Source organism: Psychroflexus maritimus (assembly GCF_011089875.1).
GTDB classification, from domain to species: Bacteria; Bacteroidota; Bacteroidia; order Flavobacteriales; family Flavobacteriaceae; genus Psychroflexus; species Psychroflexus maritimus.
The window spans coordinates 1-57,671 of sequence record NZ_JAANAS010000036.1 but is presented as its reverse complement, the minus strand read 5'-3'; the positions used below and the strand labels follow the sequence as shown (position 1 = coordinate 57,671).

At 34.3% G+C, this 57,671-nt stretch carries 42 protein-coding genes (1 of these 42 running past the window's edge); 19 read left to right on the top strand and 23 right to left on the bottom strand.

Going from position 1 to position 57,671, the window contains the following annotated elements:
• The 3 genes from purD to G7034_RS03915 form a co-directional block, all read right to left on the bottom strand.
• Window positions 1–1,232, bottom strand: partial view of a phosphoribosylamine--glycine ligase gene (gene purD, locus G7034_RS03925; protein WP_166399664.1) — the 5' portion only. 58 nt of this gene lie to the left of the window's left edge; 1,232 of the gene's 1,290 nt are visible here — the first part of the coding sequence; it begins with the start codon at window positions 1,230–1,232; its stop codon lies off the left edge, out of view.
• A 222-nt stretch (window positions 1,233–1,454) separates the two neighbouring features.
• Window positions 1,455–3,128, bottom strand: a complete 1,674-nt coding sequence (locus tag G7034_RS03920; RefSeq protein WP_166399663.1) for a S8 family serine peptidase — start codon at window positions 3,126–3,128, stop codon at window positions 1,455–1,457.
• A gap of 2 nt (window positions 3,129–3,130) precedes the next feature.
• Window positions 3,131–3,991: an MBL fold metallo-hydrolase gene (locus tag G7034_RS03915; RefSeq protein WP_166399662.1), complete on the bottom strand. Its 861-nt coding sequence runs from the start codon at window positions 3,989–3,991 to the stop codon at window positions 3,131–3,133.
• Between the two features lie 171 nt (window positions 3,992–4,162).
• Between G7034_RS03915 and G7034_RS03910 the strand changes: the two genes are divergently transcribed.
• Entirely contained in the window at window positions 4,163–6,007 is a 1,845-nt protein-coding gene (locus tag G7034_RS03910) for a cation:proton antiporter (protein WP_166399661.1), read from the top strand.
• A gap of 15 nt (window positions 6,008–6,022) precedes the next feature.
• Window positions 6,023–7,126 carry a DNA-processing protein DprA gene (gene dprA, locus G7034_RS03905; protein ID WP_166399660.1) on the top strand — a complete coding sequence of 368 codons (1,104 nt, stop codon included), beginning with the start codon at window positions 6,023–6,025 and terminating at the stop codon, window positions 7,124–7,126.
• Here the strand turns inward: dprA and G7034_RS03900 are convergent.
• The 4 genes from G7034_RS03900 to G7034_RS03885 form a co-directional block, all read right to left on the bottom strand.
• A complete protein-coding gene (locus G7034_RS03900) occupies window positions 7,123–9,444 on the bottom strand; it encodes a penicillin-binding protein 1A (protein WP_166399659.1) in 2,322 nt (773 codons plus the stop codon). The two genes, dprA and G7034_RS03900, sit on opposite strands and share 4 nt — an antisense overlap.
• Window positions 9,444–9,932 (bottom strand): gliding motility lipoprotein GldH, encoded by a 489-nt coding sequence (locus G7034_RS03895; protein WP_166399658.1) that lies wholly within the window; start codon window positions 9,930–9,932, stop codon window positions 9,444–9,446. Before G7034_RS03895 ends, G7034_RS03900 begins: the two co-directional genes overlap by 1 nt.
• Complete coding sequence (locus G7034_RS03890) at window positions 9,925–11,217, bottom strand: PSP1 domain-containing protein (protein WP_166399657.1); 1,293 nt, start codon at window positions 11,215–11,217, stop codon at window positions 9,925–9,927. Before G7034_RS03890 ends, G7034_RS03895 begins: the two co-directional genes overlap by 8 nt.
• 191 nt (window positions 11,218–11,408) lie before the next feature.
• Window positions 11,409–13,079, bottom strand: a complete 1,671-nt coding sequence (locus tag G7034_RS03885) for a glutamine--tRNA ligase/YqeY domain fusion protein (protein ID WP_166399656.1) — start codon at window positions 13,077–13,079, stop codon at window positions 11,409–11,411.
• Between the two features lie 185 nt (window positions 13,080–13,264).
• Between G7034_RS03885 and G7034_RS03880 the strand changes: the two genes are divergently transcribed.
• From G7034_RS03880 to lpxD, 3 genes are all read left to right on the top strand, one after another.
• Entirely contained in the window at window positions 13,265–13,765 is a 501-nt protein-coding gene (locus tag G7034_RS03880; protein WP_166399655.1) for a hypothetical protein, read from the top strand.
• Between the two features lie 260 nt (window positions 13,766–14,025).
• A complete protein-coding gene (locus G7034_RS03875) occupies window positions 14,026–15,612 on the top strand; it encodes a peptide chain release factor 3 (protein WP_166399654.1) in 1,587 nt (528 codons plus the stop codon).
• A gap of 114 nt (window positions 15,613–15,726) precedes the next feature.
• A complete protein-coding gene (gene lpxD, locus G7034_RS03870) occupies window positions 15,727–16,716 on the top strand; it encodes a UDP-3-O-(3-hydroxymyristoyl)glucosamine N-acyltransferase (protein WP_166399653.1) in 990 nt (329 codons plus the stop codon).
• A gap of 46 nt (window positions 16,717–16,762) precedes the next feature.
• On the opposite strand, the gene G7034_RS03865 is transcribed toward lpxD, so the two are convergent.
• Both G7034_RS03865 and G7034_RS03860 read right to left on the bottom strand, forming a co-directional pair.
• The gene (locus tag G7034_RS03865) at window positions 16,763–17,458 is read right to left on the bottom strand and encodes an ATP-binding cassette domain-containing protein (RefSeq protein ID WP_166399652.1); all 696 of its coding nucleotides are present in this window, start codon (window positions 17,456–17,458) and stop codon (window positions 16,763–16,765) included.
• 12 nt (window positions 17,459–17,470) lie between these two features.
• On the bottom strand, window positions 17,471–18,943 hold the full coding sequence (locus G7034_RS03860) for a DUF5687 family protein (RefSeq protein WP_166399651.1): 1,473 nt from the start codon (window positions 18,941–18,943) through the stop codon (window positions 17,471–17,473).
• Between the two features lie 147 nt (window positions 18,944–19,090).
• On the opposite strand from G7034_RS03860, the gene G7034_RS03855 reads away from it, so the two are divergent.
• Together G7034_RS03855 and G7034_RS03850 are read left to right on the top strand one after the other, a co-directional pair.
• Window positions 19,091–19,690, top strand: coding sequence for a ribonuclease HII (locus tag G7034_RS03855; RefSeq protein WP_166399650.1), 600 nt, complete (start codon window positions 19,091–19,093; stop codon window positions 19,688–19,690).
• Between the two features lie 92 nt (window positions 19,691–19,782).
• Window positions 19,783–22,200, top strand: a complete 2,418-nt coding sequence (locus G7034_RS03850; RefSeq protein ID WP_223177602.1) for a hypothetical protein — start codon at window positions 19,783–19,785, stop codon at window positions 22,198–22,200.
• 28 nt (window positions 22,201–22,228) lie between these two features.
• Here the strand turns inward: G7034_RS03850 and pyrF are convergent, their stop codons facing one another.
• The 11 genes from pyrF to gldJ form a co-directional block, all read right to left on the bottom strand.
• Window positions 22,229–23,041 carry an orotidine-5'-phosphate decarboxylase gene (gene pyrF / locus G7034_RS03845; protein WP_166399648.1) on the bottom strand — a complete coding sequence of 271 codons (813 nt, stop codon included), beginning with the start codon at window positions 23,039–23,041 and terminating at the stop codon, window positions 22,229–22,231.
• Between the two features lie 10 nt (window positions 23,042–23,051).
• Window positions 23,052–24,128 carry a peptide chain release factor 1 gene (gene prfA, locus G7034_RS03840; RefSeq protein WP_166399647.1) on the bottom strand — a complete coding sequence of 359 codons (1,077 nt, stop codon included), beginning with the start codon at window positions 24,126–24,128 and terminating at the stop codon, window positions 23,052–23,054.
• 167 nt (window positions 24,129–24,295) lie between these two features.
• Window positions 24,296–25,354 (bottom strand): DUF3078 domain-containing protein, encoded by a 1,059-nt coding sequence (locus G7034_RS03835; protein WP_166399646.1) that lies wholly within the window; start codon window positions 25,352–25,354, stop codon window positions 24,296–24,298.
• An 8-nt stretch (window positions 25,355–25,362) separates the two neighbouring features.
• Complete coding sequence (locus tag G7034_RS03830) at window positions 25,363–26,538, bottom strand: AIR synthase related protein (RefSeq protein ID WP_166399645.1); 1,176 nt, start codon at window positions 26,536–26,538, stop codon at window positions 25,363–25,365.
• A gap of 149 nt (window positions 26,539–26,687) precedes the next feature.
• Entirely contained in the window at window positions 26,688–27,794 is a 1,107-nt protein-coding gene (locus G7034_RS03825) for an alkene reductase (protein WP_166399644.1), read from the bottom strand.
• 226 nt (window positions 27,795–28,020) lie between these two features.
• A complete protein-coding gene (locus G7034_RS03820) occupies window positions 28,021–28,176 on the bottom strand; it encodes a hypothetical protein (RefSeq protein WP_166399643.1) in 156 nt (51 codons plus the stop codon).
• 2 nt (window positions 28,177–28,178) lie between these two features.
• Entirely contained in the window at window positions 28,179–29,633 is a 1,455-nt protein-coding gene (locus G7034_RS03815) for a magnesium chelatase (RefSeq protein WP_166399642.1), read from the bottom strand.
• A 9-nt stretch (window positions 29,634–29,642) separates the two neighbouring features.
• Window positions 29,643–30,764, bottom strand: a complete 1,122-nt coding sequence (locus G7034_RS03810; protein ID WP_166399641.1) for a vWA domain-containing protein — start codon at window positions 30,762–30,764, stop codon at window positions 29,643–29,645.
• 226 nt (window positions 30,765–30,990) lie between these two features.
• A complete protein-coding gene (locus tag G7034_RS03805; RefSeq protein WP_166399640.1) occupies window positions 30,991–32,334 on the bottom strand; it encodes an MATE family efflux transporter in 1,344 nt (447 codons plus the stop codon).
• Between the two features lie 6 nt (window positions 32,335–32,340).
• Window positions 32,341–33,630 carry a UDP-N-acetylmuramoyl-tripeptide--D-alanyl-D-alanine ligase gene (locus tag G7034_RS03800; protein ID WP_166399639.1) on the bottom strand — a complete coding sequence of 430 codons (1,290 nt, stop codon included), beginning with the start codon at window positions 33,628–33,630 and terminating at the stop codon, window positions 32,341–32,343.
• A 65-nt stretch (window positions 33,631–33,695) separates the two neighbouring features.
• Window positions 33,696–35,357 carry a gliding motility lipoprotein GldJ gene (gene gldJ / locus G7034_RS03795; protein ID WP_166399638.1) on the bottom strand — a complete coding sequence of 554 codons (1,662 nt, stop codon included), beginning with the start codon at window positions 35,355–35,357 and terminating at the stop codon, window positions 33,696–33,698.
• A gap of 182 nt (window positions 35,358–35,539) precedes the next feature.
• Between gldJ and porU the strand changes: the two genes are divergently transcribed.
• The 5 genes from porU (at window position 35,540) to G7034_RS03770 (ending at window position 44,319) form a co-directional block, all read left to right on the top strand.
• Window positions 35,540–39,361 carry a type IX secretion system sortase PorU gene (gene porU, locus G7034_RS03790; protein WP_166399637.1) on the top strand — a complete coding sequence of 1,274 codons (3,822 nt, stop codon included), beginning with the start codon at window positions 35,540–35,542 and terminating at the stop codon, window positions 39,359–39,361.
• Window positions 39,362–39,450: 89 nt separating this feature from the next.
• Window positions 39,451–40,641 carry a type IX secretion system outer membrane channel protein PorV gene (gene porV, locus G7034_RS03785; protein ID WP_166399636.1) on the top strand — a complete coding sequence of 397 codons (1,191 nt, stop codon included), beginning with the start codon at window positions 39,451–39,453 and terminating at the stop codon, window positions 40,639–40,641.
• 3 nt (window positions 40,642–40,644) lie between these two features.
• On the top strand, window positions 40,645–41,130 hold the full coding sequence (gene cdd, locus G7034_RS03780; protein ID WP_166399635.1) for a cytidine deaminase: 486 nt from the start codon (window positions 40,645–40,647) through the stop codon (window positions 41,128–41,130).
• Between the two features lie 507 nt (window positions 41,131–41,637).
• Window positions 41,638–42,636, top strand: a complete 999-nt coding sequence (pdhA, locus tag G7034_RS03775; RefSeq protein ID WP_166399634.1) for a pyruvate dehydrogenase (acetyl-transferring) E1 component subunit alpha — start codon at window positions 41,638–41,640, stop codon at window positions 42,634–42,636.
• A 3-nt stretch (window positions 42,637–42,639) separates the two neighbouring features.
• The gene (locus G7034_RS03770) at window positions 42,640–44,319 is read left to right on the top strand and encodes a pyruvate dehydrogenase complex dihydrolipoamide acetyltransferase (RefSeq protein ID WP_166399633.1); all 1,680 of its coding nucleotides are present in this window, start codon (window positions 42,640–42,642) and stop codon (window positions 44,317–44,319) included.
• Between the two features lie 63 nt (window positions 44,320–44,382).
• On the opposite strand, the gene G7034_RS03765 is transcribed toward G7034_RS03770, so the two are convergent.
• From G7034_RS03765 to polA, 3 genes are all read right to left on the bottom strand, one after another.
• A complete protein-coding gene (locus tag G7034_RS03765; protein ID WP_166399632.1) occupies window positions 44,383–45,024 on the bottom strand; it encodes a 2OG-Fe(II) oxygenase in 642 nt (213 codons plus the stop codon).
• Between the two features lie 248 nt (window positions 45,025–45,272).
• Window positions 45,273–46,247, bottom strand: a complete 975-nt coding sequence (locus G7034_RS03760) for a deoxyhypusine synthase family protein (protein WP_166399631.1) — start codon at window positions 46,245–46,247, stop codon at window positions 45,273–45,275.
• A gap of 151 nt (window positions 46,248–46,398) precedes the next feature.
• Window positions 46,399–49,224 (bottom strand): DNA polymerase I, encoded by a 2,826-nt coding sequence (polA, locus tag G7034_RS03755; RefSeq protein ID WP_166399630.1) that lies wholly within the window; start codon window positions 49,222–49,224, stop codon window positions 46,399–46,401.
• Window positions 49,225–49,395: 171 nt separating this feature from the next.
• Here polA and G7034_RS03750 point away from each other — a divergent pair, with 171 nt between their 5' ends.
• The 7 genes from G7034_RS03750 (at window position 49,396) to speB (ending at window position 56,902) form a co-directional block, all read left to right on the top strand.
• Window positions 49,396–50,199, top strand: a complete 804-nt coding sequence (locus tag G7034_RS03750) for a pseudouridine synthase (RefSeq protein WP_166399629.1) — start codon at window positions 49,396–49,398, stop codon at window positions 50,197–50,199.
• A gap of 10 nt (window positions 50,200–50,209) precedes the next feature.
• The gene (locus tag G7034_RS03745) at window positions 50,210–50,836 is read left to right on the top strand and encodes a porin family protein (RefSeq protein WP_166399628.1); all 627 of its coding nucleotides are present in this window, start codon (window positions 50,210–50,212) and stop codon (window positions 50,834–50,836) included.
• A gap of 11 nt (window positions 50,837–50,847) precedes the next feature.
• Window positions 50,848–52,809 carry a hypothetical protein gene (locus tag G7034_RS03740; RefSeq protein ID WP_166399627.1) on the top strand — a complete coding sequence of 654 codons (1,962 nt, stop codon included), beginning with the start codon at window positions 50,848–50,850 and terminating at the stop codon, window positions 52,807–52,809.
• Window positions 52,810–52,811: 2 nt separating this feature from the next.
• Entirely contained in the window at window positions 52,812–53,642 is an 831-nt protein-coding gene (locus G7034_RS03735; RefSeq protein ID WP_166399626.1) for a DUF2490 domain-containing protein, read from the top strand.
• 11 nt (window positions 53,643–53,653) lie between these two features.
• On the top strand, window positions 53,654–54,565 hold the full coding sequence (locus tag G7034_RS03730) for an MORN repeat-containing protein (RefSeq protein WP_166399625.1): 912 nt from the start codon (window positions 53,654–53,656) through the stop codon (window positions 54,563–54,565).
• Between the two features lie 74 nt (window positions 54,566–54,639).
• The gene (locus G7034_RS03725; RefSeq protein WP_166399624.1) at window positions 54,640–56,040 is read left to right on the top strand and encodes an arginine decarboxylase; all 1,401 of its coding nucleotides are present in this window, start codon (window positions 54,640–54,642) and stop codon (window positions 56,038–56,040) included.
• Window positions 56,030–56,902, top strand: a complete 873-nt coding sequence (speB, locus tag G7034_RS03720; RefSeq protein ID WP_166399623.1) for an agmatinase — start codon at window positions 56,030–56,032, stop codon at window positions 56,900–56,902. Before G7034_RS03725 ends, speB begins: the two co-directional genes overlap by 11 nt.
• Window positions 56,903–57,671 lie beyond the last annotated feature (769 nt).

Below are 57,671 nucleotides of genomic sequence, written 5' to 3'. Positions count from 1 at the left end.
AAATCAATAATATTAGCATATTTGTAGCTAATAGCTAAGGCCTCTTTAAAATCATTTCCAAAAGCAGTTATAGCTAAAACACGTCCTCCGTTGGTTTTAATTTGCTTTTCCTCACTTTTTGTTCCTGCGTGAAAAACAATAGCATCTTCATTTACTTGGTCTAGTCCTGAAATACTTTTTCCTTTTTCGTAAGCCTCAGGATATCCTGCAGAAACCAACATTAAAGTAGTTGCTGTTTCGTCTTTTAGTTGAAAGTCAACTTGGTCTAAACTTTGATTTTTTAGATGAGTAAGTGCTTCTAGTAAATCAGATTGAATTCGTGGGACAACAACTTCTGTTTCGGGGTCACCCATGCGTACATTGTACTCAACTACTTTGGCTTGGTTACCAACTTTCATCAAACCGATAAAAACGAAGCCTTTATAATTGATGTTTTCTTTCTGAATTCCTTCAATAGTAGGTTTTACAATATCGTTTTCTACGTGTTTCATGAAAGCTTCATCAGCAAAAGGAACGGGCGAAATTGCTCCCATTCCTCCTGTATTCAACCCCGTATCACCTTCACCTATACGTTTGTAATCTTTAGCATTGGGAAGAATTTTATAATTTTTTCCGTCGGTAAGTACAAAAACACTCAATTCTATGCCGTCTAAAAATTCTTCAATAACTACTTTAGAAGAGGCTTCTCCAAATTTTTGTTGGGTGAGCATTTCGTCTAAAGCATTTTGAGCTTCGTGTAAGTCATCTAGGATTAAAACACCTTTACCAGCGGCTAAACCATCGGCTTTTATTACAAAAGGGGGTGTTAAAGTAGCTAAAAAATCTTGACCTTTTTTCACTTGCGAAGCAGTAAAGCTTTGGTAAGCTGCAGTTGGAATGTGATGTGTTTTCATAAATTCCTTGGCCCGTTCTTTACTTCCTTCTAGCCTAGCTCCTTCTTTAGATGGACCAACTACATGAACGTGAGCAAGTGCTGAATCATTGGTGAAAAAATCTTGAATTCCGTTTACTAAGGGGTCTTCAGGACCAACAATAAGCATTTCTATTTGGTGACTAATAACCAAGTCTTTTACATCGTCAAAGTGATTAGGATTAACCGATAGATTGGTAGCAATTCTTGCTGTTCCTGAATTTCCTGGGGCAACAAATAGCTTTTCGCATTGTTCACTTTGTGCTATTTTATAAGCTAAGGCGTGTTCTCTACCGCCACTTCCTAAAATTAAAATATTCATTTTTAGCGTATTTTATGACGCCTCAAAAATAATTGTTTGTAAGTTGTTACCCTAATCAAAATGAAATTAAATTAATGAGTTTTAATGAAACAGAATAGCCTTCATAGAGGAAAAATTCAAATTTAAACCTGGTGTACATTCTAAAATGTTTATCCTTTTCACAAAAAAACAGCTGCTCTCAAACTTGAAAACAGCTGTTTTTATTTAGTAATTAAGTTACTGCTAGTACTCCTTAGCCAAGATTAAAGCATTGTATAAGTTGGCAATTTTTCCAGATACAGAAAGCTCTTTAAAAGGTCTTTTATCTGAAGTATCTCCACCAACAATAACACTTCCATTATAATCTAAACCACTTTCCATTATAATCTCTTTTACTTGTGCTGCTGAAAGTTTTGGATAATAAGAACGAATTAGCGCAGCAATTCCAGCTACAGCCGGAGCGGCCATTGAAGTTCCTTGTAAAAATTCATATTCATCTAGTGGTGTAGAAGAATAAATTTGAGAACCTGGCGCAAATACATCTACCGATTTTTTTCCATAGTTTGAAAAGCTTGATACCATTTTTTCTCCATAATTAGGTGTAATCGAACCAACATTTAAAAAGTTAGTTACAATTTCTTCAGAATTTTCAGGAGTTTGATCGTTTGGATAAACACGAGCATCATCTAAGTTTAAAGCATCATTTCCAGCTGCATTAACAATTAAAACATCGTTTTCATCGGCGTAACGAATAGCATCTTCTACAACTTCTGGGTAGGGAGAAAAATATTTCCCAAAACTTGTATTGATTACTTTTGCTCCGTTATCTACTGCGTAACGCAATGCATTAGCAATATCTTTATCATACTCATCTCCATCGGGAACGGCTCTAACCGACATAATTTCTACATTGTGAGCCACCCCTCTTAAGCCTTTGTTGTTAGTTCGATCTGCAGCAATAATACCAGCAACGTGGGTACCGTGTTTAGCATCTTCCTTTTTGGGGTCTGGGCCGGACACTTGATTATTTCCATAAATAATTACTGAAAAGTCGTTTTCATCATCTCCTAATTTTTCAGCTCTTGCATTTAAATCAACATTAAAATGCGAATCTACTCGACCACCAAAATACTCTACAGCATCACCAATTTGGTCAATCACATTATCTAAATCTTCATCAACATTGTTCATGAAATTAAGCAAGAAGTTTTTCTGATCTCTTAATTCTGAAGAATCGGTAGAAAAAACTTTTAATTCGTCTTTAGTGAATTTTTCAACGCCCATTGCGTTAGCAATGCTTGCTCTACCCTGCTTAATATTAGCAATCATATTTTCGTAGCCCATTTTTTGAGCATTTGCTTTTCCTTTTTCCTTTTTTAATTCTTCTTTCGCTTTAGTATATAAATCGAACCATTTAAGATCTTCTTCAGCAACGTCGTCGCGTTCAACTCCATCAAATTGTTGGTTATAATCTCTAAATATCCGGGTGTATTCCATGTTTTCTTCAACAATATCGCCTAGGAAATTCCAACCGTTAATATCATCGATGTAGCCATTTCCATCATCATCTTGACCGTTTTCAGTTTCTTTAGGGTTAACCCACATCACTGAAGCTAAATCTTCATGTTCGTTATCAATTCCGCTATCAACAACGGCAACAATAACTTTATTCCCTTTTTGATCGCGAATAATTTCTTGATAAGCACGATCTACACTCATCCCTGGGATGGTATCGGTAAGCAAATCTGCAGAAGACCAATGTTTCAATTGTTCTTCCTCAATACTTGCGTTTTTCTTTAAGCTAGAATCCGATTTAATGGATGCTGCATCAAACTTTAACTTTGGTCCACAACTGGCTAATAATAGTCCACTAATTGCGAAAACTGATAAATTCTTAATTGTTTTAATTTCTCTCATTTTTATTCATTAAATAGTTCGTCAAATGTATAAACTTTATTCAATCTTGGTCCTTTTTCTGTCATTTTTAAATCAATAATCTCATTATGAGCATCATGCTCAAGAAATATGAAGTAATTTTGATCAACAGCTTCTTTTAAAAAATCTTTCTTTTCTTCTAGGGTTAGCAGAGGTCTAGTATCATATCCCATGACGTAAGGTAAAGGAACATGACCTGCGGTAGGGAGCAAATCTGCAGCAAAAACTATTTTTTTGCCTTGGTAATCAATAATTGGTAGCATTTGTTTATCGGTATGACCATCTACAAAAAGTACTTCAAAATTAAAATGCTTGTAAAACGTTCTTTTCCCTTTTCTTTCTAAAAAATTTAACTGACCCGATTCCTGCATAGGTAATAAATTCTCTTTTAAAAAAGAAGCTTTTTCTCTAGCATTAGGTTCTGTAGCCCATTTCCAATGCTCTTTATTTGTCCAAAACTTCGCGTTTTTAAAAGCTGGTTCGTAGCCTGTTTTGTCTTTGTTCCATTGAATACAACCGCCACAATGATCAAAATGCAAGTGCGTCATAAACACGTCGGTTATGTCGTTAGGATGAAAGCCTTTATTTTTTAAGGATTTTTCTAAACTATGGTTTCCCCAACGGTGGTAATGACTAAAAAACTTTTCACTTTGTTTATTTCCCAGGCCAGTATCTATTAAAATTAACCGATCTCCGTCCTCAATTAGCAGGCTGGTAGCGGCCATATCGATTAGGTTATTAGTATCGGCAGGATTCGTGCGTTGCCAAAGGCTTTTTGGCACCACTCCAAACATAGCGCCACCATCTAATTTAAAGTGACCGGTTTCTATACTGTGTAATTTCATTAAAGTTATTTTTAGCAGTTTTAAAACTTAAGCCCAAATTTATTTAAAATAAAAGAAAAACTAGCGTTAGATTATTCAAAATTTAATAATTATGCAAATTACAAAAAGTAATGCATCTAAAATTTTGCGTTCTTTTTAATTGTAGTATTTTTAACATCAGAACAAAACGCAATGCTTGAACTAGCTGGAATTATAATTTTAGGAATTACTGCACAATGGGTAGCTTGGCGACTCAAAGTGCCGGCCATCTTACCGCTCATTATTATTGGCTTAATGGTAGGGCCAATTGCTACGCTTTATACCGAAAATGGAGAAAAACTAATTGAACCGCTTTGGAATGGTGAAAAAGGGCTTTTTCCTGGCGAAAGCCTTTATTATTTTGTTTCTTTAGCCATAAGTATTATACTTTTTGAGGGCGGGCTTACTCTTAGGCGAAGTGAAATTTTGAATATTGGGCCTGTCATTGTAAAATTAATTTCGGTAGCTGTTATTATTACCTTTATTGGTGCTGGTATTGCAGCGCATTTTATCTTAGACTTGAGTTGGCAAATTTCACTTTTATTCTCTGCATTAATTATTGTTACTGGGCCAACGGTAATATCTCCCATTTTAAGAAATATTCCACTTCGTAGAGATGTAGCTTCCATTTTAAAATGGGAAGGGATTTTAATTGATCCTGTGGGTGCGCTTGTTGCTGTTCTTGTCTTTGAATTTATATCAGCTGGCGGAGGCGAAGCATACACCACACAAGCGCTTACTGAATTTGGAAAAATTGTACTTTTTGGCTTTACTTTTGGCTTCACATTTGCCTATGGGTTAAGCTTTTTAATCAAAAAGAAGATAATTCCTAATTACTTAATGAATGTAGTTACCCTAGCTACTGTTCTTGGCGTATTTGTATTAGCCGATAACTTTGCGCACGAAAGTGGGCTTTTAGCCGTGGTTGTTATGGGAATAATTATGGGAAATACAGATTTACCCAACTTCAAAGATTTGCTTTATTTCAAAGAATCTTTAAGCGTTTTACTCATATCAATTTTATTCATTTTACTTTCAGCAAACATTAACATTGAAGATTTATTATTGGTCTTCAATTGGTCAAGCCTACTTTTGTTCGCAGTAGTGGTCTTTATTGTTCGCCCACTAGGAGTCTTTTTAAGTAGCATTAACTCAAATTTGAACATTAGAGAAAAGTTATTTATTAGCTGGGTAGGCCCAAGAGGTATTGTAGCCGCTGGCATTGCCTCTTTATTTGGGCTAGAACTGATGAAACAAGGAGTAAAAAGCGCAGAGTTAATTACCCCTTTAGTATTCATGATTGTACTAGGAACAGTCTTACTAAATGCCACTACTGCCCGTCCGTTTGCCAAGCTAGTTGGCGTATTTCAAAAAGATTTAAAAGGAATTTTAATTATTGGCTCTTCCTCATTTTCGCGAATAATTGCCAAGTACTTAAAAGAAAATCAACGTGAGGTAGTGATTATTGACAACAATGCTAGCAATGTAAAATTAGCTAAAAATATGGGTATTCAAGCCATTAATGCCAATATTTATTCAGATGATTTATCTGAAAACTTAGAACTTTCTGACATGGGTTTTTTAATGGCGCTTACAGGGAACGCTTCAGTAAATCAAAAAGCAATTGAAAACTTTAGCGACCAATTTGGTGAAAAGGGAACCTACAGAATTATCTCTTCTGAAGAAATGCGTGATCCTAATTTAAATCCTGAGCAAAGCTTGTTTTCCCATACTGATGATTATATTAAGCTAGTGAATTTAGCAAGGAAACATCCTGAAATTAATGAATTAAGTATAAAAGACACAGAAGATTTTTTACATCAACTTTCTGAATTAAATACCAGCATCAATAGTGTTCCACTATTTATCAAGACCCAAGAGAATGATATTCAAATTCTTCCCGCAGACCCAGCACAACTGGCTATTCAAGGAAATGAAAAAATTGTTTATCTTGGTCAAAAAATAAATCAGCTTTCATCCGAAGCTGCCCAGGACTAAATTAAATTATTTATTATGACAAAAAGAGAGCTAACCTATCTCATTGCGTTGCAGAAACTACCAAATATTGGCGATACAACTATTAAAAAATTAATAGACAGAATCGGCTCAGCTGAAGCGGTTTACACTGAAAAAAAAACTAATTTATTAAAAATTGATGGTATTGGATTACACAAAATAAAAGAAATTGGAAATTCAGCTTTTTTAGATGTAGCCCAAAAAGAAATTGCTTTTTTTGAAAAAGAAGACATCAAAGCCTTCGATTACAAACACCCAACTTATCCCTCGCTTTTAAAGCACTGCATTGATGGACCTAGTGTTTTATTTACCCGTGGAAACATCGATCTAAAAAACAAAAAAATCATTAGCATTGTTGGAACTAGAAAAATAACTACTCAGGGTATTGCCTTCTGCGAAGAGCTAATCAAGGAATTGGCTGTGCTAAACCCTATTATTGTTTCTGGCTTCGCTTACGGAACAGATATTTGTGCTCATAAAGCAGCTATAAAAAACAACCTACAAACCATAGCTTGCTTAGCTCACGGACTCAATCAAATTTATCCTAAACCTCATGCTAAATACGTGAGTGATGTCGAAAAAAATGGAGGTTTTGTTACGGACTTTCTTACTACTTCAGATTTTGATAGAAATAATTTTTTGAAGCGAAACAGAATTATTGCAGGCATGAGTGAAGCTAGCATTGTTATTGAAAGCGCTCCTAAAGGTGGTTCTTTGGTTACTGCAGATATTGCCAATTCGTACAACAGAGAAGTTTTTGCAGTACCAGGAAGACCAACCGATTCCATGAGTAGGGGCTGTATAAACTTAATTAAAAAAAATCAAGCAAGACCAATTACTGAAGCAGCCGATTTGATTTATTATTTAGGTTGGGATTTAGAAGAAAAATCTGAAAAAAACCTACAAACACAGCTATTTATAGATTTAAACGCTGAAGAACAAAGCGTTGTAGATTGTTTAAAAAAAGAAAATAAACAACATATTGATGAGTTAGCAGTTAATTCTTCTATACCAAGTTACAAACTTGCTTCCTTACTACTAGACTTAGAAATGAAAGGAATCTTAAGGCCGTTACCAGGTAAATTGTTTGAACTGATTTAAAAATCTGAATTAAACTCTATGAAGTCATCTTCATCATCTTCATCATCTTCATCTTCCAAATCATCGCATTCAATTTGAATACTTAAATAATCTGGTTTATCAAACTCTCCATCAGAAACCTGAACATTTTCATCTTCGTATAAAGAATTCATATACATTCCAAAAATAGGTAAAGCTAATGTAGCGCCTTGGCCGTAGGTAATGGTTGGGAAATGAACTGAACGATCTTCTCCACCAACCCAAACGCCAGTTACTAAATCTGGAACCATACCAATAAACCAACCATCACTTTGGTTTTGTGTGGTCCCTGTTTTACCTGCAATAGGATTTGCTAAATCAAAAGGGTAACCTGTAACAGCACGCTTATAATGAGGTAAGTTTTTAATGTATTCTGAATTAGTCCTTAAACGCCTTCCCGAGCCAGCTTTTGTTACTCCTTCTAATAAGTTTACCGTTACATAAGCTGTCTCTTCGCTTACTGCATCTCTAGTTTCAGGTAAATGTTGGTAAATAATACTTCCGTTTTTATCCTCAATACGTTCAACAAAATAAGGTTTGGTATAAACTCCTTTATTAGCAAATGTGGAGTATGCAGAAACCATTTCATAAACGCTTAAATCGGGAGTTCCAAGAGCAATAGAAGGAAATGCATCAATGTCTTTGGTATCTACCCCTAGTTTTTCAATTAAATCTACAACACGCTTTGGACCAGTTTTATCAATTAAACGAGCTGTAATTGTGTTTATAGATTCAGCTAAGGCTTTTTTAAGTGTCTTGCTTCCTCCATAATCATCACTAGAGTTTGAAGGCGTCCAATCATCAATTAATCCATGTCTTCCTTTAGGGATAGTGTAAAGCGTGTTGGGCAATTCATAACAAGGTGAATAGTGCAATTGATCAATTGCTGCGGCATAAACAAAAGGCTTAAAAGTAGAACCCACCTGGCGTTTGGCTTGTTTTACGTGTTCGTATTTAAAGTACTTATAATTAATTCCACCTACCCAAGATTTTACTGCGCCAGTTTGGGGGTTCATTGACATCATACCGGTATTCAAAAATGATTTGTAATACCTAATAGAATCTTTTGGAGTCATAATAGTATCAATGTTACCTTCCCAAGAAAATAATTGCATTTCGTGCTTTTCATTAAATGCAGCTTCAATTTTTTCATCGGAAGCTCCCCGCTTTTTCATTCTTCGATAGCGGTCAGAATTTCTCATTTCACGTTTTAATATTCGATCTATTTGAGCATCAGAAATCCCTCTAAAAGGAGCTTTAGAGTTCGTTTTATTTTGCCTATCAAATTCTTTTTGTAGGTTAGAAAGATGTCTATTTACAGCGTCTTCCGCATAATTTTGCATGCGTGAATCTAAGGTTACATATACTTTTAATCCATCGCTATAAATACTGTAAGAAGACCCATCTGCCTTTTTATTGTCTTTGGCCCAATCTTTTAAAAATCCTTTTAAATGCTCTCTAAAATAAGTTGCTTGCCCATCATCATGTTGTTCTGGAGTAAAGTTTAATACTAAAGGTATTTGCTGCAAGGAATCCTTTTCTTTACGAGTTAAAAACTCGTTTTTCTCCATTTGCTTCAACACCTGATTTCTTCGCTTAATTGAGTTTTGCTTAAAACGATCTGGATAGGGATTGTACAAAACTGGGTTTTTAAACATCGCTACTAAAGTTGCAGCTTCTTCGGTTTTTAATTGACTAGGTTCTTTACCAAAATACACTCGAGAGGCAGAACGAATTCCATGGGCTCCACGAGTGAAATCAAAGATATTAAAATACATGGTAATAATTTCATCCTTGGTGTATTGGCGTTCTAAACGAATAGCAATTACCCATTCTTTTATTTTTTGTTTTAATCGATTTATTATACCTACTCTAGTAGGGTCTGTAAATAATTGTTTTGAAAGCTGTTGTGTGATGGTACTTGCCCCACCTTTTTTTCCTAAATAAACGGCTGCTCTTAAGGTACCTTTGGCATCTATACCTGCATGTGAATAGAAGCGTTCATCTTCAGTAGCTACAAGGGCTTGAATTAAGTTTTCTGGTAAATCATCAAAGTGAACTGGGGTTCTATTTTCATGAAAAAACTTACCTATAGTTTCGCCATCTGAGCTAACTACTTCAGTGGCCAGATTAGTTTCTGGATTTTCTAACTCTTCAAATGAAGGCATTTTTCCTAAAAAGCCCCAATCTGCCATCATAAAAATTAAGACTATTCCGACAACTAAACTAATAAACAATAACCAGAAATAGAGAATATATTTCCAAAAACTGGTTGATTTTTCTGATGATTTCTTTGCCATTATTTCTGACTGTTTCTTTCTATTTCTAATCCTATATTATATACTCCATCAAGTAATTCTAGACCATTAATTTCTTCAGCTTCACGCATGAGGTGCTGAATTGAAAAATGGTACTCTCCGGCTTCAAAAAACTTTACCTTCTCCTTAAAAAGTAGTCTGTTTTCTTTTAGGTTATTTCCTTGCCCTAATAATCTTCCATCGGGATGAGCCATTTTATATTCTAGGGTATCAGAAATAATTTGACCACTCGGAAATTCCATTTTTGTAACTAAGTGTAGGTTTGTAAATGGGTAAGTTTGATCATTTCTTAAATACACAATCAAGTTATAATCCTCTAGGGTATCTTGAGGTGTAAAACTAAAACGCTGAACAGAATCTTTATGCCAATGCCCTACTGTTTCTTTATAATTTGAATAAACCAAGCGTTCATTTCTTTGACAAGAAACAATCAGAAAACAAACTAATAGTATAATAAGAGCTTTATTCATCTTTTTTCTTTGGAGGCCTTCTTTTTTTATTTCTAGGCTTTCTAGATTTTGGATTCGATTTAGTGTTTTCTTTGTTATCTTCAGACTTTTGTGGCTGTTTTTTTCTAGCTTTAGCCGAAGGATTATTGGGCTTATTAGTGTTTCCTTTTTGCCTGCGTTTGTTTTTTGACCTACGTTTATTTTTCCGCTTAGGCTGATCAAAACGAGTTAAACTATCTTGTCCAACTACATTTTCGTAATTAACTTCAGCTTGAGTCACTAAAGGTTCAATGAAATACTCTTCTAGGCTTGCAACTGGTTTACCAGCTTTTTGTTGTTCTACAATTTCTAAAACGCTTTCCAAATCCAATTCATGCCAACTACTTGCTTCTTTTTCATAAGCATACCATAATTTCTTTTGGAAAATATCTACTTTTTGGCAAACAGCAAAACCTTTTTGGGTTTCAATTTTATCTTCAAATTTTGGAAATTGTTTAACCGCATCTAAGTAAGAATCTAATTCATAGTTTAAGCAACATTTTAATTTACCGCACTGACCTGCCAATTTTTGTGGGTTAAGTGAAAGTTGCTGATACCTTGCTGCTGAAGTTTTTACAGAACGAAAATCAGTTAACCAAGTAGAACAGCATAATTCTCTACCACAAGAACCTATTCCTCCTAACCTAGCTGCTTCTTGCCGATATCCAATTTGCTTCATTTCAATACGCGTTTTAAATTCGTAAGCGTATTCTTTAATTAATTGTCTAAAATCTACACGTTCATCGGCGGTATAGTAAAAAATAACTTTTGAAGCATCGCCTTGAAATTCAACATCACTAATTTTCATTTTTAAGCCTAAGCGAATAGCAATTTCGCGCGAACGTTTTTTAACGGCTTCTTCACGATCTCTAACTCCTTGCCAAACATCTATATCTTTTTGCGATGCTTTTCGATATACTTTAGGTAAATCATCGGCATAGGGGTCTTGGTTTTTTTTCTTCATTTGAACTTTAACCAACTCGCCTGAAAGCGTTACCATTCCTATATCATGACCTGGTGAAGCTTCTGTTGCAACTAGGTCGCCTATTCCTAAACTTAACTCTTCTGTATTTTTAAAAAACTCTTTTCTACTATTTTTAAAACGGACTTCAACTACATCAAAACCTTTGGTTCCTGAAGGGAGTTCCATGTTAGATAACCAATCAAAAACTGTTAATTTATTACAGCTATCGGTACCACAAGTACCATTATTTTTACACCCTTTAGGTAGCCCGTCTTTTCCACTCGAACAACTTGCACACGCCATACTGACTTCTCTATATATTGAAGTGAAACAATTAGTGTTTCACTGATAATTCTTAATAATTTAAAAACGTAAATATATCAAATTATTATGAACCTTAGCTTTAATATTGCTATTGGCTCATAAGTTTGATATGAATAAACCTTCAATGTTTTTTATGCATTGAAAATTTAATTGCTATTTAGCTTCATTGATTAACCTTTCCAAGTATCTCTCAAAGTAACGGTTCGATTAAATACTTGTTTTTCTGGGGTACTATCTGGATCAACACAAAAGTAGCCCTTACGCTGAAACTGAAAATTTTCACCCGGCAAAGCAGAAGCAAGACTAGGCTCAACAAAAGCTTGGATAACCTGAAGTGAATCTGGGTTAACAAAACTCATAAAATCTTTTTCTTTATCGCCATCTGGATTTTCTACCATGAATAAACGATCGTAAAGACGGACCTCTACTTGTTTTGCATGCTTAACAGAAACCCAATGAAGCGTTCCTTTTACTTTTCGTTTTGAAGCTTCTGTACCGCTACCACTTTTACTCTCTTTATCGTAAGTACAATGTACTTCTAGTATATTTCCAGCTTCGTCTTTCACCACTTTTTCTGCTTTAATGATGTAAGCATTTTTTAATCGTACTTCCTTCCCTAGTTTCAATCGGAAAAACTTTCGATTAGCTTCTTCTCTAAAGTCTTCTTTCTCGATATAAATTTCTCTAGAAAAAGGAACTTCACGATTTCCTCCATTTTCATCTTCTGGATTATTTTCTGCAGTTAACCATTCTTCTTCTCCTTTTGGATAATTTGTAATGACCACTTTTAAAGCGTCTAAAACGCCCATTACTCTAGGTGCCGTTTTGTTTAAATCTTCCCTAGCACAGAATTCTAAGTGAGCTACATCTATTCTATTTTCACGTTTACCAATACCAATTGAATCGGCAAAATTTCGAATAGAAGTAGGAGTGTAACCACGTCTTCTCAAACCAGAAATAGTAGGCATTCTAGGGTCATCCCAAGATTCTACTATACCTTCTTCTACTAATTTCAGTAATTTTCTTTTACTCACTACTGTATGGCTCAAATTTCTTCGTGCAAATTCTCTTTGCTTTGGCGGAAATTCTCCTTCTTTACAAACTTTTGATATAAACCAGTTGTACAATTCGCGGTGAGGTAAAAATTCAAGCGTACAAAAAGAATGAGAAATCTGTTCAATAAAATCGGATTCACCATGCGCCCAATCGTACATAGGATATATACTCCAATCATTATTGGTGCGGTGATGAGCTTTATGTAAACATCGATACATTACCGGGTCGCGCATTAACATATTGGAAGAAGTCATATCAATTTTAGCTCTTAGCACGTGTTCTTTTTCTTTGGTTTCACCATTTTTCATGGCTTCAAAAAGAGCTAAGTTTTCTTCTGTACTTCGGTTTCTAAAAGGGCTTTCCTTGCCTGGCTGATTAGGAGTTCCTTTTTGTTGAGCAATAGTTTCAGAATCTTGACTATCTACATAGGAATCTCCGTTTTTAATCATTTCAACCGCCCAATCATAAAGTTGTTGAAAATAATCTGAAGCATAGCACTCTTCTGCCCACTTAAAACCAAGCCACTTAACGTCCTTCTTAATAGCTTCTACATACCGGCTCTCTTCTTTAATGGGGTTAGTATCGTCAAACCTTAAATTAACAGGGGCATTATATTTTAGTCCCAGACCAAAATTTAAACAAATGGAGGAAGCATGACCTATATGCAGGTATCCATTAGGTTCTGGCGGAAATCGAAATTTCAGTTCTTCTTCTTTATAATTTGCTTTTAAATCTTCTTCTATTATTTGCTCAATAAAATTGAGTGATTTTTTCTCTTCTTGCATGATGATAAATTTCTACTGCAAAAATACACATTAGATTCTATTAAAGCATAGATTTTTGGTTTGCTGCAAAAGATATTTAATGAATAGGTAGTTAATTTATCTACTTCGGTTTACAGACGAGTAACTTCAACTTGAAAATTCATAAAAAAAACGTAAGTTTGTGAAGTAATTTAAAACTTAAAACAATGAAAAAAACAATTGCATTTGCTCTATTATTAGTCTTAAACTTTGGTTTTCAATCTTGCCAAGAAGAACCTAAAAAAGATAAACAAGAACGCACAGAAGAGGTAACAAATTCTGATGCTGAAACTAAAAATTTGCAAAACGAATTTAACAAACTAATGAAAGAAAGCGTTGCAGCTCATGATGAAGTAATGCCTAAAATGGGTACAATTAATGAATCTCTAGAAAAACTTAAGGAGCTGAGTAACCAAGAAAACAAAGAAGAAGTTGAGCCTATTATGGAAGAACTTAAAACCGGTCATGAAATGATGATGAGTTGGATGAAAGGTTTTGGTGGCGATTTTACCCGTGAAGAAATTAATCAAGGAATTTCTACTGAAGATGAAGAAGAAATTAAACAAAAACTTGAATTAATTAAAAAACATCACAAAGAAGCGCAAGAAATGAAGAAACAAATTACCAAAAGCCTTCAAGAAGCTGAGGAATTCATTGAACAAGCATAAATTTTATAAGTTTATTAAAAAATCTCAAAATAAACCAATGTTTATTTTGAGATTTTTTTGTCTGTAACCTACCCAATTATATCGTTGATTTGAATTAAATTAAGGTTTAACCATCTTTCAAGTTTTATTAAAACTGAAGCAAAAGAGAAAATGAGACTAATCAATCACTCTGCTAAAAATCCGTTGTATAATTAAATTCAAGACTATTTATCGGATTAAAAAAATTTTAAAATCGAATCTTAAATACTACCTTTGCCGCCATGAAATTGAATCAAGAAATCAACCGCAGAAGAACCTTTGGCATTATTTCTCACCCCGATGCAGGAAAAACAACGCTAACAGAAAAACTACTTTTATTTGGAGGAGCAATTCAAGAAGCTGGCGCTGTTAAAAACAACAAAATAAAAAAAGGAGCTACTAGCGATTTTATGGAGATTGAGCGTCAACGTGGAATTTCTGTAGCTACTTCGGTTTTAGGTTTTGAATACAAAAACATTAAAATCAATATTTTAGACACCCCAGGACACAAGGATTTTGCTGAAGATACCTTTAGAACACTTACAGCAGTTGACAGTGTAATTGTTGTGATTGACGTGGCTAAAGGAGTTGAGGAACAAACCGAAAAATTAGTTGAAGTTTGTAGAATGCGGAAGATACCTATGATTGTTTTCATTAACAAACTAGACCGTGAAGGTAAAGACGCCTTTGAATTACTTGATGAAATAGAACAAAAACTTAACTTGCACGTTACTCCGCTGAGTTTCCCTATTGGAATGGGGTACGATTTTAAAGGCATCTACAATACGTGGGAAAAAAATGTAAACCTTTTTACAGGCGACCCAAGAAAAGATATTGAAGAAACTATTGAAATATCTGATTTAAAAAACCCTGATTTAGACCAACTTATAGGCGAAAGTGCAGCTGAAACCCTACGCGAAGAATTAGAATTAACCGATGGCGTCTATCCTGAGTTTAACAGAGAAGATTACGTAAAGGGAGATTTACAGCCCGTTTTCTTTGGTTCTGCTTTAAATAATTTTGGTGTAAGAGAATTATTAGATTGTTTTGTGGAAATTGCTCCTTCTCCACTCCCTAAAATGAGCGACAGCAGAGAAGTTAAACCAACTGAAGATGAATTTACAGGTTTTGTATTTAAGATTCATGCCAATATGGACCCAAAACACAGAGACCGTTTAGCTTTTGTGAAAATTGTATCAGGTAAATTTGAAAGAAACAAACCTTATTTGCATGTTAGACATGGAAAAAAACTAAAATTCTCTAGTCCAAATGCTTTTTTTGCTGAAAAAAAACAAATTGTAGATGAAATGTTTCCGGGCGACATAGTTGGTTTACACGATACAGGGAACTTTAAAATTGGAGACACCTTAACACAAGGCGAAGAATTAAACTATCGAGGCATTCCTAATTTCTCTCCAGAACATTTTAGGTATATCAACAACGCCGACCCAATGAAGTCTAAGCAGCTTAATAAAGGAATTTCTCAATTAATGGATGAAGGAGTAGCCCAACTTTTTACCCTAGACCTAAATGGAAGAAAAATTATTGGTACTGTAGGCGCTTTGCAATACGAGGTAATTCAATACCGATTAGAACATGAATATGGAGCTAAATGTTCTTATGAAAATATCAATGTTCATAAAGCTTGTTGGATTGAACCCGAAGACGAAAAAAACGACGAATTTAAAGAATTTAAACGTGTGAAATCAAAATACTTAGCTAGAGATAAACAAAACCAAATGGTATTTTTAGCAGATTCTGTTTTTTCATTACAAATGACTCAACAAAAATACCCTAGCATAAAGTTTCATTTTACCTCTGAATATTAAGCTTTAAATTAGCTAAATTTGATTAATTTTTTTTCGGATTTTAAGTTTTAAAGCGAATACTTGTGAAAACAAATAAGTTTTGCAATCTTGCTACAATGAACAAAACTCAAAACAATGAAAAAAATAAACATCACTAAGCTAGCTAACTTATTAAATGGTGAAATCATTGGCAATAAAGATATTGAAATTGATTCTTTAGGCCAATTAAATGAAGCCAAAGAAGGACAACTAACATTTATTAATGGAAAGAAATTTGAAAAGGAATGGGCTACATCTTCAGCAAGTGCAGCAATTGTAAATGCTGATACAAATCTGAAACCTGGAGAAAACAAAGCTTTTATTAAGGTAGAAAACGCTAATTTTGGTATGATTGAAGCCTTACATATTTTTGCTCCTCCACTAGCCTCATTCAATACAGACATTCATCCAACAGCCGTTGTTCATGAAACAGCAAGCCTTGGAAAGGGCGTTAAAATAGGAGCAGGCGTTTATGTTGGTGAAGAAGTAAAACTAGAAGACGGTGTTATTGTTTATCCAAATGTAAGTATTTTAGACCACAGTCATGTAGGTAGTTTAACTCAAATTTGGTCGGGAGCAGTAATTCGTGAACGTACTATTATTGGTTCGCATTGTATTATTCATCCTAATGCAAGTATTGGAGCAGACGGTTTTGGTTTTGAACCGCATCCACAAAAAGGCTTAGTAAAAGTTCCACAGATAGGTAATGTGGTGATTGGAAATTTTGTTGAAATTGGGGCAAACTCGTGCGTTGACCGTGCAAAATTTTCATCAACAATAATTGGAGATGGTTGTAAAATAGACAACCTGGTACAAATTGGTCATAATTGCAAATTAGGAATGTTTTGCATTATGGCTGGTAATAGTGGATTAGCAGGTTCTGTAACCTTAGGAAATGGCGTAGTTATTGGAGGTAGTGCTTCCATTAAAGACCATGTTACAATTGGAGATAAGGCCACCGTTGGCGCTGGGTCTGGAGTTACTAAAAACATAGAACCAGGTAAGACCGTTCTTGGTTATCCCGCTGTTGAGGGCAGGTTTGCCTTGAAACAATGGGCCGCCTTAAAACGTTTAGCCTCTAAATAATTCTAATTCAATGCTTCAATTGCTATTGATTTATACTTATTTTTTTTTATCGCTCAAAAAAGGCTTCTAATTCTTTTAAGGTTGCTTCGTTTTTCTGAAGGTCTTTTTGTATTTCGCCTTTTTCAATAGCTACAATACGCTCACAAACCTCAGTGACATGCATTAAATCGTGGCTTGAAATTAAAATAGTAACTTGTTCTTCTTCGCTAAGCTGCTTCAAAAGTTTTTTAAGCTTAATTTGGGTGGTTGGATCGAGATTAGCAAAGGGTTCATCTAAAATAATCACTTCTGGTTTTCCTATTAAAGCAGCTACTATGCCTGCTTTTTTCTGATTTCCTTTAGATAAATCCCGTAAATATTTCTTCTGATTTAAAATTTCACCATGAAAAAACTCTTCAAATGGCAAAAGAAATTCATCTACTTCTTTTTTAGAAACTCCTCTTAAATCACCTATAAAATAAAAATATTCTTCAGCAGTGAGGTAACCAATTAAAAAAGATTCGTCAATAAAAGCAGAAGTCCAAGGTTTCCAATCTTCGCTAGCGTGAACGGCTACATTGTTGTTAGAAATTCCTCCTGTAGTAGGTTCTATTAAATCTAAAAGTAATGAGAATAAAGTAGTTTTTCCTGCACCGTTGTTGCCAACTAAACCAAAGCTTTGACCTTTAGGTATAGTTAACTGGGGGATGTGTAAAACTTGAACGTCCTTATAAGCTTTTGTTAGGTTTTCAATGGTAATCATAATTCTTGTTTTTTATTGTTTTTCAGAGAAAGCAGCAATGGTTTTGTATTTTCCCTTTTGATAAGTTTTCTCTATAAATTGCATGAGTTGTTGTTTAAATAAAATCCCTAAGACTCCAGTTCCTGCAAGACCAATTAGTCCTGCTTTGAATCCTAAAAAGTAGTAAGGAATAAAAAAGACTAGAATAGGAAAAAGCATCTTTGGAAGTCCAATTAAAAACTGAGTTAAATTAAAACCTTGTGTATTTTCAAAAGCTTTTGCTTTTACGTTTAATTGAATTGGAATTCGATTTAAAGCTCCACCGTAAAGTGTGATAAAGGAATTTAAACCTATATTAAAAACCCCACCTGCTAGAATAATAGCATAGATTTTAATTCCAAAATATATATAAGGTATGCTTAAAATACTGGCTATTACACAGCCTAAACAAATAAGCAACCATTTCGATTCTAAGTATTGTTTGTAAGGAATATTTTGGCTCATCATCAACTTGTAGTATTCGCTATCCCAAGAGGGCACGTAGGCACCAAATGTAATTAAGAAACCTCCAGTTACAAATATACCAGCAAACACAGTTACCCACTCTTTATCAGCGAAGGTGTCTTGTGTAAAGAAAAACAAACCATAGAACAGAAAAAAAACAGCCGTAAGCAAAACCTGTTTAGGACGAACATTTCGCCAAATCATACGAATATCATTCTTTAAAAAGGGAGCAACTGCTCCAAACTTATCCAGAAAATTAAGCTCGCTAGTTTCTACCGCTTCAGATTTTTTGCTAACTACTCCATCTAAACTAAACTGTTTAAAGACAAAATTGTAATTTAACATATAGACTGCAACAAGAAGTAAAATTGGAATAGCTAAAGTCCATTGTTGAGAAAAAAGCGGATAAAATAAACGTGAGGATATGGTTTCAAAATTAATTAATTGAAAATGGTTGGCAGCAATACTTAATGCAATGAAAGCAATTAGGCTATAAAAATAAGTGTTGTTTTTATTGATGAGAAAATTAATAAAATTAAGTGACAGACTAATAAAAACGATACTTAACAACCAAATTAGAACATCAAAAATGCTGTAATTGTTAAAAATTAAAACTCCAGCCAAAGGCACAAAAAACAAAATTGGATAGAGGTTAAAAAAAGAAAAAACACTCTTTCCTAGGAGGTAATGAACTACCTTACTTTTCTTAATAGGGAGCACCATAAGGGGTTTGATATTCATTACGGGTAATTGCTGCCAGAAAAAACGAATGGCTAAATCGGCTAAAACCCAAAATATAAGATAAGAACTCAAGAAGAGCATAGGTTCCTGTTCGGGCATTGATTTTTTGACAATGTAGAAAAAACTTCCTCCTAAAATTACAGCGATTGCGGCAAAATAGAGAAACAAAAAAATCATTAAAATTTTTATTCCTAAGCTTTTAGCAAAATACGATGAGCGGGTAAACTGCTTCCACTCTAAATGTAAAAATTTAGCTACCATTAATCAAGTTTTGACTAGTTAGTAGTGGTTCTTAATAAATTGTTACAGTCTTATTTTTAATTTTTTCATTAATCAACAATTTAAATGTATTTTTTAAATGTAAATAATTAAAACACCTTTAGTAACTTTACCCAAAATTGGAACATTATGCTTCAACTGAGTTATCAAAATAAACTAACTGAATGTGGTACAGACGAAGCCGGACGTGGTTGTTTAGCCGGACCTGTAACCGCTGCTGCAGTTATTTTACCTAAGCAGTTTAAAAATAAATGGTTAGATGATTCTAAAAAACTAAGTGCAAAGAAAAGAAACGAGCTTAAAGAAATCATCTTGAACGAGGCTAAAGCGCATGCCATTTGCCATGTAAGCTGGAAAGAAATTGATGAAATTAATATTTTACAAGCATCTATTCTAGCCATGCAAAGAAGTATTGCACAGCTTACACCCAGCCCAGAGTTTATTGCTGTTGATGGAAATAAGTTTAAGCCTTTTAAAGACCTACCACATCAGTGCATTATTAAAGGTGATAGCAAATACTTAAACATTGCTGCTGCTTCTATTTTAGCAAAAACAGCAAGAGATGAGTTTATGGAGAAAATTCATCAAGAATTTCCAGCTTATCAGTGGAACAAAAATAAAGGCTACCCTACCAAAGCTCACCGAGCAGCTATTAAAGAATTTGGTGTCACCCCTTATCACAGAAAAAGCTTCCAACTTTTACCCTCTCAACTTTCTTTAAATTTATAGCAGAATGGCTATAACTTTACTGAACATCAATTAAATTTGCAAAAAAAACAAACATGCTAATTCGAAAAATAATTTTATTCAACTTCATTTTTTTGACACTTTTAGCCTGTAAAGATGTTTCTGAAGAGCAACTTCAAAATAGCTTTGATTATGTTCCTGAAAATACCAGTTTAATTATTGAAGCTAAAGATTTTTCAAACTTTGAAGATTTTGCAAAGGAAAACCCACTACTTGAAAATCTTATTTTTAAGGAACATAAATTATTTGAGAGAACGCATAAACTGGTTAGTTATATTCCCCATTCTAGCGGTCTCCTTAGCTTTTCTCAAATAGGTAATAAAAACTTTTTTTTAACTTTTATTGAGAACAAGGCTGCCGCTAAGTTTACTGTTAAACCGGAAAATATAAGTGATTCTGTTACTTACGAACAGAAGAAAATTTATCAACTAAAAGACAAAGATGAACTCTATTTTACACAATTGAACAACTTAAATATTCTCAGTGAATCTAAACTAATTATAGAGAATTGTATTCGAAATTACACCTATGGAATAGAACAAAAAATTGACTTTACTAACTTAAGAAAAACCATCAACGAATCTTCTCCTTCTTTATTTTTTAACTCAGACCAGCTGGTTTCTTTAACCTCATTAGGGTTTCATCCAAAGCAATTTCCTATTTTCAAGAACTTATTTGGGTGGTCTGCTTTCGATTTAAAATTTAGCAAAGAACAAATAAGATTAAGTGGAGTGTATCCATTTACTGCTGAAGACCAACATAAAATTCATTTACTAAACAATCAGGACGCTATAGAAACTTCATTCGCCAAGTTTGTGCCTATGAATGCTATAGGGGTTGAATCATACAGCATAAACAAGTTAGATAAATTCACTGAAAATAAAAAAAGACTTCGCCTTCCTTATCAGGAAGAAAAAATTAGTGCGCTAAATGAGTTTGTTGAGGTAGGTAAAATTCATTGGAAAAACAAAGATGCTTTATTTTTTCAATCGGCAAAACCATCTAAGAGTTTTGAATACTTAAATAACACAGAAGGAGTTTTTAAAAACTTTAGAGATCAAAAAATTTACGGACTTGAAATTAAAAATGATATTTTCTCCGTTTACAGTCCGTTAATTGCTTTTGCCAATGCTAAATACTTTACGCAATTAGGTGAGTATTTTATTGTTACTGAAGACATTAATCTCATTGAAAATATAATAATTAGTTATCAAAACCAAAATAGTCTTGGTTACGAAGCCGCCTACAAAAAAACAATAAATGCGGTTAGCGAAAAACAAAATGCAATTTTTATAAGTCTGAATAAAAATTTAACCTCGCATTTGTCAAAATTAATGAAACCAAATGCTAAAAAGTTATACCAAAGTTTAAGTTTTGAAGCTTTTGAAGTAGGCGTATTTCAAGTTAATATGAAAGAAAACTTTGCCTATTTTAACTTTGAAATGCAACAAGCAAATGAAACATCTGAACAGCAAAAAGTTTATTTAAAGAAAAGAATTAAGAGTAAAAACCCAATAGTGACTCCTCCAAAATATTTCACCAATTGGCGCACCAGTAATAAAGAAATAATTTTTCAGGATGAAAATAACAACTTGCAACTTTTAGATGCTGATGGAGAAATTTTATGGAAGAAGAATTTAGGCGAGAGACTTTTAGGGCCTATCAAAGAAATTGATATTTACAAAAACACGCGCATACAAATTCTGGCAAGCACTCCATCTGCATTGTATTTATTAGACAGAAAAGGAAATGAGGTAAGCCCTTTTCCGTATAAATGGAAAGAAGGTGCTAGCCTAGAAACAGCGGTTTTTGATTACGATAATTTAGGAAAGTATCGCTTTTTTACAAGCTTTGAAAACAAGCTAAAACTCAAAGATAGAAACAATAAAAACATTAGCGGGTTTAAATTTACACCTACAAAAAGTGACATAGCTTCACCTCCAAAACATTTTAGAATTGGAAGAAAGGATTACATCTTAGTAAAAGAGAAAAACAACCAACTTCATATTTTAGACCGAACAGGAAAACAACGGGTTAAATTTTCAACAGAGGTAGAGTTTTCTAACCAAGAATGGTTTTTATATGATGATTGCTTTACCTCTACATCAAACAACGGAGAACTTATTCAAATAAAAGAAAATGGCGAAGTAAAAGTAAGTGAGCCTAAATTTGAAACAGGGCATAAACTAGCAGCAAAAGATAAAATACTAGCCGTTATCTCTGACAATCAATTGCACATCAATGAAGTTTCAAAAAAACTAGATTACGGAATTTATACGCAGCCGCAAATTTTTGAAATAGGTGAAGATACTTTCATAAGTATAACGGATCAACAAGCAAATAAAGTGTATTTATTTAATGAACATGGCCATTTGATGCCTAGTTTTCCCGTGTTTGGTACTTCAGCAATAGATTTGATTAGAGATTCTAAACAAAAGCTAAATATACTTGTAAAAGGAGAAGATAATTCGGTTTTAATTTATGAATATTAAGTAATTTAATTGAAAATACGTTTTTAAGTTAATTTAAATAAATAGCCATCTCTTGTTGTAATTCCTGAGCTTTTAAAGCAGCCTTTTCAGCAAAATCTTTTTCTTTAGAGGCATATATAATTCCTCTTGAAGAATTGATTAGCAATCCTATGTCTTCAGTTAATCCAAAGCGACAAACTTCTTTGAGGCTTCCCCCCTGTGCACCAACGCCAGGAACAAGTAAAAAATGATGTGGTGCAATGGCCCGTATTTTTTTGAAGTGAGCTGCTTTTGTTGCTCCTACTACATACATAAGTCGCTCTGCATTTTTCCACTTTTGCGAAGTAGCTATAACCTGTTCAAAAAGTTGATTTTGTTGAGTTTCTTGAAGTTGAAAATCGTTTGCACCTTGATTTGAAGTTAAAGCTAAAAGTATGGTATGTTTGTTCTCAAAAGCAAGGAAAGGCTCTACAGAATCTTTTCCCATATAAGGCGCTACAGTAATAGAGTCAAAATTCATGGCTTCTAAAAAAGCTTTAGCATACCTAGTAGAAGTATTTCCTATGTCTCCGCGTTTAGCATCAGCAATGGTAAAAATTTCTGGATAATTTGTATTCAGGTAACGGATGGTTCGTTCTAAAGACTTCCACCCCTGTATTCCATAAGCTTCATAAAAAGCGGTATTAGGTTTATAAGCTACTGCATAAGAATGAGTAGCTTCAATAATAGCCTTATTAAATTCAAAAATTGGGTCTTCCAGTTCTTTTAGATGCGGAGGTATTTTTTCTAAATCTACATCTAGTCCCACACACAAAAAAGACTTCTTTTTTTTGATTTCTTCAATTAGTTTTTCAATATCCATGGATTATTGATTATAGAGAATCAGATACTTGTTTTAACTTTTCTGTATTATCAACAAGTTTTAATTCGTCAATAATCTTTTGAATATCACCACTAATTATGTTATCTAAATCATACAAAGTTAAATTAATACGGTGGTCTGTAACTCGTCCTTGTGGATAATTGTAAGTTCTAATTTTTGCACTTCGGTCTCCGCTAGTCACCATGTTTCCACGTTTTTCAGCATCTTCAGCTTGTTTTTTAGCTAATTCCATTTCGTAAATTCGTGAGCGGAGTACTTTAAAGGCTTTTTCTTTATTCTTGTGTTGCGATTTTTGGTCTTGACACTGAGCCACAATTCCTGTAGGCTCGTGAGTAAGTCTTACGGCAGAATAAGTGGTATTTACAGATTGCCCACCTGGACCAGAGGAACAGAAGTAATCAATTCTAACCTCTTTAGGGTCTATTTCTACATCAAATTCTTCGGCTTCTGGAAAAACCATTACCGTAGCTGCACTAGTATGAACTCTTCCTTGAGTTTCAGTTTGAGGAACTCGTTGCACTCGATGTACGCCAGCCTCATATTTAAGCGTACCGTACACATCTTCACCGTTAACTTCAAATTGAATTTCCTTAAAGCCTCCATTAGTTCCTTCCGAATAATCTACGGTACTTACGCTCCAACCTTTAGAATCACAGTATTTAGTTAACATTCTAAAAATATCACCGGCAAAAATACTAGCCTCATCTCCTCCTGTACCTGCTCTAACTTCAACTACTGCATTTTTTGCATCTTCGGGGTCTTTAGGGATAAGCATAAACCTAATTTCTTCTTCTAACTCTGGAATGCGTTCTTTAGCTTCATCCATCTGCATTTTTGCCATTTCAAGCATTTCAGCATCGCTTCCATCTTTAATAATTTCTTCAGCTTCTTCAAGGTTATTGGAAAGCGCGATGTATTCTTCACGCTTATTCATGAGCTGTTTTAAATCTTTATATTCTTTAGAAAGTGGAATATATTTTTTTTGATCACTAATAATATCGGGCTGAATAATTAAATCACTCACCTCATCAAATCGCTGCTTAACGATGTTTAACTTGTCTAACATAAATTTTTTATAAAAAAAGCAAATTTACAAGATTTTCAGCACATAATCATCCTAATCTTAAAAGTCTTGTGAACGAATGAAATTAAAAGGAAGTAATATAATCAATTTGAATTATAGACATTTGATTAGTTGCAGCTAACATTTAATTAACGAAAACAGTAATGAAATTAGATTTCAATTAGAACACCTATTCCTAATTGTTGTTTCCATTGAATTCTTGGTCCATCATCAACTAACTCCCCTACTTCATTCTTGCGTTGCACTTTAATGTCGTCATCATATCTTATATGTGAACCTATTCTAGCTTTAATAAATTCATTAACTCTGAAATCGATCATTAATTCCCAATCTACATCAATATTTCCAAATTTTCTAAAATAATCGGTAAATAAACTAAGGCGGCTAAAAGCTTCAATATCTTCTGTAATTTTTCTTCGGTATTCGTTTTTTAATAAAATACCTGTTTCACCTCTCATTCTTTGTCCCTTAGATATAAGGTTTCCATTGAGGTCTCTCTGTGCTTCTCTCATACCAAAAGCTCCATCGTTAGCAAGTCTTTGGTTAAGTACAAAAGTTGTTTTTTGGGTTAACGGAGAGACGTAAAAGAGTAAATCATTTTTATCTACTTTGTATTCTGCACCTGCACCAAGAAAAAAGTAACCCGGTGCCATAAAATGAGAAATGCTGTTATCTCGGTTCGGGTAATTATAGCTATCTGAAAATTGTGATTGAAAGCTTGACCTCACTGTATAATACCAATTAGAATCATTGCTAAACTTATAACCAAAAGTAGAAACAAGTTCTAAATGGTCATCGGTTTTTCTTAATCCCTGACCTTGTTGCCTATTTAGACCAAATCTTCCTATAAACTCGTTGTTCCAACGAATTAAGCCTTTATTAAAGACTCTTTTTATCCTAACATCTGCCAAACCGTTAATGGAGCTTTGTCCACCAGCATTCCAGTTGGTTAAAGACAACTGACTAAAATCAAATGAAAAGCGATTGGAATGCCTCCACCATGTTTTTGGTTGAAGTATTGCAATAAAATGATACTTTTTAACTTCACTAAATTTAATATCTTTATAATCTTTTACTAATTGGGTAACTTTTGGTGTTTTCAAGAAAACATTTAGTGGGCGTTCTTCTTCAAAAAACATAGGATGCCTTTGCCCAAGAATTTGAACAGAATAAAATGCAAGAAATAAAATTAGGAGTAAACGCGTCATTAATTTATTTAGTATTCAAACGTACCGTATTGCGATTTAATTGTAAGCTTTTTCTTTTCACTTGCTTCCACATGCCCAACAACCTGTGCATCAACATTAAATTGTTTAGAAATTTGAATAATTTGTTCTGCAAAAGCTTCTTCTATATAAAGTTCCATTCGATGCCCCATATTAAAGACTTGGTACATTTCCTTCCAATCGGTATTGCTTTCCTTTTGTATCATTTCAAAAAGAGGTGGTGTTGGAAACAAATTGTCTTTAACTATGTGAAACTGATCTACAAAATGAAGAATTTTAGTTTGTGCGCCTCCACTACAATGTACCATTCCATTAATGTTTTTAGCGCCTACTTTTTCAAGTATTTGCTTAACAATGGGCGCATAAGTTCGCGTGGGTGATAAAATCAATTTCCCTACATCAAGGCTTGTTGAAGTTGAATCGGTTAGGTTTTTTGTCCCCGAATAAACCAATTCTTCTGGGACTTTAGGATCAAAACTCTCTGAGTATTTTTCGGCGAGTTTTTTACATAACACATCGTGTCTTGCTGAAGTTAAGCCATTACTTCCCATACCGCCATTGTATTCACTTTCATAAGTAGCTTGCCCTGAAGATGACAAACCAACAATAACATTTCCTGCTTTTATATTGGCATTGTTGATTACCTCTTTTCGCTTCATTCTTGCGGTAACCGTAGAGTCAACGATTATTGTTCTAACTAAGTCACCAACATCAGCGGTTTCGCCTCCTGTAGAATGAATGTTTATTCCGTGTTGTCTTAGATCGCCTAAGATTTCTTCTGTTCCATTAATGAGCTGTGCAATTACTTCTCCTGGAATCAAATTTTTATTTCTTCCAATAGTAGAAGAAACAAGTATTTGATTGGTTGCACCAACACATAGCAAATCATCAATATTCATGATGAGCGCATCTTGAGCAATTCCTTTCCAAACAGAGAGATCTCCTGTTTCTTTCCAATACATGTAGGCTAAGGAAGATTTTGTTCCGGCGCCGTCGGCATGCATGATTAAACAGGCTTCCTCATCATTAGTGAGATAATCTGGAATAATTTTACAAAAAGCTTTTGGAAAGAGTCCTTTATCAACATTTTTAATAGCCTTATGAACATCTTCTTTTTGTGCTGAAACTCCTCTCTGTGCGTATCTTTTACTTGGGTTTTTACTCATTTCTTTTTTCTTCAAAACTCCTGCAAAAGTACATATTATAGATGGAAGTGGTTGTTTTTTTTAAAAATTGTTTATCGACTAAGCAAATTCATAAACAAAGCTTTGAAACATAAATGCTTCAAAGCTATTAAATAAAATCGTTGAACATTTTAAACTGTTTCTTCCTCTAATGTTGGGTAATCTATATAGCCTTTTTCTCCTGGCACATAAAAAGTATCCTCATCCCAATCAGCTAGGGGTGCGTTTTTTTCAAAGCGAATGGGTAAATCTGGATTCGAAATAAAAAGCTTACCAAAAGCTACTAAATCAGCATGACCTTCTTCAATTACTCGATTTCCACTTTCTTGGCTAAAACCAGCGTTAATCATTAAAATACCTTTATAAATTGGCCTAAAATGTTGAGCAATGTTTGTGACTAGAAAATCGTATTCATTTACCTCATTAAAAGGTTCTGAAAGGTGAAGATAAGCTAGATTATAGTCGTTTAACCGGTTGACGATGTATTCAAAAGTAGGGATGGTTTCTTCATCAGCTTGCATTCCAAAAATTCCGTGAAGTGATGGGTTTAATCGTACACCTATTCGATTTTCAGGCACAAAAACCTTAACAGCATCTATAATTTGAAAAAAGAATTTTGCTTTGTTTTCCATACTCCCTCCGTAATCATCGGTTCTTTGATTGGAAGAATTATTAAAGAATTGATGAATTAAATAACCGTTAGAAGAATGAATTTCAACCCCATCAAAACCAGCATCCATGGCATTTTTAGCTGCTGTTTTAAATTCTTGAATGGTCAACTTAATTTCCTCACGGGTCATTTCTTTTGGTGTAACAGTATCTTTAAATCCATCAGGCGTATAAGATTGAGCATTAGGATTAATAGCGCTTGGAGCTAATGGTTTTTCTCCGTTATGAAAATCGGGGTGTGACATTCTTCCCACATGCCATAGCTGTAGAAAAATTTTACCACCTTCTTCGTGCACCGCTTTGGTAACTTTTTTCCAAGCTTCTACTTGTTCATTTGAATGAATTCCAGGGGTATTTACATAACCAACGCCTCTAGGAGAAACTTGCGAACCTTCTGCAATAATTAATCCTGCTGAAGCTCTTTGACGATAATAAGTAGCATGCATGTCCATAGGTTTTTTAGCTTCATTGTCCGCTCTACTTCTAGTCATTGGTGCCATAATCACTCGATTTTTTAAGGCTAAACCTTTTAAATTAAATGATTGCAATAAATTTTGTTCTTTACTCATCTTTTTTCGGACAAATCTAAATAAGCTTTTACTATTAATTTTTAATTTTATTATAAACCTGAGTTCGCTTATTCTCACTTTGTCAAAACTATTTTAAATAGTGAGATACGAAGTTTTTTAAGACGTAATAGCTATAATTGCGAAGAAAAAAGTAAAAGAGACTGCTGTTTAAAACTGCTTACTCTATTTCATTCAATAAGAACATTCATTTACGGCGTTAATTTTATCATTTTTTTCTATCTCTCAAGACTTTGGAATAAATCAACACTATTAAAATAACAATTGCTGCCGCCAACACAAAAAACCAATTATCTATAAAAAATTCTACTATACTTTCAGGGGTGTCTCTAGGTTGTCCTGGCTTAGGTAGTTCACTTTGCATAATTACAAGTTTTTGAGGTAATCACTTAGCATATCTTTAAACTGATAACCATTGGTGATTTTGTTTTTATCTAACTTCTGAAAGATACACAAGTTCCACAAAACTAGTTCTTTAAAAAAGTTTTCATTTGCTACTGAAAGGTGTTTTTTAATGAATTGATTCAACGCTTCAGAAGATTTTAGGGATAGCTCATACTCATCATTAGAGGCATTGTCTAGTAATTCAATATCATTTCCTTCAGCAAACCATTGCATGATGTCTGAATATTCATTTTTTTCGCCTTCTTTTTCAAGCTTTTTAATTTCTGGAAAGTGCTTTTTGAAAACAGATTGCATTGCCTTTTCTAAAAGTATTTCAGCAACTTGGTCGGCACCTGCCTGTTCACCTTCATAAAGTAATTCAATTTTTCCTGTAATGGCGGGAATAATTCCATTAAAGTCCATTAGCCTTATACTTGTTGATTGATCTTGGTTAAGCAGACTTCTTCGCTCTGCGGTACTCATTAAATTTTCAAGGGCAGAGATACTTAATCGCGCACTTACCCCGCTTTTTACATCAACATATTCACTTTTTCTTGCCTCAAAACTAATCTGCTCAAGTAAATCTTTAGCTACTTCTGGAATTATAATGTGTTGGTTGCGCTCTTCAATTGCTTTAGCTTCTTGCGAAGTAATTTGCTTTGCAATTTCGATAGTTTCTGGATAATGGGTAAGAATTTGAGAACCAATTCTATCTTTTAAGGGAGTTACAATGCTTCCTCGGTTGGTGTAATCTTCTGGATTGGCCGTAAATACAAATTGTAAATCTAAAGGCAACCTGAGATTAAAACCTCTAATTTGGATATCTCCTTCTTGCAAAATATTGAACAAAGCCACTTGAATACGAGCTTGTAAATCGGGCAATTCGTTAATAACAAAAATACAGCGATTGGCCCTTGGTATCATTCCGTAATGAATCACGCGTTCATCAGAATAACTCAACTTCAAATTAGCTGCTTTTATAGGGTCAATATCTCCAATTAAATCGGCCACACTTACATCTGGAGTAGCTAATTTTTCGGCAAATCGATCTGATTTATGAAGCCATTCCACCGGTGTTTCGTCACCTTTCTCTTGGATTATTTTTTTAGCAAAATTAGAAACAGGCTGAAACGGGTCATCATTTATAGAGGAGCCTTTTACCACAGGAATCCATTCATCCAAAAGATCAAGCATTGCCCGTGCAATTCTAGTTTTTGCTTGCCCTCTTAGTCCTAACAAATTAATGTTATGTTGCGATAAAATGGCACGTTCTATTTGCGGAATTACAGTATCTTCAAAGCCTATTATTCCTTCAAAGCTACTGCGATTATCTTTTATATTTTGAATTAGATTTTTTCTCAACTCGTCTTTTACACTTTGGTAGGTGTAATTTGCTTGTTTTAATTCGCCTAAAGTTTGTATTTTGGGTTGATTCATTGTTATTTTTTATTTAGTTCTTCTTCTTCTATTTTTTTCGTAATCTTCAAAAATCATTTCGCCTAATTGGTCTAAGCCGGAGTAAAAGGCTTTTCCTTTATTGGAAGCTGTAAAATTTTGTACAAATTGCCTTAAATAAGGATCTGAAGCAATCATAAAGGTAGTTATTGGAACATTCAATTTTCTGGCTTGCGCAGCCATATTATAGCATTTTTCGGTAATCATATCATCCAATCCAACACTATTCTTATAGTAAGTTCCGTCTGCCATGTGTAAACAACTTGGCTTTCCATCGGTAATCATGAAAATTTGTTTATTGGCGTTTCTTTTTCTTCGTAAAATATTCATGGCTAACTGTAAGCCAGCTACGGTATTGGTATGGTATGGTCCAACTTGCAAGTAAGGTAAATCTTTAATTTTTATAGGCCAAGCGTCATTTCCAAAAACCACAACATCTATGCTGTCTTTTGGGTAACGTGTTTTAATTAACTCTACCAGTGCCATAGCTACTTTCTTGGCAGGTGTGATTCGGTCTTCGCCATAGAGAATCATACTGTGACTTATATCAATCATAAGCACTGTACTCATTTGGGCTTTAGCGGTTGATTCCTGAACTACTAAATCATCTTCTCTTAATTCAAAATTATCAATCCCTTGGTTAACTTGTGCATTTTTCAAGCTTTCAGTCAGGGAGATTTTGCTCATTGAATCACCGAACTGATAGGCTCTAAGGTTACCAGTAGGGTCTTCGCTTGCTCCTTTGTGCTTTGTTTTATGATTTCCTTCTTTGCTCTTTTTAAGTTTCCCAAAAATTTGCTCCAACGCTTTTTTTCTTATGGCTTGTTCAGTTTTATCTGTAATTTTTAGTCCACTTCCGCCAGGTGTTTGTATTTCTTCACGTAAATACCCCTTTTTCTTTAAGTCTTCAATAAAATCCTCTAGGGTATATTCTGGTGTGGTAAGCTGATATTCTTGATCCAGGGCTTTTAACCAATCAATTGCCTCATCAACATCTCCAGAAGTATGAGTAATCAATTCTTTAAAAATTTCTAATAATTGATTAAAAATTGATCTTGGTTTTGGCTGGTGTTTACTAAATTTAATACCGGTTTTAAAATACTTATTTTCCATAGCACTAAAATATTGTATTTAAAAACAAGAGCATGTTAATAGATGTTAGTTTTTTGAATGATTTAATTAAAGTGCAAGTTATCGGTTTTGGGGTAATTGGTTAAGAGCGGTGAGAAATAAGGGAGAAATCCTCATAATTATAGAATTAAAAGGAACTTTAGAAACCATATCAACAACAATAGTAACAATTGTAACCTCAGAAGCGCCAGAAAAAAGAGAAACCTCGCTAAGCATTTATTGAAGCCTTTGCTTGCTTCACATACTTCGACTTAAACTTAATAACTAAAGTGATTGAGCGAATGAGCATCCAAACAACAAAAGCAATCCAAATAGCATAAAGCTTAAAACCAAAATAGTCTAAAATTAATAAGGTGGGAGTAAAACCAGCAAAAGTAGCTACAAGAAGTAAGTTTCGTAGATATTTTGCTTCGCCTAAACCTTTAAAAACACCATCAAACATAAAGGCAATAGCATTGATTGGTTGCATAAGAATCACTACCCAAAAAATGCTTTTAAACAAGGCTAAAACAGCCTCATCTTTTGTAAAAACAAGACCTATGTCTTCGTAAAAAAGGAAACATAAACCACCTAGAGCTAACGCAATAATTACAGCATATTTACTTATGTCTTTAGATAAGTTCCATAATTTCAGGTAAGCTTTTTCGCCCAGCAATTTTCCGCCAATAGCATTACCAGCATTGGCATATCCATCAATAAAAAAGGAGAAAAATAACCAAATATTCATCAAAATACTTTGAGTGGCAATGTATTTATCGCCGTAACCTGTAGCGTAGGTATTGGCCAGATAAATAGCTACATTTAACGATAAGGTGCGCACAAAAAGATTAAGACTCATTAAGAGTAGATTTTTCATAGCCGGGTTAATTTTTCTACGCAGCCTTAAGCCAAAAGGAGTTTTAGTAAAGTAAAAATGAAGCGCAATTAGCAGCATCACTAATTGAGCTATAACACTAGCAATAGCTGCGCCTTCAATGTGAAGTGCAGGCACAACACCTTCTATACCATAAACCAAAATAAAACTCAAAACAACATTTAAAATAGCTCCGGTTAAACTTGCTTTCATGGCCCAAAGTGTATTTTGCAAACCTCTAAAAACACCAAAAATGGCAAAAGTAGTTAGTGTAAGTGGATAACCTAAAGCTCTTATTCGGTAGTAGTTTGTACTGTATTCTAATATTAATCCATCGGCATTATAGGCCTTAAAAATATAAGGAGCTAGTAATGCTGTAATAAGGTAAATAAAAAAACTTAAAAGTAAATTGAAAAAAATAACCTGTGGGACTAAGGTTTTGATAGAATGTATTCTTTGATTGCCTAGTTTTTGTGAAACCGTAGCAGAAATAGCCGTTTTGGTTTGTGCGATAATCCAAATGATGGCCGACAAGAATGAACCTACTATTCCAACAGCAGCAAGTGCTTCTACAGAATTTTCGTTCAAATTACCTACAATACCAACATCGGTTAACGAAATCAGTGGCTCTGCAATGCCAGCAATAATAGCAGGTACAGCAATTTTATTGATTTCCTTAAAAGATACTTTTTCTTGCATTTATAATTAAAGTACAGCTAAAATTCGTTCAAGTTGCATCCCCCTGGAGCCCTTAATCAAGATAAACTGATTTTCTGAGAAGCTTTTCTGAATTGAAGCAGCTAATGCTTCATAAGTCTCAAAAACTTGATATCCTTTTGGTAAAATCTCATTCTCTAAAGCTCTGTAAAACAGTCTTCCACAAAAATAAGCCTGGTTAAAACCTTCTTGTTGGCAGAGTTTATATATATTGAAATGCTCTTTTTCAGCATCTTTACCAATTTCAAACATATCGCCTAAAATTAAACTTTTCTCATTTTGATGCTGACTAAAATTTTTAATTGAAGCCTCCATGCTTGAAGGATTAGCATTGTATGCATCGAGAAGAATTTTATGAGATTTTTTCTGAATGAATTGAGAGCGATTTTCTTCGGGTTCAAATTCTTTTAGTGCTCTTTTTATTAAGTCGATTTCTACGCCAAAATAAATTGCAATGCCTACTGCATTAATTACGTTTTGAAAGTTGTATTCGCCAGAAAGTGAAACTGTAAGAGTTGTGTCTTTAAAACTAAATTTGATAAAAGGAAAGCTCTGATGCAGTTCAAATTGATAATCGGCTGCAGCGGTTCTTCCTACGCTAATTGTTTTGATCTGCTTAGTAAGCTCAACCTGTTTTGCATCATCCTTATTGATAAACGCAATACCATTGTTTTTTTTACTCAAATACTGATAAAGTTCACTTTTTCCTTTAATAACCCCTTCCACTCCACCAAAACCTTCTAAGTGTGCTTTACCAAAGTTAGTAATCAAACCGTAATCGGGAGTTGCTATACTACATAAAAAATCTATTTCCTTTTGGTGATTAGCCCCCATTTCAACTATACCATATTCAGTTTGCGAATGAAAACTAAGCAAAGTTAATGGTACACCAATATGATTATTCAAATTGCCTTGCGTGGCCTGAGTCTTAAATTTTTTACTAAGTAAGGAGTTAACTAACTTTTTGGTGGTGGTTTTACCATTACTTCCTGTGATACCAATTATAGGAATAGAGAGGTAATTTCTATGGAAATTAGCCAAGGATTGTAACGTATCTAAGGTGTTTTCCACAAAAACACAATTTGGTTGATTTCGTAATGAATAATCATCAACTATAGCATAACTAGCCCCTTTTTTGAAGGCTTCATTCACAAACTTATTTCCATCAAAATGATCACCTTTAAGTGCAAAGTAGATTTGATTTTTTTGAATTTTGCGTGTATCTGTACACACCCCTGAAGTGTTTAAAAAGAGTTGATGAATTTCTTTAATATTCATTTTGAGTTAAATTAAAAAAAGCCCTTTGATAAAAGGGCCTTAGTATTAAAAGTAAATATTATATGCTAGTTTCTAGATCTGCCTTTTTGATTTGTTTTAGAACCAACTTTAGACATCGCATTTCTAAATCCAATATAATCGGTAGCCATGTGCTGTGGATAATATCTTCTTTGTGCTGGGTCTAACCAGTATGCTCTATCTCTCCAGGATCCTCCTTTAATCACACGAACTTTATCATCGATAAGGGTTGTTCTATTATTAGACTCATCTTTCATTCTCACCAATTCGCCATCCTCATTTGTAGTCATTTTATTTAATGGAGCATTGTACATTCTTTGATCAGCAGATAAATCACCTCTTTCGTTATAGTATAAAGATGAAGCTTTATCACCATCTCTAAAGTTTTTGTTGTAAGATTTATCGAATTGAGTTCTCATAAATGTTTCTTCCTCTCCAATTTCCTCTTTTTCAATTTGACCAGGAAGGTTGATAGCAACTATTTTTGAATTAGGTAAGGTATCGTAAACAACCTCATCAGGGGCAAGAACTTTAATCGTTCCATCTTCATTAATTACATTTCTTGTATAAACGTTTCCTCTAAAGTAATTAAAGTCGTTAAATTCATTATCAACTCGAGGTCTGTAAACATCGGCTACCCATTCAGCTACATTCCCAGCCATATCATACAAACCATAATCGTTTGGTTCATAAGACATTATAGGAGCGGTGATATCTGCACCATCATCACTCCATCCAGGAATTCCACCGTAATCTCCAGAACCCTGTTTAAAGTTCGCTTTTTGGTCACCTATTGTTTTTCTTTTTTCTGAACGTGTATATTTTCCATCCCATGGATATTTCTTTCTACCTCTGTAGGAATTGTAATCTCTAAGTGAAGTTTCGCCAAGGGCTGCAAATTCCCATTCGGCTTCTGTAGGTAGTCTATAATCTGGGTAAAGAACTCCATCTTTACTTTGCACATAAATTTCACTCATTTCACCATCTTGACCTTCTCTTCCTTTTTTGTCAGACTTTCTACCCCCACGCAACATATCCTCGTTTCCTCCATAAGTTTTTGTAGGCGCATTTAAGTAAGTATCTGTACTAAAGCTATTAGAAGCATCGGCTTGCAAATAAGCATCTTTGGAGGTAAAACCTTGGTCTCTGAGTACGGCTTCATTTACACGGTCTGTTCTCCATTTACTAAATTCAACTGCTTGCACCCAATTTACACCAACTACAGGATAGTTTCCGTAAGAAGGATGGCGTAAGTAATTATTAGTCATGTTTTCGTTAAATCCTAACGGATTTCTCCATACTAGGGTATCAGGCAATGCCCCATAATATATATTTCTATAATTAGATTCTGTTGGAGGATAAGTACTCTTCAAGTAATCTAAGTATTCAGAATACATGAAGTTAGTTACCTCAGTTTCGTCCATATAAAAAGTTTGAACATGCTGTTGTGTTGGCGTGTTATTCCAATCTTTCATAGGATCATCTTGCACTCTACCCATGGTAAACGTGCCTCCTTCTACTAAAACTAGACCAGGAGCAGGCTCTTGCTCATTGTAGTCTGTTTTGTATTCAATTCCTCCATCTTTACCTGTCACATCCCAACCAGTAGCCCTAGAGTTTTTTTGATAGTTTCTAGAGTTATTACAACCTATCATAACCAAAGTTGCACTAATAAGAAATGCTGTTCTAACGAAATATTTACCTTTCATAACTAAAATTTAAACTCAAAATTTGGTTCGCAATATAAGAATAAACGATATAAAATCAATTTTATTTTTACTTTTCTCAAAATAAACTTAAAAGTAAAAAATAAAGTATTTTTGAAAACTTAATAATACTTATGCATCAAATGCGTTACAAATATATGTGAAGTAAAATATAAAGCAAGCTTATGAGAGTTAAAATTGCCTGTTTTTTTTTCATTGTGTTTCAATTAAATGTTTTGGCACAGCAGAAAAGAATTGAAATTGAATGGAAAGACCCACTAATCTTATCTACTTCGCCAAAAGACGAATATAAAATAATTGGCTTTGAAGGAAAAGAGTTTAATTATGATGATGTAAACCAACAAATCTATTATTCTACCTGGATTGAAGGTGTTCAAAACTTTGAAATTACTAATATCTCTTACCAAAGAGTTAACAATCACCTAGCCTTGATTGACACTGACCAACTTCCAGAAACCACCACACTTGAAGTTGTTAACTCTTCTGCGCGTGGAGATTCTAAGACCTTAGTCCAGTTTAATTTGCTAATTAAAAGAAATGGCCAAGTTCAACGCGTTACTTCATTTGAACTTACCCCTCTAACTAATAGAATCCCTACCTCTACTTTTTCTACAGAAGAAGTGCCTCAAAACCTCAATTCAAAACTGGCTTCTGGAAAATTCTATAAGTTTATCGTTGACCAAACAGGAATACAACGTATTGATAAAAAATTTTTAAGTGATTTGGGTTTTAAACCAAATCAGATTAATCCTAATACCATAAAAATTTACGGTCACGGTGGGCAATCATTACCTTTAAGAAACTCTGAAACACCGGCTTCTTATTTTGATTTACCTGAAATTCCAATTCTTGTTAATGCAGGAATTAATGGAAGTTTTGATGAGGGTGATGAAATCCTATTTTATGCAGAATCTTCTGTGAATAAATTTAACTCTACCAATAAAAGCCATATTAACCCCTATGCCGATGAGGTGTTTTACTACATTACGGTTGATGGCGGAGCAGGCAAACGTATTCCTGAAGCTCAGCAACCTCCTAATTCTGCCAACCATACAATAAGTACTTTTCAAGATGAGCAATTCCATGAAATAGACGAAGTTTCTTTGTCACTTGTTGGAAGACGTTGGTTTGGTGATCGATTTGATATCGTTACTGAACGTAGCTTCAACTTTAGCTTTCCTAATTTAGTTACTTCAGAAAAAGCAAGAATTGAAGTTGCTGCAGGGGCTATTTCTACACAAAATTCATCCATGAATATTGTAGTGGATGGTGATTTTATAGGGAATTTTTCCATGACTAGAATAGGAAACAACACGCCCTCTAATGGTTCTGAATTTACAGATAACAACCTCTCCCTAAGTAACGACGAAGTAAGTGTTAGCTTAACTTACAATAAAGCTGGCAACCCAGCCGCAAGAGCTCACCTTGACTACATCAATATCCAGGCTACAAGAAACTTAGTGGCTACGGGTGAACAATTTGAATTTCAAAATGAAGAAGTAGCTTTACTTAGTGGAATTGGCGAATATCAACTCGCTAATTCTTCTCAAGTAGATGCCGTTTGGGACATCACTAACCTGCATGAGGTTACTCGTTACACAAACACCAACAACAGCAACAATTTCTCGTTTAAAGCCAATCTTGGGGAATCAAAAAAATACAGAATTGTTGACCCTTCCGATTACTATTCTCCAAGAATTGACCAAAGCAAAAAAGAGGTTAAAAATCAAAACTTAAAACAAAGTGTTTTCAGAAATCAAGTAGGTCAGACTGAGGATATCGATTATTTGGTTATTACTCATCCTAATCTCCAAGCTCAAGCTGAAGATTTAGCTAACTTTAGAGCAAATTTTGGACTAAAAACGCGGGTAGTTACCACCGATCAAATTTACAATGAATTTAGCTCTGGACGACAAGAAATTGCAGCCATTAGAAATTTTATTAGGTATATTTATTACAATGCATCTAATGAAGATAATCGCATTAAATATGTTGCTATTCTTGGTTCTACCTCAATAGATTACAAAGATCGAATGGAAGGAAACAATAATTTGGTTCCTACTTACCATACATTACAAAGTTTTAGCACCACCTCAAGAGGTTTTATGTCTGATGACTTTTACACCATGATGGATCCTAACGAAGGTGTGATGGCAAATAGTGAACTAATGGACATTAACATTGGAAGAATTTTAGCAGATAGCCCTCAACAAGCCATGCAGATGATTAATAAAATTAAAGATTATGAATCTAGAGAAGCCTATGCTAGTTGGAGAAATGATATTTTGTTAGTTTCTGACGATGTAGATGAATCCTGGGAGTTTAATTCTATTCAACGTGAATTAGACCGCCTTGGAGATAGTATTTCTGTCAAAAAACCTGAAATCAATGTGCGCAAAATTCATACGGATGCTTTCCAACAAATTTCATCGGCCGGTGGTGATCGTTATCCAGAAGTAAATGAGGCCATCACCAAACGTGTAGAACTTGGAGTAGCAGTGATGAATTATTTTGGTCATGGGGGCGAAAATGGATTAGCTCAAGAACGTATTGTAACTAGAGATAATGTTGAAAATTGGAGTAATCCTGACCGATTTAATATTTTTGTTACCGTAACTTGTGAATTCACCAAGTACGATAATCCCTTATTAGTTTCCGCTGGAGAATTAACTTACCTAAACCAAAATGGTGGACCAATTAGCATGATTACCACCACTAGAGCTATTTTTGTAAGTGATGGAATACGATTTAACAAAGAACTTGCTCCATTTATTTATGATTACAATGACGAGTTTTTAACTATAGGAGAGGCAGTTACAAGAACTAAAAATGAACTTTCTACTGATGGTAAAAGAGTGGTTCACTTATTGGGCGATCCTGCATTAAATTTGCCTTTTGCAAGGCCCGGTATCCAACTAACCGAACTTAACGGTGTACCTCTAGAGCAAGCCACCGACACACTCAAGGCATTAAGCAAAAACAAACTTAAAGGTCAAGTTATCTTACCTAATAATCAAGTCAATACTAGTTTCAATGGAGCCTTAACTGCTACTATTTTCGACAAACGTATTGACCGGCAAACCTTAGGAAACGACATTTCAAATTTAATTTTGGATTTTACCACTTTAGGCGAAACACTCTTTCGAGGTCAGGCTAGTGTTAATCAAGGTGAATTTGAATTTGAATTTATTCTACCTCAAAACACACAAATTCCTGTAGATTCTGGAAGAATAAGCCTTTATGCACTGAAAGAAAGTGAAACTCAACATCATTCTGGCTATAACACAGACCTGCTAATTGGTAGTATTGATGAAGATGCTCCAGAAGATACACAAGGCCCAATGATTGAATTATTCATGAATGATGAAAATTTTGTTGATGGAGGAATCACCAATAACAACCCGTTTTTACTTGCCAAATTAAATGACGAAAGCGGTATTAATACGGCAGGTGGTATCGGGCATGATATTGTAGCTATATTAGATGAAGATGATGAAAATCCATTTATCCTTAATGATTATTACAAATCTGATCAAGACGACTTTACCAGCGGAACGGTTTATTTTCCAATTAGAGATTTAGAAGAAGGTTTACACACCTTGAGGTTTAGAGCTTGGGATACGTACAACAATTCTTCTACCTCAGAAATCACTTTCATGGTAACTAGTGAAGATGAAATACAGCTAACTCGCGTGTTGAATTACCCTAATCCTTTTACTGATTATACCGAATTTTGGTTTAATCACAACAGGCCATTTGAACCATTGGAAGTTATGGTTCAGGTTTTTACTGTGACTGGTAAAGTAGTGTGGACAGAAAATCAAATCATTAATACCGACGGATTTTTATCTAGAGACATTACTTGGGATGGAAGAGACGATTTTGGGAATCGAATAGGAAAAGGAGTGTATGTCTATAAATTAGTCGTTCGCTCTACCTTAACTAATAAAAAAGCAGAAAAATACGAGAAACTTGTTATTTTGTAGTTGAATATAAATTCTATATTTGTCAATTCTTTAAATAATAAAACAATTTCTTATTAACCAAAGCGTTTTAAGAAAGCAAAAATTATAAAATGAAAACATCAAAATATTTAAGCCTTTGCTTGGTCATCATTGGTCTATTTCAGGCAAAAGCTCAAAATGAACAAAGACCTATTATTACTGGAGTCCCTTTTTTACTAATTCCTGCTGATGCTAGAGCTTCTGGTATGGGAGATATGGGAGTAGCAACCCCTGTAGATGTTTATTCGCAGCAATGGAATCCCGCAAAATATGCTTTTTCCGAAAATAAACAGGGGATAGGTTTTGGTTACACTCCTTATTTACGCGAATTAGCAGACGATATTAACTTAGGAACACTTACCTACTACAATCGAATTAACGAAAGAGGATCCTTTTCGGCTTCACTTAGATATTTTGGATTAGGTGAAGTTAACTTAAGACAAACAGCAGAGGATATAGGGCGTCCAGTAGAGCCCAATGAATTTGCCGTAGATTTAAGTTATTCACTTCGTTTAAGTGAAACTTTTGCCATGTCGGTTACTGGAAAGTATATAAGATCTGACTTTAGAATTCCATCTGGATTAGGAAGTGCTCAGGCCGCTAACTCATTTGCTGCTGGAATACATGGTTTTTATCGCTCTAAAGAAAAATTTTACGACAATATTAATATGGCTGGAAGATGGCGAGCTGGTTTTGCCATAGACAATATAGGGCCAAAAATTTCTTATGACGATGGTGGATTTGATAATTTTATTCCAACTATGTTTAGAGCGGGTGGTGGATTTGATTTTATCTTTGATACTTCCAACCGTTTAGGGGTTTATGTAGAGGCTAATAAATTATTAGTTCCTACTCCACCTGAATTCCCTGAAACATCAAGCCCTCCAACACCAGAAGAACAAGCCGAAATTGAAAGACTTAGACAAGATTATTTATCCCAAAATGAATACGCTGCTATTTTCACCTCATGGACAAGTGCTCCTGATGGTTTTTCTGAAACTTTCAGGGAAATTACTTGGTCTATTGCCACCGAATATTGGTACGAAGATGCTTTTGCACTTCGCGCTGGATATTTTTACGAGCATCCAGAAAAAGGCTTTAGACAATACGCCACTATAGGATTTGGATTTAAATATACTTCGGTAGTAATCGATGCTTCTTATTTATTTTCTACAGCACAAGGCGTGCAAAACCCATTAGAAGGAACATTGCGTTTCTCTATATCATTCAATCTAGGCGAAAATAGATATGTAGAATTCTAACCTATGAAGAAAGAGAAAATACTTACGGAATTCGAGGTTTATGATGGTGTAGAAGAACTACCTGAAGCTGTTCAAACTTTAATGCAAGAAGCTAAAAGGGCAAGGTTAAAAGCTTATGCTCCTTATTCTAACTTTCTAGTAGGAGCAGCCATTTCTCTTGAAAACGGAGTAATAGTTACAGGAAATAACCAAGAAAATGCCTCCTACCCTTCCGGACTTTGCGCAGAACGCACAGCTATTTACGCTGCAGGCGCTAATTATCCAGGGGTTAAAATTAGGTCTATTGCCTTAACAGCTGGTCCGAGAAATGTTAAAAACACACTGCCTGTACCTCCTTGTGGAGCTTGCAGACAAGCTGTTGCCGAGTATGAACAAAAGCAAAACCACCCCATAGAAATTTATTTTATGGCACAAGAAGGAAAAGTATGTAAAGTAAGTTCGCTCTTGCATTTACTTCCCTTAGCATTCGACAGAAACTTTTTAAAATAAAGTCTTCAACTTACCTCACTAGTTTTTATTTTTTCCCCGATTTATTCTTGCTAATATTCTGTCGTCAGAAAAGTAAAAGCCGTTTAATTATTAATCGTATTTATTGTATGAAATGGCAATAAGAAAAATAGCTTGCCCGTAGAATTCGGTAATACTTTTTTCTTCTTATAAAATATCCGTTAACAGAATGCAGTAATCTAGTTTCATTTGATGAATAAGTAAGTAGGTATAAACCTGAGTTCAATTATAATCACAAAGTCAAAATAAGTAAGTATGTTCTGTTTTAACAAAGAGAGAATAGTCGAACTCAGGTTATAAATTAGCTTAGAAAAAACCAACTATAAGCTTTTCGTTGTAAAGCTGCAATTATATTTCAAAAAGCCATTTTTTTATCAATCATAAAATACTACATTTGTAATTCGATTTTTTCTAGGAGAAAATTTCGTTTTCGCTTTAGTTAGCAAGTACTAGCTGAAGTATTTATGATAAATAAAATGATTGGATAAAATGAAGAAGATCACCAAAAAAACTTACCTTAATTGGTACGAAGAGATGTTGTTCTGGAGAAAGTTTGAGGACAAGTTAGCACAGGTTTATATTCAACAAAAAGTAAGAGGTTTCTTGCATTTGTATAATGGGCAAGAAGCCATTTTAGCTGGCGCTTTACATGCTATGGATTTAGAAAAAGACCGTATGATAACCGCCTATAGAAACCACGTGCAGCCTATTGGTATGGGCGTTGACCCAAAAAAGGTAATGGCCGAATTGTATGGAAAAGGTACAGGAACTTCAAAAGGTTTAGGAGGTTCTATGCACATTTTTTCTAAAGAACACCGATTTTATGGTGGCCATGGTATTGTAGGTGGTCAAATTCCATTGGGTGCTGGTTTAGCTTTTGCAGACAAATACTTCAAAAGAGATAATGTAACCTTGTGTTTCATGGGTGACGGTGCCGCAAGACAGGGTTCTTTACACGAAACTTTTAATATGGCTATGGCATGGAATTTACCTGTAGTTTTCTGTGTTGAAAACAATGGTTATGCCATGGGAACTTCAGTAAAAAGAACATCCAATCACGAAGATATTTGGAAATTAGGTTTAGGTTACGAAATGCCATGTGGCCCCGTAGATGCCATGAATCCCGTAAAAGTTGCCGAAGCGCTAGATGAAGCTATTGAACGTGCGCGTTCTGGTGGTGGCCCAACTTTCTTAGATTTAAAAACCTACCGTTACAGAGGGCACTCTATGTCTGATGCTCAAAAATACAGAACTAAAGACGAAGTTGAAGAGTACCAAAAAATTGACCCAATTACACAAGTAAAAGAAGAAATTTTAGATAAAAAATACGCTTCTGAAGATGACATAAAAGAAATTGACAAACGCGTTAAAAGTCGTGTTAAAGAATGTGAGAAGTTTGCCGATGAATCTGACTTCCCCGAGCTTAATGTGATGTACGACGTGGTTTACGAACAAGAAGATTATCCATTTATTCCTCATAAATTATAAACTATGGCAGAAGTAATTAATATGCCAAGACTTAGTGATACCATGGAAGAAGGAGTGGTAGCTAAGTGGCTGAAACAAAAGGGTGATAAAATAGAAGAAGGTGATATTTTAGCTGAAATTGAAACCGATAAAGCCACCATGGAGTTTGAATCTTTTCATGAGGGAATACTACTTCATATTGGCATTGAAGAAGGAGAAGGCGCTCCGGTTGATTCGCTGTTAGCTATTATTGGTGAAGAAGGGGAAGACATTAGCGATTTAATTAATGGAGATGCTTCAGCTAGTAAATCTGAAGACAAAAAAGAAAACAAGGAAGAAAAAGACGCTAAAGATACTGCTGAAACAACCGAAGATGAAGACGCTGAAGGTGTAGAAATTCCAGATGATGTAGAGGTAGTTACCATGCCTAGACTTAGTGACACTATGGAAGAAGGCACGGTGGCTTCTTGGTTGAAAAAAGAAGGTGATGAAGTTGAAGAAGGTGACATTTTAGCCGAAATTGAGACCGATAAAGCAACCATGGAGTTTGAGTCTTTTCATGCGGGTGTGTTACTTCACATTGGTATTGACGAAGGTGAGTCTGCTCCAGTTGATGAACTTTTAGCCATTATTGGCCCAAAAGGCACAGACGTTGATGCGGTACTTCAAAGCTTAAAATCTGGCGGAAGTTCTTCCTCAGGGAAGTCAGCTAAAGAAGTGAAAGAAAGCACTGAAGAAAAAGAAACTAAAAGCACTTCAGAAGAAACCTCTTCAAGTAAACAAACCACTTCTTCAGGAGAACGTATTTTTGCTTCGCCTTTGGCTAAAAAAATGGCAGAGGACAAGGGCATTGACCTAAGTAAAGTGAGTGGTTCTGGAGAAAATGGGAGAATTATTAAGAAAGATATTGAGTCTTACACACCAGCCAAAGAAGAGGCGAAAAGTGAAAAAGAATCAAGTACAACTTCAGAAAGTAAAGCAGAAGCGCCACAAGCTGCACCAACTTATGAACCGGTTGGCGAAGAGCAGTTTGAAGAAGTGAAGAATTCACAAATGCGAAAGACTATTGCTAAGCGCCTATTAGAGTCGAAAAATAATGCTCCTCATTACTATCTAAATATTGAAGTGAATATGGATCATGCCATGGCTTCAAGGAAACAAATTAATGAGATGCCTGAGGTTAAAATTTCGTTCAACGATTTAGTAATCAAAGCTTCGGCAATGGCCTTGAGAAAGCATCCTCAAGTCAATACCCAATGGAAAGATGATGTAATGCGTTACGCTAAGCACATCCATATTGGAGTAGCTGTTGCAGTAGAGGAAGGTTTAGTTGTGCCGGTACTAAAGTTTGCCGATCAACAAACCTTAACCCAAATTGGTGGAAATGTAAAGTCCTTGGCAGGAAAAGCCAGAAACAAAAAAATACAACCACAAGAAATGGAAGGTAGCACGTTTACGGTTTCTAACCTAGGCATGTATGGAATTACTGATTTTACTAGTATTATTAATCAGCCAAATTCTTGTATTTTATCGGTAGGCGCAATAGTTCAAAAACCTGTGGTAAGAGCGGGTGAGATTGTGGTTGGTCATACCATGAAATTGACCTTAGCTTGTGACCACCGTACCGTTGATGGAGCTACAGGCGCTGAATTTTTACAAACCTTAAAAACTTACTTAGAAAACCCAGTAACTATGCTGGCTTAAGGAGGTTCTAGTTAGATAAATAAAAGTCCTGAATTTTTCAAATTCAGGACTTTTTTATTGACATTATCGTGTTTTTAACCAGCCTGTAATACTTAATCGTTGTCCTTCTTTTACTGGTTTAACTTCGTGTTCTAAAAACTGACTTTCAAAAATCACCAACCTTCCTGGGTAAGGAGTGAGACTCAAACTTTTATTTTCAGTTGTGTAAATAACTAATTCGCCTCCGTTTTTATCAATCGTCCAAGATTCATCATTTAAATATAAGACCATAGATAAAATTCTGCGGTCATCATTTTTAAAGGTATCTAGATGTCTCTCATAAAAAGTGCCTTCTGGATAAATTGCATAATGAAACTCCTTGTGTAAAATGCCCATAAAACAGGTTTTATTAAGGTATTCAATAAAATTTTGAATAGTTTCAAAAAAAATTTCTTCTATTAAATTAGCTTGATTTTGATCAATCCATTGAATATAATCACCTCTAACTTCACGATCTATTAATTGATTAGTTTTGTTTCCAATGGCTGCTTTTTTAAGTTCGTTTTCTGCTTCCTTCTCAAGCAAAATTTCACGGAGCTTGAGTACTAAATTTGAATCAAAAAAACCTTCAACAACAGCGTACTTTTGATTGAGCAAATCGCTAATCACTTGTTCATAAAGTGGATCCTCCTTAAATGGTATATCCTCAAAAATTGTATTTTCCATTTACAAAAATAAAAGGCAAAATTAGTTGAAAATTAGATGATTTGTTGCGTTGTAACACCAATTATTTAAAAGTAAATTTTAGTTAGGTAACTACTTTATATACTTAGAAGCATTTAATTAGGACTCAAGTACAAAACTATTTCGTTGTTAAGAATAATTTTGACACTACCTAGTTCTTTAAGTAACTAAAGCTAATTCCATTAATTTTAATTATTGAAGGTAAAAACTGCACAATAAGAAAAAGCGATTTACATTTCAAGTAAATAAGCAAAAACCAATGGAGCAACAATAGTGGCATCACTTTCTATGATAAATTTTGGCGTATTAATAGCTAATTTACCCCACGTAATTTTCTCATTAGGAACAGCTCCTGAATAAGATCCATAACTTGTAGTTGAGTCTGATATTTGGCAAAAGTAACTCCAAAATGGGGTGGTTGTTCTTTCCATATCTTGGTAGAGCATAGGCACAACACAAATTGGAAAATCTCCTGCAATACCTCCACCAATTTGGAAAAAGCCTATCCCCTTTTCTACTGTGGTATTGTCGGTGTACCAATCAGCTAAAAAAGTCATGTATTCAATACCTGATTTCATGGTTGAAGCCTTCAATTCTCCTTTAAGCACATAACTGGCAAAAATATTTCCTAGCGTTGAATCTTCCCAGCCAGGAACTACTATAGGTAAATTTTTTTCAGCCGCTGCGTACATCCATGAATCTTTTAAATCAATTTCATAATGCTCTTCAAGCACGCCAGAAAGCAATAGCTTATAAAGGTATTCATGAGGAAAATAACGCTCTCCTTTAGCTTCCGCATCTTTCCAAATTTTAACAATATGCTTTTGAATTCTTCTAAAAGCTTCTTCTTCAGGAATACAAGTATCTGTTACTCGGTTTAATCCCTTTTCTAGTAAATTCCATTCGTCTTGCGGAGTCAAATCACGGTATTCAGGTACACGCTTATAATGACTGTGAGCCACTAGATTCATAACATCTTCCTCTAGGTTGGCGCCGGTACAAGAAACGATATGTACTTTATCTTGGCGAATCATTTCAGCAAAAATCTTTCCTAATTCGGCTGTACTCATGGCTCCTGCAAGAGAAACTAACATTTTATTGCCTTGTTGTAGTTGCGCTTTGTAGGCTTTTGCTGCATCTACTAAGCTTGCCGCATTGAAATGTAAAAAATACTTTTCAATGAATTCGGTAATAGGTTTACTCATTCTAAGTTATTTATAAGGTATAGGTATGGTTTAATTTTAAGCTAATAAAAACACCGATTTTTCTAAAAAAATTGGGTAAGTAAATTTACTAATAAATCACTTAGGTTTTAAAATAATAAAACTAAGTTTTTAAATTCATTAACACTAAAACTTAATGAGCTTGCAACCAATTATCTCCTGTTCCCATGTCAACAGTTAATGGTACCTCTAAATGATGAGCATTTTCCATTTCCTCTTTAATCATAGCTTTGAGTTCATCTAATTCGTCTAAATGCGCATCAAAAATCAATTCATCATGCACCTGAAGGAGCATTTTTGACTGGAAATCTTTTTCTTGCATTTTCTCGTGAATTTTAATCATAGCAACCTTAATAATATCGGCTGCACTACCTTGAATAGGAGCATTAACAGCATTTCGTTCAGCAGCATTTTTCACTACGTGATTTCTGGCATTAATGTCTTTTAAGTAGCGTCTTCTTCCTAACACCGTTTTTACATAACCTTCTTCGCGCGCAAAAGCAATTTGCTCATCCATATAATCTTTCAACTTTGGGTAGGTTTTGTAATAGGTTTCGATGAGTTCTTTTGCTTCATTGCGGTTCAAACTTGTCTGATTGCTTAAACCGAAGGCAGAAACACCATAAATAATACCAAAATTGACCGTTTTAGCATTACTTCTCTGCTCTCTTGTAACTTCTTCTAAGGGAACGTTAAATACTTTTGAAGCCGTAGAAGCGTGAATATCTTCGCCGTTTTTAAAAGCTTGAATCATATTTTCCTCCTGGCTCAAAGCAGCAATAATTCGCAATTCAATCTGGGAGTAATCGGCAGCAAGTAAGGTATGATTTTTATCTTTTGGAACAAAAGCCTTTCTTACCTCTCTCCCCCGTTCAGTTCTAATGGGAATATTTTGAAGGTTTGGATTATTTGAACTCAATCTACCTGTGGCTGCAACAGTCTGCATAAATTCGGTATGAATTCTTCCTGTTTTTTCGTTGATTTGTTTAGGCAAAGCATCAACATAGGTGCTTTTTAATTTACTTAATCCACGCCATTCTAATACATTTGAAACAATAGGATAATCTTGAGCGTAATAAGAAAGTACATCTTCAGCAGTAGAAAACTGACCTGATTTGGTTTTCTTAGGTTTGGCTGCAATTTTCATTTTTCCGAAGAGAATTTCACCTAATTGCTTTGGCGAACCTATATTGAATTCTTCGCCAGCTTCTTTATGAATCTTAGCCTCTAAATTTTTGATGTCTTTTTCTAAAGTTTCAGAAAGTTCACCCAGCATTTTTTTGTCAACTTTAATCCCCTCTAATTCCATAGTTGCTAAAACACGTAGCAATGGGATTTCTAAATCGCCATACAAATGTTCATTACTAGCTTCCTTGAGCTCTTCTTCAAAAAACTTCTTTAGTTGGAAGGTAATATCGGCATCTTCAACAGCGTATTCGGTAGCTTTTTTAAGCTCCACACTACGCATAGATTGTTGGTTTTTTCCTTTTTTACCAATCAAATCTTCAATTGGCATAGGTTGGTAATTCAGGTAAGTTTCTGCCAGCACATTCATGTTATGGCGCATATCAGGATTAATGATATAATGCGCTAACATGGTATCAAAAAGAGGGCCTTTCACTGCTAGGTTATAGTTAGCAAGAACTTTAATATCGTATTTTAAATTCTGCCCTATTTTGAGGATATTTTCAGCTTCAAAAAAAGGTGTTAAATGCTTGATTAAATTTTGTGCATCATTTTGATTTTCAGGGAAAGGAACATAATACCCAGTCCCCTTTTCCCAAGAAAAAGCAATGCCTACTAATTCAGCTTTATGAGTTTTTAAAGCCGTTGTTTCGGTATCAAAACAGACTTCTTTTTGTTGAAGTAATTTCTCCAAAAGTAGTTCTATACCTATGGAAGAATCTACAAATTGATAATGATGAGGAGTGTTAGATAGATTTTTGTAGCCTTGAAAATCGGAAGCTGCTAAATCTTCATTAGAAACATCATTACCAAATAAAGAAAACTGACCAGCGCCTGCTTCCTTTTTCTTAGACGTGATAGTTTCTCCTTCTTTTGAAGCTTCTTCAGGCGAATTAAACATTTTTAAAAACTGTTCGGTCAATCGCCTAAATTCCAAATCTTTAAAAATTTCTACTACCTTTTCAGCATCGGGTTGAGACAATTGGTAATCTTCTGCATCAAATTGCACATCACAATCAATAAATATGGTAGCTAATTTTTTTGAAAGTTTACCCAATTCTGCATTGGCTTCAACTTTTTCTTTCATTTTACCTTTCAGTTGGTCGGTATTTGCTAACAAAGCCTCCATGCTTCCAAATTGTTGAATGAACTTCATGGCGGTTTTTTTGCCTACCCCTGGTAAACCAGGAATATTATCTGAAGCATCCCCCATCATCCCTAGGTAGTCAATAACTTGCTCTGGGCGTTCCACACCAAATTTTTCTTTAACTTCTTCAACACCCCATTTTTCAATGCCGTTGCCCATTCGCGAAGGTTTGTACATAAAAATATTTTCAGAAACCAATTGCGCAAAATCTTTATCGGGCGTTACCATATAGACCTCAAAGTCTTCTTTTTCAGCTTGTTTAGCTAAGGTTCCAATAATGTCATCGGCTTCTAGGCCTGCTACTTCAACCACAGGGATTTTCATAGCTTTTAAAATATCCTGAATAATAGGAACGGCTTCTTTAATTGCTTTTGGTGTTTCGTCTCTATTGGCTTTGTAATCTTGATACATTTCAGTCCTAGCATGACTGCCTCCTTTATCAAAACAAACGGCTAAAAGGTTGGGTTTTTCTCGTTTAATTACATCAAACAAGGAATTCATAAATCCCATAATTGCTGAGGTATCCTGGCCTTTAGAATTAATTCTAGGATTTTTTATAAAAGCGTAATACCCGCGAAAAATTAATGCGTAAGCATCTAATAAGAAAAGTCGATTATTTTTTGACATAGAAAAGTAAATTCAAATTTTGCCTTAAAAGTAATTGAATTCTCTAAAAAGCAAAGCTTGTTTTAATGAAAATTTTTAAGTATTTGAAATGAAAGCACTTTACACCTAACAACTTGAACATTTGTTCATCTACATCTTTATAAAAAACCTTACATTTGCAAAAAAATTAAAATGAATAAGAAGTCTAATAACAAAAAACACAAACCCAAATTTAGCAAGAAGGAAGTTGCTCAATCTAAGGTTGACCAACAGCTTAAAAACCCTGAAGCGGGTATGCGTTTAAACAAATACATCTCAAATGCTGGAATTTGCTCTAGAAGAGATGCTGACATCTATATTCAAGCAGGAAGTGTAACTGTTAATGGAAAAGCAGTTACTGAAATGGGGTATAAAGTAAAACTAGACGATGATGTGCGTTTTGATGGCCGTAGAATTAGCCCAGAGCCCAAGGCGTATGTACTTCTTAATAAACCAAAAGGCTTTTTTGTAACCGGAAGTTACGAGCAGCACAACAAAACAGTAATGGATTTGGTGGCTAGTGCTTCCAAATCAAGAATTGCTCCTGTAGGAAAGTTAGAAACTAGTGCTACAGGTCTTTTATTATTTACCAATGATGGTACGCTTTCTAAAAAATTAACCAACCACAAAAAAGGAATCAAGCAAATTTATCAATTAGAATTAGATAAACCCTTAAGCCAAGAGCTCTTAGAAGAAATTCAAAAAGGACCTTTTATTGAAGGTAAAAAAGTAATTATTGAAGAGATTTCGTTTATTGAAAACAAACCGCATCACATTATAGGTATTGAATTGAAAAGTCAGCGTAGCCATATAGTGCAACGTATATTCAAGAAATATGGATTTGAAATCATCAAAATGGACCGCGTAGTTTTTGCTAATTTAGACAAAAAGAATTTACCTCGTGGTCATTATAGATATTTAACTAAACAAGAAGTAATTAACTTAGGAATGGTTTAAAATTTATTGCATGGTTAAAAGGCATTTTTTTATACTAACTAAGGGGGTAATTCTATTCCTTCTACTAATTAACTCAATTAGCCTCAAAGCGCAAGAAGGCTTCAAGTACGGAGTTAAATTTGGTTTAAACGTAGCCGATTTAATTACGGACGAATCTAAAGTAAGCCCAAGAGCAACTTTTCACTTTGGTGCTGAAATTGAATATCGATTGGAAAATCAATGGGGGTTTCAATCAGAATTAATTTACAATCGTTTAGGAAATGTAAGAAGAGGCACGAATGAAGATGGAGTTAAATTTGACAATACCTTGGCTTTAGATTATATAAATATTCCGGTTTTAGTAAATTACTACCTCAATGATGGATTATATATCAACGCTGGACCACAAATTGGCTTTTTAGTAAGAGCTAATCAAGAAGAAATCCTAGGTTTTAATTTTACAGAAAAAAATGTAATTGATAATTATAATTCAATTGATTTCTCTGGGGTTTTTAGTTTGGGTTACCTTACAGAATGGGGGTTTAATGTAGGCCTAAGATATCAGCATGGATTTATTGATGTCTTAAAAGAGGACTTAGAGTACACAAGTCAACAAAGGCATTCAGTTTTACAATTATACATGAGTCTAAGATTTTAAACTAAAGAACTATGTTTCATTTTAAAAAGCTAATTCTACTTCTCTTACTTTTTAGTTGGGAAGCCTATTGCCAAGAAACTTTTTCAGGAAGTTTTAAGCTTACTGATAGTATTTCTGGGTTTGCCACTTATGTATATGATGGAGCAAAAAATCAACCAGAATTTATAGGAGATTTCTCTTTTGAATATGCACTTAAAGAAGACACTATAGTTAATCACCTTGTTTACAAAGGTGCTTTTTCTGAAAATAAAAAAGAAGGCCCATGGAACTTTAGCAGAAAAAATCTAGTTTTTGGAGATACTATTCATGTAAACAACTATGAAATTAGTTACCCCGCAACAGGATTTGAACACAAAACTGAAGCAAATTTTAAAGATGGAAAAGCGGTAGGTAAATGGAGTGTTATTGAACAAACGTTTAAAAACGCTAAACCTTCTGACACCCTATTTTCTAGTCAAGTTTTGTTTGAAGATGCTCGCATGCTGGATGAATTAAAAGCAAAATCAAAAGACTTGAGCCTCAAAGCAAATTTTAATGAGAAAGGCGAAGCTGATGGAAAATGGGTGATTGAACACCGAATTAATCAACAGAAAGTTGAAGAAATAAGAGTTTATAAAAATGGTGTTTTTAAAGAGCATTACTTTGAATTAGACAACAAACAATACAGCATTGAACATTTAGGAATAGATAAAACGCAAGACTCAGATGAAGATAACTGGGTTGAAATTGATGTTTTAGCTACTTATTTTAACATCTTTGAATTAAGCAACTTTGGTTTTGACAACGATGTTGACATCAGTGAGTTGGAAAACATTAAAAAAGTAACTCAACGTACCAATCAATTTCTTGAAAAAGCTATTGCTTCATTTTTATACTATGAGGATTTTGAAATTTGGAACAAGATTACAGACCATCAAATTATAGAACCCGCTAAATTTAAGGTAAGGAAATTTGACTACAGCAAAGATGAAGAAGAAAAGCTTGAAGCTATCGAAAAATATAACCAAGAAATTAATGACTTGATCGATGGCTTTTTTAGTAATTCTCAAATTGAAATTGGAAAATTGAGTTTTGAATCACTGAACAAATACTACCAAATTTTTGAAGTCTATAGAGAAAAGAAAAAAACGCTTCAACAAATCACTCAAAAAATAACCCATCCCGCGTTAGTTTACTTTGAAAGAGAAAAATTCATGAGGAGTTTTGCGCCTAGCTTTAAGTTTCCAAACCAAGTAAATTATTCATTTAACGATGAATCTTTTTCGGCAACGCACAACTTCCCAAAAGTTCCAAAGCAAAACGAATTTAATATAAACTTAGCTCATCAGTTTTTTAAAGAAATTAAAAACAACTTAAAAGTATTAGATAAGGAAGTAAAAGAAATTTTAGGCGACCTTAAAAAGCAGGAGGAAATAAGCGAACTTGAGGAGGAATTATTTGAAAAAAGAAATGAAATTCAAATTTTATTTAGTGACGAAAACACCGATAAAAATAAAAATGAGTTTCATAAAAAACTATATGAAACTGCGCAAGATTTTGCTGAAACTAAGTTTAAAGCCTACGTAAATACGCCTTTAAATGAGAAAAAAGAGGTCATCGATTATTATTTAGAATGCTTTGACGAAGTCCTTAAATTATATGATTTTCTTGCCGACTACCAGCGCAAGGTAAATCGTATTGAAAATGAATACACCCGTGTTACTTTTAATCCACAACTAATGGTTGAAATGGAAGAACGCGTAAAAGAACGCCTGTATGAAGCCTATGAAAAATACGCCTTACCATACCTGTTTGAAAATTTAGCTAATAACTTTGAATGCAATCAAATTGAAGGCGCAGGAAAAAATCTTGAAATGCTTTACAATAAGATGATTAGACTAAGAGAAGAAGATACCAAAAGCATAGAAAAAAGTCTAAAAAGGCAAAAAGACCCAAACGAAATTTTATCCATTTTAGAAATTGAAGTAAACTAAAAATGATGACCTTAAAAAAGCTTTATTTACTTTTATTTGTTTCAGTAGTTTATGCCTGCTTCATGCCAGCATTTGGTCAAGGTTTAGAAAATTCGAATCCAGATGCTTCTCTGGTAAAACCGCAAAGTACCCTAGCCTGGTTAGGCTCCTACGGCACATTTAGACTCAGTGAAAAATGGTACTGGCACGCAGAATTACATTACCGTAGAGAAGCTTCAGATAAATACCCATTTTGGGGCAGCATGGCACAAGTTTATAACCGCCATGGAATAAAATTTATCCCTACAAAAAACTTTAGTGCAACGGCAGGAGGTGTTTTGCGTTTAGATTTTAACCCCAATGCCGAAGAAGGCTTCGACAGCATGATTTTAGAGCCACGTATTTGGCATGAATACATTTGGACCATGCCGTTTGAACGCTTTAGAATTTATCATAGATTCCGTTTTGAACATCGCTGGAGTAGAGGTTTTAATGTGAATTCTGATTGGCGATTCAGAAACCGGTGGAGATATAAATTTTTAATGAAAATTCCACTAAATAAGCCTCAACTTCAACCAGGTGCATTCTATTTTAGTCCAGACGTAGAGTTGATTTTACAAACTGGAAAAACAGTTTCAGACTATCCTGTTGAAGATTTAAGGATTTTACCAACTTTTGCTTATATTGCGAGTCCAAGAACAACCTATTCAACTGGTTTAATGTACACTACAGGACAAACACAAGAAGGTGGTTATATTTATAAAGAACGCTGGATTTTAAAATTTAATGTCTATATCAACCTTGACCTAAGAAAAGGAGACCAAAAAATACCTGAAACTAATTTTTACGACTAAAAACTAACTCAATGAGCTTAGCAGAGAAAAGAAAGAAACGCGTTTACAGAAATTTATTTTTTATAAGCCTAGTGCTCTTAGTGATAGCTGTTTTTCTCTACACTAAAGATTACTTTTCTAAGGAGGAAACCCATATTGACGATGAACTAATAAGTACGCTTCAATTTAAAGAGCTTGAAGAAGAACTACAACTTATAAACCGCTTAAGAAAACTAGATAATCAACTACTTTTTGAAGACAATTATCAAAGTACATTAGAAGATTTGAAGGCTTTACTTCAAAAAAATGACATTAAAGAGCAAAAGCTTATTGATGAGATTAGCAACAGGATTGAGTATGTAAAAAACTTAATTGAAGACCAAAAAGAAAATGAACTGTCTAGAATAAACTTAAGAAACCAATTGGTTAGACAAGATAAAATAATAGATTCACTTAATACAAGTAAAGATAGTATTTCGTTGAATATTAAACAAAGTGAATTATTTAACCAACGAAAAATTGATAGTCTTACAGACCTGCTTAAGAAGAAAAACGAACTACTCAAACTTAAAGAAACCGTAAAAGTAATTTCTTTTAAAAACACAAACGGAAACACCATTAGATACCTAGGTGAAACAAAACAAGACCAAGCTAATGGCAACGGTGTTGGAATATGGGATACCGGAAGTATTTATAGAGGTGAATGGAAAGAAAACCAACGCCACGGCGTTGGTGAATTTGAATGGAAAGATGGCCAAAAATATGAGGGCGACTTTCAAGCTGGTGAGAGAACTGGAAAAGGAACCTATTATTGGCCAAGTGGCGAAAAATATATAGGCGATTTTAAAAACAATAAACGCCATGGGAATGGTGTATTTTATGATCCAGATGGAAATGTGAAATTTGATGGCAGCTGGAAAAATGATAAGTACCAAGGAAAATAAGCAACTTAAACTTAACACTTCAAAAGCTAAACTTTATTAAAAAAAAGTAATTTAGCTATTGAATTAAATGTAGAATGAATACAAAATACATCGACTTAATTGAACAAACCTATGATTTCCCTCAGGATGAGTTTCAATTAAAAAACAATGCTTTGCAATTTCATGACATCAATCTCATGGAATTGATAAAAACATACGGAGCGCCACTTAAATTTACCTATTTACCTAAAATTTCAACCAATATACAACGGGCAAAAACTTGGTTTAACTCTGCTATAGAAAAGCATAACTACAAAGGAGATTATCATTATTGTTATTGCACCAAATCTTCGCATTTTAAACACGTCTTAGACGAAGCTTTAACAAATGATATCCATATTGAAACCTCTTCAGCTTTTGATATTGATATTGTTAATAAATTGAAGGATTCAGGAAAAATAAATGATGAAACTTATGTCATTTGTAATGGGTTTAAACGCGAAAAATACATCAATAATATAGCTGAATTAATCAATTCTGGACATCAAAAATGTATCCCTATAATTGATAATTACGAAGAACTAGATTTACTTACTAAGGAAACTAATAAAGATTTTCAAATAGGTATTAGAATTGCTTCTGAAGAAGAACCAAAATTTGAATTTTACACCTCAAGATTAGGCATAGGCTACAAAAACATTGTACCATTCTACGAAGATCAAATTAAAGATAATGATCAAGTCGAATTAAAAATGCTACACTTTTTTATCAATACAGGCATACGTGATAACGCTTATTACTGGAACGAATTACAGAAGTGTTTACGCGTTTACACACGCTTAAAAAAAGTATGTCCAAGTTTAGATAGCTTAAATATTGGTGGTGGATTTCCTATAAAAAATTCGCTTTATTTTACTTATGATTATGAGTACATGGTAGATGAAGTCATTAATCAAATTAAGCTTACTTGTGAAGAAGAAGGTGTTCCCGTTCCTCATATTTTTACAGAATTTGGAAGTTTTACCGTAGGCGAAAGTGGAGGAGCTATTTATGAGGTTTTGTACCAAAAACAACAAAATGATCGCGAAAAATGGAACATGATTAACTCCTCTTTTATTACTACATTACCCGATTCTTGGGCCATTAGCAAACGCTTTATCATGCTAGCGGTAAATCGGTGGAACAATCAATATGAAAGAGTTTTATTAGGCGGATTAACCTGTGATAGTGACGATTATTACAATTCTGAACAACACATGAACGCCATTTATTTACCCAAATACGAAAAGGAAAATCCGCTTTATATTGGGTTTTTCAACACAGGCGCTTACCAAGAAACTATTGGCGGTTACGGGGGGTTACAACATTGCTTGATTCCAGCCCCAAAACATATTTTAATTCAAAAAAATGAAGACGGAAGTCTGCATACCCAATTATTTAGAGAACAACAAAAAAGCGAAGATTTACTAAACATTTTAGGTTATTATGACAACTAAACGCACATACGCTGGCATCCCTGCAAAATATGCTAATATTGAGGATGCAAAAGTAGTATTAATTCCTGTACCTTATGATGGTACTAGCACCTGGCAAAAGGGAGCTGATAAAGGCCCTGATGCTTTTTTAGAAGCTTCAGAAAACATGGAACTCTATGACATTGAGACTAAATCTGAAGTGTACAAAAAAGGAGTGTATTTAGCTCCTCCTGTTTCAGAAAATTCAACCCCAGAAAAAATGGTTGAAAGCGTTCACAAAATTACCAAAAACTACATTAATCAAGATAAGTTTGTTACCCTTTTTGGCGGTGAACATTCCATTTCTATAGGAAGTATTCGTGCTTTTACAGAAAGTTTTGAGGATTTAACTGTAGTTCATATTGATGCGCATGCCGATTTACGACCAAGCTACGAAGGTTCTCAATGCAATCACGCTTGTGCGTTGCATGAAGCCAGCAAAAACATCAACTTGATTCAAGTGGGAATCCGCTCTATGGATGCCTCTGAGGTAGAACACATGGACGACGGAAGAACTTATTTTGCCCACGATTTATATGAAGATTGGATGGATGACGCACTTGGACAAATGACACCTAATGTATTTATAACCATTGATTTAGACGCTTTTGATCCTTCTATTTTACCTTCTACAGGAACCCCCGAACCTGGCGGCTTGTTTTGGTATGAAACCTTAGATTTTCTAAAATTAATTTTTAAGAAGAAAAACGTTGTTGGATTCGACTTGGTAGAATTATGCCCCAACCCCGATGAAAAATCATCTGATTTTTTAGCAGCTAAATTGTATTACAAGATGTTGAGCTATAAATTTTATTCAGATCGAATTTTAATCGAAGAATACTAGGCTTGTTTATTTTTTAACCCCCATTTAAAAATAGGGGCTATTGAATTCATTTTTTGTTTGGCGGCGTAAATTTTTTATCAATTCAATAGGAACGGGATTTATCCCGTTTATAAAATGCAAATTCAAAAACGGGCTTTAGCCCAAAATACCACAGAGCTTTTTTTAAATTATCTGGGGGAGGCTTATTCGATTCCTATGGATTCGGTGTTTTTTGGTTATATTTTTTTCTATTAACATTCGACCCCGATGGGGTCATTTTGAATTCAATCTTAGAATTAATCATTTGAAAAATTGAATGCAAAAAAATTTGGCTAAAGCCGATTACACCTTAATCATTTTTAACCCTCATTTAAAAATGGGGGCTATTGAATTTCCATATAATTTTTTTTGGTTGTATCTGACTTCATAGGAGTCAGATGTTTATAGATATTACAATACCCATTGAAAACGACCCTGTAGGGGGCGTATATTTTATTGGATTCAAATTTAACCCTAGTTTAAAAATGGTGGCTATTGAATTGATTTTTTGTTTGGCGGCGTAAATTTTTTATAAATTCAATAGGAACGGGATTTATCCCGTTTATAAAATGCAAATTCAAAAACGGGCTTTAGCCCAAAATACCACAGAGCTGTTTTTAAATTTTCTGGGGGAGGCTTATTCGACTCCTACGAAGTCGGTGTTTTTTGGTTATATTTTTTTCTATTAACATTCGACCCCGATGGGGTCATTTTGAATTCAATCTTAGAATTAATCATTTGAAAAATTGAA

Coding starts and splice junctions, on each gene's coding strand:
- G7034_RS03920 (WP_166399663.1), bottom strand. CDS start 3,128: ATGAGAGAAATTAAAACAATTAAGAATTTATCAGTTTTCGCAATTAGT.
- G7034_RS03915 (WP_166399662.1), bottom strand. CDS start 3,991: ATGAAATTACACAGTATAGAAACCGGTCACTTTAAATTAGATGGTGGC.
- G7034_RS03910 (WP_166399661.1), top strand. CDS start 4,163: ATGCTTGAACTAGCTGGAATTATAATTTTAGGAATTACTGCACAATGG.
- dprA (WP_166399660.1), top strand. CDS start 6,023: ATGACAAAAAGAGAGCTAACCTATCTCATTGCGTTGCAGAAACTACCA.
- G7034_RS03900 (WP_166399659.1), bottom strand. CDS start 9,444: ATGGCAAAGAAATCATCAGAAAAATCAACCAGTTTTTGGAAATATATT.
- G7034_RS03895 (WP_166399658.1), bottom strand. CDS start 9,932: ATGAATAAAGCTCTTATTATACTATTAGTTTGTTTTCTGATTGTTTCT.
- G7034_RS03890 (WP_166399657.1), bottom strand. CDS start 11,217: ATGGCGTGTGCAAGTTGTTCGAGTGGAAAAGACGGGCTACCTAAAGGG.
- G7034_RS03885 (WP_166399656.1), bottom strand. CDS start 13,079: ATGCAAGAAGAGAAAAAATCACTCAATTTTATTGAGCAAATAATAGAA.
- G7034_RS03880 (WP_166399655.1), top strand. CDS start 13,265: ATGAAAAAAACAATTGCATTTGCTCTATTATTAGTCTTAAACTTTGGT.
- G7034_RS03875 (WP_166399654.1), top strand. CDS start 14,026: ATGAAATTGAATCAAGAAATCAACCGCAGAAGAACCTTTGGCATTATT.
- lpxD (WP_166399653.1), top strand. CDS start 15,727: ATGAAAAAAATAAACATCACTAAGCTAGCTAACTTATTAAATGGTGAA.
- G7034_RS03865 (WP_166399652.1), bottom strand. CDS start 17,458: ATGATTACCATTGAAAACCTAACAAAAGCTTATAAGGACGTTCAAGTT.
- G7034_RS03860 (WP_166399651.1), bottom strand. CDS start 18,943: ATGGTAGCTAAATTTTTACATTTAGAGTGGAAGCAGTTTACCCGCTCA.
- G7034_RS03855 (WP_166399650.1), top strand. CDS start 19,091: ATGCTTCAACTGAGTTATCAAAATAAACTAACTGAATGTGGTACAGAC.
- pyrF (WP_166399648.1), bottom strand. CDS start 23,041: ATGGATATTGAAAAACTAATTGAAGAAATCAAAAAAAAGAAGTCTTTT.
- prfA (WP_166399647.1), bottom strand. CDS start 24,128: ATGTTAGACAAGTTAAACATCGTTAAGCAGCGATTTGATGAGGTGAGT.
- G7034_RS03835 (WP_166399646.1), bottom strand. CDS start 25,354: ATGACGCGTTTACTCCTAATTTTATTTCTTGCATTTTATTCTGTTCAA.
- G7034_RS03830 (WP_166399645.1), bottom strand. CDS start 26,538: ATGAGTAAAAACCCAAGTAAAAGATACGCACAGAGAGGAGTTTCAGCA.
- G7034_RS03825 (WP_166399644.1), bottom strand. CDS start 27,794: ATGAGTAAAGAACAAAATTTATTGCAATCATTTAATTTAAAAGGTTTA.
- G7034_RS03820 (WP_166399643.1), bottom strand. CDS start 28,176: ATGCAAAGTGAACTACCTAAGCCAGGACAACCTAGAGACACCCCTGAA.
- G7034_RS03815 (WP_166399642.1), bottom strand. CDS start 29,633: ATGAATCAACCCAAAATACAAACTTTAGGCGAATTAAAACAAGCAAAT.
- G7034_RS03810 (WP_166399641.1), bottom strand. CDS start 30,764: ATGGAAAATAAGTATTTTAAAACCGGTATTAAATTTAGTAAACACCAG.
- G7034_RS03805 (WP_166399640.1), bottom strand. CDS start 32,334: ATGCAAGAAAAAGTATCTTTTAAGGAAATCAATAAAATTGCTGTACCT.
- G7034_RS03800 (WP_166399639.1), bottom strand. CDS start 33,630: ATGAATATTAAAGAAATTCATCAACTCTTTTTAAACACTTCAGGGGTG.
- gldJ (WP_166399638.1), bottom strand. CDS start 35,357: ATGAAAGGTAAATATTTCGTTAGAACAGCATTTCTTATTAGTGCAACT.
- porU (WP_166399637.1), top strand. CDS start 35,540: ATGAGAGTTAAAATTGCCTGTTTTTTTTTCATTGTGTTTCAATTAAAT.
- porV (WP_166399636.1), top strand. CDS start 39,451: ATGAAAACATCAAAATATTTAAGCCTTTGCTTGGTCATCATTGGTCTA.
- cdd (WP_166399635.1), top strand. CDS start 40,645: ATGAAGAAAGAGAAAATACTTACGGAATTCGAGGTTTATGATGGTGTA.
- pdhA (WP_166399634.1), top strand. CDS start 41,638: ATGAAGAAGATCACCAAAAAAACTTACCTTAATTGGTACGAAGAGATG.
- G7034_RS03770 (WP_166399633.1), top strand. CDS start 42,640: ATGGCAGAAGTAATTAATATGCCAAGACTTAGTGATACCATGGAAGAA.
- G7034_RS03765 (WP_166399632.1), bottom strand. CDS start 45,024: ATGGAAAATACAATTTTTGAGGATATACCATTTAAGGAGGATCCACTT.
- G7034_RS03760 (WP_166399631.1), bottom strand. CDS start 46,247: ATGAGTAAACCTATTACCGAATTCATTGAAAAGTATTTTTTACATTTC.
- polA (WP_166399630.1), bottom strand. CDS start 49,224: ATGTCAAAAAATAATCGACTTTTCTTATTAGATGCTTACGCATTAATT.
- G7034_RS03750 (WP_166399629.1), top strand. CDS start 49,396: ATGAATAAGAAGTCTAATAACAAAAAACACAAACCCAAATTTAGCAAG.
- G7034_RS03745 (WP_166399628.1), top strand. CDS start 50,210: ATGGTTAAAAGGCATTTTTTTATACTAACTAAGGGGGTAATTCTATTC.
- G7034_RS03740 (WP_166399627.1), top strand. CDS start 50,848: ATGTTTCATTTTAAAAAGCTAATTCTACTTCTCTTACTTTTTAGTTGG.
- G7034_RS03735 (WP_166399626.1), top strand. CDS start 52,812: ATGATGACCTTAAAAAAGCTTTATTTACTTTTATTTGTTTCAGTAGTT.
- G7034_RS03730 (WP_166399625.1), top strand. CDS start 53,654: ATGAGCTTAGCAGAGAAAAGAAAGAAACGCGTTTACAGAAATTTATTT.
- G7034_RS03725 (WP_166399624.1), top strand. CDS start 54,640: ATGAATACAAAATACATCGACTTAATTGAACAAACCTATGATTTCCCT.
- speB (WP_166399623.1), top strand. CDS start 56,030: ATGACAACTAAACGCACATACGCTGGCATCCCTGCAAAATATGCTAAT.